The sequence below is a fragment of the Streptomyces sp. ITFR-21 genome (assembly GCF_031844685.1).
Lineage (GTDB): Bacteria > Actinomycetota > Actinomycetes > Streptomycetales > Streptomycetaceae > Actinacidiphila.
Genome location: NZ_CP134605.1, coordinates 6,628,388 through 6,677,500 on the forward strand (window position 1 = coordinate 6,628,388; position 49,113 = coordinate 6,677,500).

Here is a 49,113-nt window from a genome sequence, read left to right on the forward strand (position 1 = left end):
CGCGCCCACGGCGCCGCGGCCCTGCCGCACCACGAGCTGACCGCGGCCTGGTCGACCCGCCCGGTGAACGTCGCCGCCGACCCCGACACGCTCGCCTCCCTGGCCGCGCGGCACGCCGAGGCCGTCGACCTCGGCCGGGTCGGCAACTGGCGGCAGGCGTACGAACTGCACACCGCCGTCGCCGAGGCCCGCGACCGTGCCCAGGGCCCCGAGCACCCCGACACCCTGTCCGCCCGGTACGAGGCCGCGTACAGCCTGACCAGGCTGGGCCGCACGGAGGAGGCGCTGCGGATGTACGAGTACGTCGCCGAGGCCCGCCGCCGCGTCCTCGGCCCGGACGACCCCGGCACCCTCGCGGCCCGGCACGAGGCGGCGTACGAACTCGGCCGGCTGGGCCGCTACCTGGAGGCCCACCGGGAGTTCGCCGCGGTGCTCGCCGCCCGCGAGCGGACGGTCGGGCCGAACCACCCCGACACCCTCCAGTGCAAGCACAACCTCGGCGTCAACCTGGGAATGCTCGGCCGGGCGCAGGAGGCGTACACCATGGCCGCCGAGGTGGCCGAGGTGCGCACGCGGGTGCTCGGCGGCGACGACCCCGAGACGCTGGTGACCCGGTTCGAGGTCGGCCACGCGCTCGGCCGCACCGGGCGCGCGGCGGAGGCGCTGCGGACGTACCAGGAGGTCGCCGAGGCCCGCGCCCGGGTGCTCGGCCCGGACCACGCCGAAACGCTGGCCGCCCGCTACGAGATCGGCATCTGCCTGGGCCGGCTCGGCCGCAACGCGGAGGCGCTGGCGCTGTACGAGGACCTCGTCGCCGCCCTGACCCGCACGGTCGGCTCCGCGGACACCGAGACCCTGCGCGCCCGGCACGCCCTCGGCGTCAACCTCGGCCAACTCGGCCAGTGGGACCGGGCGCTGGCCGAAGCGCGCGACGTGGCGGCGGTGCGGGAACGGGTGCTCGGCGCCACGCACCCCGACACCCTGGTCAGCAAGCGGGAGATCGCCGTCGGCCTCGGCTGGCTCGGCCGCTGGTCCGGGGCGCTCCCGTTCTACCGCGAGGTCGCCGAGGCCCGCGAGCGCGTCCTCGGTCCCGCCCACCCGCACACCCTCACCAGCCGCAACGACGAGGCCCGCTGCCTGGCCCAGCTCGGCCGCACCGCCGAGGCACAGGCCCTGTACCGCCGCGTCTCCGAGCAGCGCGAGGAATCGCCCGAGCGGCTCTGACCGCGCCGCGCCGCCGGCGGAACGGTGTCAGGGACCGGACGCGCCCCCCGCTCGCCCGCCCGGCCGGTCGGCGGGCCGGAAGCGCCCGCCACCGGCCCGCGGTGCACCACTGCCGCCCGGTCGGGACGGCGTCCAGCCCCGGCCGGGACAGGCTCAACACCTGTAGCGCTCGCTGCCCGGCTCCTCGGGGGCCGCGTCCTGCCACAGGGTGAAGCGCGCCAGCTCCCAGCGGCGCGGGTCGACCGCGAGGGCGACCGAGTGCACCCCGGGCCGGTTCACCGGCCGCTACGCCCTCGGCGACGATCTTGGCGAGGCGTCGGCGCAGCCAGGCGAAGGTCTCCTGGACCGGCTGCCGCAGCTCCTCGGTGGCCACCACCTCCGGGTCCATCGCCATCCGGCCGACCCGGCAGCCGCGCAGCGGATCGCGTTGGCGCAGCAGATAACCGCCCAGCCGCTCCACCGGCGTGTCACAGGTGGAGAGGTGGACGTCGGCCTGGGCGCGCAGCTCGGCCGCGCCGCGGCGCATCGCCGTCACGGCCGGATCCGGCGTGCCCCGGAAATGGTGGTGCATGCTGCCCTGTCCGGCGCCGGCCCGCTCCTGGATGGCGCGCGGGCTCGTCCCGACGTAGCCGCGCTCCCAGAGCAGTTCCCCGGCGCTCTCGATCAGCCGTTCAGCGGTGTCCGTGCCCGGAGTTTACATACTAGTAGGTACGGAATCGGCCGACGGCGCGGACCGCCGGCCGGCCCCCGGTGCCCCGGTTCAACCGTCGGCGAACTCCACCTCCGAGGCCCTGACCACCGTGCCGAAGCGCGGGAAGTCCAGCGCCACCGACGACTGGTGCTCCGCGGCCGTCAGCCCGGACATGGCGTCGGCGGCGAAGACCAGGCCGTAGCCGAGGTCGGCGGCGGCCCGCGCGGTGGACTCCACACCCAGGTTGGTGGCGATCCCGGCGAGCACGAGGGTGCGCACGCCGCGTTCCCTGAGCCGGTCGTGCAGCCCGGTGTCCTGGAAGGCGCCGACGGTGTGCTTGACCACCACCAGGTCCGCGACCGCGGCGATCTCCGCGACCAGGTCGCTGCCCGGCGGCTGGTCCGGCGCGCCCGCCCGCCGGACCCGGACCGCCACCACGGGCGCGCCCGCCGCACGGAACGTCCTCGCCAGCCCGAGCGCCGCGTCGAGCACCCGCGGGCCCGGGTGCGGAGCGAGCGGCAGGGCGATCATGCGGTCGATCAGATCGATCAGCACCAGTGCGGTGCGGGCCCGGTCGAGCCCGGGGGACAGCGGGGACTCACGTACGGCGCCGGCCCGGCGACCGTGATCATGTGCGCTCATGATCCGGACCCTACCGGGCCGGTCATGCCGCCGCCCGATGATCGAACACGCCTGTGCCATAAGGGAGTTGTGAGCCCGGAACGGAACGGTCCTAGCACCTCGCGACCGTGCTGCCGACCGCTTCGGGCTTCTTGCTCCGGCCCGGCGCCGCGGCGGATACGCTGGGCCGGTACGACGACGTGGCATGTGGGAGGAGCGCGGACGTGGCGGAGAGCACCATCGGACAGCCGTTGGCCGACGGGAAGAAGCCCCAGGTCGACCTGACGGACGCGGAGTGGCTGTCCAGCAGCCAGGGCACCGGCGATGTGCAGATCGCCTTCGTGGAGGGCTATATCGCCATGCGCGACGGCCGCGAGCCGGACGGCCCGGCACTGATCTTCACCCCCGCCGAGTGGCGTGCCTTCGTCCTGGGCGCACGCGACGGGGAGTTCGACCTCACCTGAGGCCGCCCGGCACCCGGCCTCACCCGCGGCCGCTTCGGAGACCTCCGAGGCCGTCCGGCCGTCCCTGCGCCGCCGCCGCATCCACGGTGCGCGGGCGGCGGGGCGGACCGCCCGATCCGGTCGCCGCCGCCGACGCGGTACGACGGGCGAGCGGCCTGCCACCGGGAGGCTCGCGGCCACGGCCCCACGGTCCGCGGGGCCGCGGCCGGGCCCCCGGCCGCGGGCGCTACGGCCAGGGCTCCAGGTCCGGCAGCGGATCGCCGGTCAGCGGGCCCACCGGATGCCGCCCCGCCAGCCAGGCCGCGAGATCGGTGAGCCGGCCCCGTACCGCGACCGGAGTGCCCGTACCGCGCGTCCACGACCAGGGGCCGTCAACCGCGGTGAGCGACAGTTCGACGCCGACCGGCACCCGCGGCGCCAGGAACTCCACCAGGTGGGCGCAGAAGGGCTCCGACCAGTCCGCCACGCCCCGGCCCAGCAGCGCGTCGGCCGTGTGGATCTCCAGCTCCCGCCACCAGGCCAGGCCCGCGTCGAACAGCGTGCCGTCGCGGTAGCGCACCGGGCGCCCCCAGTCGTCGGGGCCGACCGCCGACCAGGACGCCTCGATTTCGTCCAGCGCGTCGGCGAGCGCCGCGCGCAGCCGGGGCGCGCCGCGCCGCTGCCCGGCCTCGATGGCCGCGTTCCGGCCGGCCCGGCCGCCGTCGTAGACCTCGATGAGCCGGCCGCGCAGCGCGTACCGCGCCTGCCGGGCCAGCGCCAGGCCGACGCCCTCGATGTGCGACAGGACATGGCCGCGGGTCCAGCCGGGCAGCGCGCTCGGCGCGCGGGCGGCCTCCTGGGTGAGGCCGCCCAGCAGCTCCCGCAGCCGCAGGTGGCCCGCGTCGAGCGCGAGCCGCAGGTCGGCCGGTGTGACGATGTCCGGTGTCACGGCCACAGCAGCCCCCGCTCCCAACCGGTGTCCGTACGGCGGTAGTCGACGCGGGTGTGCCGTCGTTCGCGGTCGCCCTGCCAGAACTCGACCTCGTCGGCGCGCAGCGTGTAGAGGGTCCAGCCCGGCGCCACCAGCCCCGGGTCGCGCCCGATCCGCTCGGCGGCGACGCGCACCGCCTCGTCGCGGGCGGCCGGGTCGGACAGCGGGGCGCTCTGCCGGCCGGGCAGGGCCTCGGCACGGGCGCCGGGGGAGCGGGCCAGGAAGTCGGCGGCGGAATCCCCGGCGGTGGCCGGTACCACCGTCCCGCGCACCCGGACCTGCCGGGAGACACCGGACCAGTAGAAGGTCAGGGCGGCGGCCGGACGGGCGGCGAGCTCACGGCCCTTGCGGCTGTTCTTGTCGGTGGCGAACTGCCAGCCCGCCGCGGAGACGTTCTTGCAGATCAGTACCCGCGCGGACGGGTTGCCGTCGGCGTCGGCGGTGGAGACCGTCATGGCGTGCGGTTCGCGCACCCCGTCACGTATGGCCTCCAGCAGCCAGTCGGTGAACAGCTCATGCGGATCGGCCGGCAGCCGTGTGGTGTCGAATTCCGGCAGATCATCCGCGAACACCTCAAGTCCGCGCAGCACTTGGCGCAGGTCGGACACGGATACCCCCTCGCTGTTAATGGTGTGCGGCGAAGATACCATTAACACATGGACGTTGATCATCTCGCGCTCGACCTCGCGGTCACCATCCGGCACGACGGCCACGACGGGATCGCCGACGGCCTGGCCGAGTCCGCCGGGCTGACCGCCTGGGTGCGCGAGCACGCCCTAGCGCTGGCCGGTCACGGATTCACCGTGTCCGGCGGGGAGTTCACCGCCGACGAGGCCGCGCTCGGCGCGGTCGTCACGGTCCGTACGGCGGTCCGCGCGCTCTTCGGCCGGGCGGTGCTGCCCGGCCCCCCCAGCGCCGCCGACGCGGGCCGGCTGCCGTCCGCGGAGGAGTCGCTGCACCGGCTGAACGCGGCCTCGGCGCTGGTGCCGGTCGTCCCGCGGCTCGACTGGCTCCCGGAGACGGCGCCCACCGCCCGCTGCGCGGTCCCCGGCCCGCTCGCCGCCCCTGCCGCCCCCACCGCCGACCGGCTCGCCGCGGCCCTCGCCCGCGCGGCCATCGCCTTCCTGGCCGGTCCCGACCGCGAGAAGCTGCGGGCCTGCCCTGCGCCGCGCTGCGTCCGCTACTTCGTCAAGCAGCACGCCCTGCAGGAGTGGTGCAAGCCCTCCTGCGGCAACCGGGCCCGGGTGGCGCGCCACCACGCCCGGCGCCGCGCCGCGGTCCCGGCCGTCGCCGACCGTCCCGGACCGACGCCGTCCGGCCTCGGCTGACTCCGCCCCGGCGCCCCCCTCCGCTGCCCCGGCACCGACCGGTACCGACCCGCACCGCCCGAGTCCCGGCTGGCGCCGACGGCCGCGCCGCGCTCCCGGGGGGTGGGAGTGGGGAGGCGGACGTTGTGGTCGGTGAGGGGGCGCATACGGGGCGCATGGGGGCTTCGGGCCGGGGCGGAACCGGCCGAGGCTGGTGGGGCTCGCCGGGGCCGTGGCAGTGTCCACGGTGGGCTGGCCCCGCCGGGTGCCTCCACGGTGCCGCCACGACGCCGTGCCGGTCGCGTCTCCTGCCAGTGGCGGACCGGCACGGCGGCTCCGCCGAAGACGGCCTCCCGCCTTGCCGTACTCCCCTCGCGGACGGTGGTCGGCGGCGTACGCTGTGAGGCCATCGGACCGGTGGCCGTACGGAACGTCGTGCGCCCGGCGCGCGCCCGCCGGGGGTAAGAGGGGGCACCATGATGCAGCGCCACTCGCGCAAGCGGCAACTTTTACTCGAACGTGACGACGAACTCGGCGCCGTGGACGATGCGTTGGCAAGGCTCACCGGCGAGTACGGCCGTCCGCGCGGCGGGCTGCTGGCCTTCGCCGGGTCCGCGGGTCTGGGCAAGACCACCCTGCTCGGCGAGGTACGCGACCGTGCGGTCGGCCGCGGCTGCACCGTCCTGTCCGCCCGCGGCGGTGACCAGGAGCAGCAGGTGGCCTTCCATGTCGCCCGGCAGCTGCTCCAGCCCCGGCTGGCGGGCCGCCCCGAGCCCGAGATCCGCGACACGCTGGGCAGCTGGTACGGCATCGTCGGCCCCGCCCTCGGCCTGTGCACCGCCGAGGGCCCCGCCCCCGACCCGCAGGGCCTGCGCGACGGGCTCGACTGGGTGCTGACCCACCTCGCCGTGCAGAGCGCGCCCTTGGTCCTGGTACTGGACGACGCCCACTGGGCCGATCCGCAGTCCCTCAACTGGCTCGTCGCGTTCGCCCCCCGCGCCGACGAGCTCGCGCTGCTCGTCGTGGTCGCCTACCGCCCCGACGAACTCCCGCCCGGTGCCGAGGCGTTCCGCGGCCTGCCGGGCCGCGCCGGCCACCGGCCGATAGACCTGGAACCGCTCACCGCCGGCGCCGTCGGCGAGTTGGTACGGGACTCGGTCGGCGCCCACGCCGACGACGCCTTCTGCCGGGAGTGCTGGGCGGTCACCGCGGGCAACCCCTTCGAGGCGGTCGAGCTCAGCGCCAAGGTCCGCGACCGCGGGATGCCTCCCGACGAGACCAGCACCCACCTGCTGCGCGACCTGGTGGCCGCGGTCAAGGGCAGGGGCCTGATCACCCAGTTGGAGCGGCTCGGCCCGTCGACGGTACGGCTCGCCTGGGCCTGCGCCGTCCTCGGCACCGAGACCCGGCCCGCGCTGGCCGCGGACGTCGCCGGACTCGGCCACGAGGAGGCCGCCGACTGCGCCGACCGGCTGCGCGCGGCCCGCGTGCTGACCGGCAGCCAGACCCTGCGCTTCGTCCACCCGCTGATCGCCACCGCCGTCTACCGCGCGATACCCGACGCCGTACGGGTCGCGCTGCACGGGCAGGCCGCCTGGGCCGTCATCGACGCCGGGCAGGGCCCGACCGCCGCCGCCCGCCACCTGCTGGAGACCCACCCCGAGGGCGACCCGTCGGTCGTCCACCAACTGCGCGCCGCCGCACGGGAGACGCTGCGGGCCGGCGCCCCGGAGGTCGCCCGCACCCTGCTCGCCCGAGCACTGCGCGAACCCCCGCTGCCCGGACAGCGCGCCGCCGTGCTCTACGAACTGGGTTGCTCCTCGCAGCTGTTGGAGCCCTCCACCACCGTCAACCACCTGCGCGCCGCGCTGGAGGAGCCGATCGACGACCCGGCGCTGCGCGACGGCATCCTCTTCCGGCTCTCCCAGTCGCTGGCGCACAGCGACCGGATGGCCGAGGCCGCCGAGGTGGTCGCCCACGCGGCCCGCACCGCCACCAGCGCCCGCACCCGGCTGCGCATGCAGGCCGAGCAGTTCATGTGGGACGCCTTCCGGGCCGACGAACCCGACTCGCCGAGCCGCTCGCGGCGGCTGACCCGGCTCGCCGACCGGCTCGGCGGACGCGACCTCACCGAGCGCTACATCATCGCGCTGCGCGCCTGGGACGCCACGCTGCGGGGCGAGCACACCTCCACCGTGCTCCGGCACGCCGACCGGGCGCTGCACGGCGGAATGCCGTGGGCGGACGAGAACCGGGGCTTCGAGGTGCCGGTGCTGGCCGCGCTGTCGTACGTGTACGCCGACCAGCCGGACCGGGCCGAGGAGCTCTTCGCCACCGGCATCGCCGACTTCGAACGGCAGGGCTGGCGCGGCGCCCACCTGTCCTTCGGCTACGTGATGCTCGGCTACGTCCGCTACCGGGGCGGCAGGCTCCCCGAGGCCGAGGAACTGGGGCGCGACGGGTTGCGGCTGGCGGAGCGGGTCGGGCGTGGCACCCCCGTGCAGTGGTACGCCGTCACGCTGCTGGTCGAGGTCCTGCTCGCCCGCGGACGGGTCGAGGAGGCCACGGAACTGGCCGCCGAGTACGCCTTCCACGCGCCTTTCCCGTCGGCCGTCACCATCCCGGACGCGCAGGCCGTGCACGGCGAACTACTGCTCGCCCGCGAGCGGTTCAAGGACGCCGCCGCCGAACTGGCCTCCGTCGGACGGCGACTGGATCCGCGCGGGATGCGCAACCCGTCCTGGTGCCCCTGGCAGCTGCACCTGGCGCTCGCCGAGTCGCACGACGCCCCCGACCGGGCCGAGCGGAGCGCCCTCGACGCGGTGGCCAGGGCCCGGCAGTTCGGCGCGCCCTCCGCGATCGGCCAGAGCCTGCGGGTCGCCGCCGAGGTGGTCGGCGGCGACCGCGGCCTGGACCTGTTCGCCGAGGCGGTGGCCCGGCTGGAGGTCTCGCCCTCGCGCTACGAGCTGGCCCGCGCGCTGGTCGCCCACGGCGCCGCGCTGCGCCGCTCAGGGGCGCCCGCCGAGGCCGCCGACCGGCTGCGCCGCGGCCTGGAGGAGGCCCTGCGCTGCGGCGCCGACGGCGCCGCGGACACCGCCCGCCGGGAACTCTCCCTGACCGCCCCGCCGTACCCGGCCGGCGTCCCGCTCCGCGCCGCGGCCGCGGCCGGCCCGCAACCCGCCGACCGGCCCCGTACCGTGTGACGTCCGGCTGCCGGCGGCGCCCGCCCACCCCGTACGATGGCCTTATGTCCTTTCTCCGCCGCCGTAGCGCAGCCACGCCCACCGGTCCGGACTTCGACGTCCTCGCGATGGACCCGGGGGACTGGCCCGGTGACCTGGGCGCCGGGCTGCTGCCCGGGCCCGACGGCAGCTGTCAGGGCATCTACCTGCGCTACGACCTGTACGGCGGGCGCGGCCCGGCGATGCTGATCGGGAACCTGCCGCCCGGCTCGCCCGCCCGCGACCTCGAAGACGGCCAGGTTCCGTTCGAGGTGGCGCAGCTGCTGGCCGCGCTCGGCAACGACGAGCCCACCGAGGTCACCGGGATCGAGGACACCCCGGTGATGCACGGCGACGGCCTGCTGATCGTGCGGCGGATCAAGATCTCCGAGTCCCGTGTCGGCTGCGCCCAGTTCGACCGCAGCGACGGTGTGCAGGTCACCATCGCCACCTGGGACCGGCCGATCACCGACGACCTGTACCAGCTGCTCAAGCCGCTGCCCGCGCAGATGTTCCAGGCCGGCTGAGTCCGTCCGCCGGGCGCCGCCCGGCACCGGTCGAGGGCGCGCCGAGCGCCCGCCGCAGACCGCGTGGCGGCCGGCCGGTCCGGTTCCCCGGGGTCCCCGGCCGGCCGCCTGCGCGCGGGCCGCCAGCGCCTCAGCGCGGGGCGCCCAGCGCCGACGGCAGCAGCGTCACGTCCTCGGCCCTGACGTACTCCACCCGGGCGCCGAGCTGGATCTCGTAGTAGAGCTGCCTGCCGCGCACCACCTGGTGGCTCGCGGTGTCGAACGTCACCGAGTAGTAGTACTCGCCGCGCTCCGCGCCGCCCACCACGTACCGCTGCCCCGCGGGCACCGTGTACGGCATCGGGCTCAGCGCCTGCACGGGCACGCCCGCCGGGAAGGCGGACGCCTCCGGGTAGGCCCGGCCGTAGACCGGGACGCTGTCCAGGCCCTTCTTCGGGGTGACGACCAGGCCGACCGCGTCCACCGCCGTCGGATCGGTCCGCGGGTTGTGGAACCACGCCTTCTGCCCGAGGTACCAGACGGCCGTCCAGTCGCCCTGCCGCTCGGCGACCGCGAACTGCTGGCCGGTCGAGGCCCGCGACCCCATGTCGTTGACACCCGTCGTGCCGGCGCCGGTGGCGCCGTGCATCCCGACGTCCTTCACCAGTGGTGCGTCCTCGCTGGGCGCGGTGTACAGCCGTACGGCCGTCGAGCCGTGCGCCGCGCAGGTGTCGCCCGCGGTGATGCAGCCGGTGTAGACGGGCTGGTTGGTCTCGTAGTCCGGGTCGATCGTCACGATGCCGCCCCAGGACCCGGCCGTGGCGCGCACGGGGGCGCCGAGCAGGGCCAGGTAGTGGCCCCAGTCCCAGTACGGGCCGGGGTCGGTGTGCATGCCGGGGACGTACGAGGCGGTCGGACCGGGCACGTTGTCGTGGCCGAGGATGTGCTGCCGGTCCAGCGGGATGTGGTACTCGGCCGCCAGGTACCGCACCAGCCGCGCCGACGAGCGGTACATCGCCTCGGTGTACCAGGCGTCCGGGTCGACCAGGAAGCCCTCGTGCTCGACACCGATCGACTTGGCGTTGGTGTACCAGTTGCCCGCGTGCCAGCCCACGTCCTTGGTCTTCAGGTGCTGGGCGACATGGCCGTCGGCGGACCGCACGGTGTAGTGCCAGGCCAGGTACGTCGGGTCCTGGACCAGCTGCATGGCCGTGTCCCAGTAGCCCTCGGTGTCGTGGATGACGATGGTGTCGATCTTCTGGCCGGCCGGGCGGTCGGCGATGTCGTAGTTGCCGTAGTCCCCGCCGCCGGTCTCCTGGTACGGCGCCGGCACCCACTCGCAGCCCAGCCCCGGCGGACACTCGGTCCCGGCGGCGTTCGGCGCCCGCAGCCCGACGCGGGCCACCTGGCCGGCCGCCGGCCGCAACGACGGCAGCGCGGTGAGCGTCACCCGCCGGCCGGTGTCGGTGACGCGGGTCTGGCCCTGCCGCATCACGTCGAACACGTCGTCCGCGAAGGAGCCGGCGGTGGCCCGGTCGTCGGCGCCGGAGTAACGGGCGACCGCCGCGTACCAGTCGGCCGGGTCCGCGCTGAGCGGCTCGCCGAGCGACTTCTGCAGGTCGGCGAGCAGCGCGGCGCCGCCGGCCACGTTGGCGGCCGGTTCGGCGCGCAGTGCGCCGGCGGGCAGACCGGTGAGGGCCGCGGCCCGGTCCAGCGTGGTCAGCGCGGCCGGCAGCGCGGCGACGTCGGGCGCCTCGATGGTGGCCGGGGTGATCAGCGGCCGGGAGTCGTCGCCGCGGCCGTCGTCCCCGCCGTCGCCCACGGCCGACCGCGGGAAGTCGGCCAGCGCGGTACGGGCGTCGGTCAGATGCATCGGACCGTAGCCGCCGGTGGCGCTGGGCATGCCCTGGTGGCCGTCCCAGCGGGACTCCAGGTAGGACACCCCGAGCAGGACGCTCTGCGGCACCCCGTAGCGCTGCGCGGCGTCGTCGAACGCCCGCTGGAGCGGGATCGCGGCGGCGTCCCGGGGCGGTTCGGCCGCCTGAGCGGTGCCGAACAGCGGGAGCAGGGCCGCCGCCGCGGCGACGGCGGTCAGCGTACGCGGCAGACGCCGCCCGTGGTGTCTGCCGGACGGGGGAGCGGTTCCTGGCACAGGGTCCTCCATGAGATACCGGTTCATCAGGCACCACAGAGGTATCGCCTTGCACCAGCCCCGTCAACCGGGCGTCAGCTTCCCGTATACGACGGTGTCTTCGCACGTCAGGGCTGGTTCCGGCGAGGTTTCCGATCCGTGGGGCGCCGACCTGGCCCGCGTCAGTGGTGTGGACCACCGGGGCGGCCGTGGCGGGGCGGGCGATCCGGCCGGCGCGGGGCGCGGAACGTCGCGCCGCGGTGGCGACGTGCGTCCCGGGCGGTGCGGTGACGTTTTCCCCTCCCTTCCTCCTCTCTGTCGTTCCTCCGGGGCGCGACGGCGGGCGGACGGGCCGCCCGGGACGATACCCGGACGGGTCGCCCGGGGCGGCGGCGTGACGGTGGGTCAGCCGAACGGCACGGCAGAATGCAGTGACGATTCGTCGGCGCGGGTCAGCGCGTCCCCACCGCGGCCCGGACCGCGCCCCGCGCCATCGCGCAGTCGTCGTGCAGCCGCCGCAGCAGCAGCCGCTGTTCCTCGCCCGCCTCGGCCGAGCCGGGCGCCACCGGACCCGGCGCCCGCATGGTGCGCTGGACGGCCAGTTCGTAGCTGCGGATCTCCCGGGTCAGCACCAGCATCAGGTTCACCAGGAAGGCGTCCCGCGCGGCCGGGCCCGGTGCCTGCGCCTGCTGGCTGATCTGCCGGCGCGCCGCGAGATCGTCGCCGAGCACCGACCACAGCACCGCCAGGTCGTAGCCCGGCAGGTACCAGCCGGCGTGCTCCCAGTCGACCAGCGAGGGACCGGCCGGGGACAGCAGCACGTTGGACAGCAGCGCGTCGCCGTGGCAGAACTGCCCCTGCGCGTGCGCCAGCCCGTGCAGCAGCTTGTGCAGGTCGCCCATGTCCCGGTCGGTGAGCAGCCCGAGCTCGTGGTAGCGGTTGATCCGCGCCGGGTAGTCGATCGGCGCGTCGAAGGACCCGGGCGGCGGTCGCCACAGGTTGATCCGCGAGTACGCCGACAGCGCGATGCGCACATCACTGCGGCCGGGCGCGTGCGAGGGATGCCGCTGCGGCGACACCATCCGGCCGGGCATGCGCTCCATCACCAGCACACAGCTGTCCGGGTCGGCGGCGATCAGCCGCGGCACCCGCACCGGCGGTCGGTGCCGCACGAAGGTGCGGTAGGCGGCTATCTCCCGGCGGAAACGTTCCGCCCAGGTCGGTGAGGGGTCCAGGAGGCACTTGGCGACCGCCGGGGCCCGCCCGGAGCTGCCGATCAGCAGGGCGGTACGGCTGCCGCGGCGCAGCAGTTGGACAGGAGTGAACTCCGGACAGATCCGCTGGACCGCGGCGACCGCGGAACGCAACTGCGTGGCCTGGGGCCCGGTCAGGTCGAGTCTCCCGCTGAGTGGATGGGGGCCGGCCGCCGGGCCGCGCCGAACCACGGTGGTCTGACGGGATCTGAGCACCGGCTCGGCGACCGACGGGTACACGGGGCGTGGCGGAGCGGACACGGAGGACGATGCCGAATACATAACGGAGAGCAGATCCCTTCGCGTGCCTACGAGTTCAGGGGCACCAGCCGGCCGGCCACGGCGCGGGGCCGGTGCCGCGCCCCGCCGGCCGGGTACCGCACCCTGGGGAGTGCGGTGTCCGGCCGGCGGTGCCGGCCCGTCCTCGCGCCGTGCCGCCGTCCCCGTACCGTTCCGGTGAAGGACCGTACGACGCCCGGCAGTTGCCGGGCGGGGTGGCGCTTTCCTACCTGACACCAGGGCACGGGTGGCAGACCACGTAGCGAACCCTGGCGAACCCTGGCGAATAGTCGCGGGGCGGATGTCGGCGGATTACTGTCGATGTGCCGAGAAACCTGGGGGCTTGACGTGGGCAATGAAGCCAACACCCGACTCGCGGACCTGTTCGGCCTCACCGGCTGGTCCAAGGGCGAACTCGCACGGCTGGTCAACCGGCAGGCAGGGGCCATGGGCCACGCGCAGCTGGCGACCGACACCTCGCGGGTGCGCCGTTGGATCGACACCGGTGAGTCGCCGCGCGATCCCGTGCCGAAGGTGCTGGCAGCGCTGTTCACCGAGCGTCTCGGCCGTGTCGTGACCATCGAGGATCTCGGGTTCGACCGGCGCCGGCAGACGGGCAGGAGGCAGACCGGAGACGGCCTGGCGCTGTCCCAGCCGGAACGGACCGCCGAAGTCCTCACCGAATTCACGGGAATGGACCTCATGCTCAACCGACGCGGTCTGGTGGGCGCGGGCGCCGTGCTCGCCTCCGGCTCCGTACTCAGCGCGGCCATGTACGAGTGGCTGCACACCGATCCGGCCCTGGCGGCCGACGCACCCGTTCTCGACGACCCCCTGCACGCCGAGCCCGCGGCCTACGACCGCTACGAGGCGGCCCCCCTCGGCTCCCAGGAGATCGAGTCGCTGGAGCACTCGGTCGAGGTGTTCCGCGCCTGGGACGCCTCCCGGGGCGGCGGCCTCCAGCGCAAGGCGGTGGTGGGCCAGCTCAACGAGGTGGGCGGGATGCTCTCCTACCGCCATCCGCCCCAGCTGCAGGGCCGGTTGTGGGGCGTGGCGGCCAACCTGGCGGTCCTGGCCGGGTGGATGTCGCACGACGTGGGCCTGGAACCCACCGCCCAGCGGTACTTCGTGCTCGCGGCGCACGCCGCGCGGGAGGCCGGCGACCGGCCGCGGGCCGGCGAGGCGCTGTCCCGGGCGGCCCGCCAGATGGTGCATCTGAACCGGCCGGACGAGGCGCTCGAACTGATGGACCTCGCCAGGGCGGGTGCCAGGGAGGGCGCCCCGCCGCGGGCCCGGGCCATGATGCGGACCATCGAGGCGTGGGCGCAGGCGGCCATGGGCCGCGGCCAGGCGGTGCGGCGCACCCTCGGCGAGGCCGAGGAGCTGTTCGTCTCCGGGTACGGTGACGCGCCGCAGCCGAGTTGGATGCAGAACTTCGACGAGGCGGATCTGCACGGCATGCACGCGCTCGCCTACCGGACGCTGGCCGACTTCGACCCGGCCGCCGCCGCGCAGGCGCAGGTGCACGCCAAGCGGGCGCTGGAACTGCGCACCGACGGCCACGAGCGCTCGATGATCTTCGACTACCTGTCACTGGCCGCCGCCTGCTTCATCGACGACGACCCCGGCCAGGCCGACCACTGGACCCGGCAGGCGCTGCGGACCATCGGCCAGACCTCGTCGCACCGCACCTGGGACCGGCTGTACGAGACGTACCGGCATAGCGAGCGGTACGCCGGCGACCGCCGTATCCAGGGCCTGCGCGCGGAGATCGAGGCCGTGATGCCCCGCAGAAAGCCGGTCAGGAGCCCCCGGGAAACCACCAGGGACAAGGGGGACGGCCGGATGCCGGTGTGACCGGCGGGCCACGGCGCCGGACCGGCCTGCCGCCGAACGGGCGGCGGGCGCGGAGCGGTCGCCGCGCCGGCTGACCCGGCGGGTCCGGAGCCCCGCGGCCGGATGCGCGGCGCTCACGGCACACGGCCCCGCTTCGTGTTCGGCTCCCCGGCGCCGCGGCCGTACGCTCCGGCGAGGCCGCTCAGGCGATCCTGGCGACCAGGACGCAGGCGTCGTCCTCGCGCTCCGGGGTGCCGAACTCCGCGGCCACCAGCCGTACGCATTCGTGCGCGGACCGGGTGGCGGCGAACAGCGGTGCCATCGCCAGCAGCCGGTCGGCGCCGCTGCCGGCCCCGCCCGGGGCGTCGGCGGCCCGCCGCTGGGCCAGGCCGTCGGTGTGCAGCACCAGCAGGTCGCCGGGGGCGAGCTGCTCGCGGGCCTGGGCGTACTTCGCGCCGGAGGTCGCGCCGAGCAGGACGCCCTCCGGCGAGTCCAGCACCCGGCCCCGCCCCTCGCGGAACAGCAGCGGGGCGGGATGGTCGGCCTGCGACCAGTTCAGCGTCCGGGTGCCCGGTTCGTAACGGCAGCACAGGGCGCTGCCCAGCGCGGGCTGCGGGGAGGTGTCGAGCAGTTCGTTGAGCCAGCCCATCAGCGGACCGGGCCGGAGCCCCGCGACCGCCATCCCGCGCAGTGCCCCGAGCAGCATCGCCATGCCCGAGGTGGCGGCCACCCCGTGTCCGGTCAGGTCGCCGACGGTCAGCAGGGAGGAGCCGTCGGGGAGCTGCATCGCGTCGTACCAGTCACCGCCGACCAGCGCGCCGGTGCCGGAGGGGAGGTAGTGGGCGGCGAGGTCCATCGTGATGGGGCCGCCGTCCCGCGGGAACCGCAGGGCGCCGCGCCACGGCGGGAGCACCGCCTCCTGCATCTCGACCGCGATCCGGCGCTCGGCCCGCGCGATGCGCTGCTGCCGCTCCAGGGACTCACGGGTCTCCCGGAGCGTCCGCTGGCTGCGGCGCAGCGTGCTGACGTCGCGGATCACCGCCCACATGGACACGGTGCCGCCGTCGGCGCCGAGCACCGGCTCGCCCACCATGTGCACCGTGCGCACCGAGCCGTCGGCGCGCACGATCCGGAACTCGCCGTCGATCGGCCGCCCGTCGACCAGGCAGCCGGTCACCATCTTTGTCAGCAGTTCCTGGTCCTCGGAGAACACCCAGGAGGGCAGCTCGTCCAGGGTCAGCGGGCCGTCCTCCGCGGTGCGGCCGAAGATCCGGTAGAGCTCGTCCGACCACTGCACCGCGTCGGTGAGCAGGTCCCACTCGGCGCTGCCCGCGCGGCCGAGCGCACCGACCGCGGCCCGCTCCGGCACCGAAATCCGGGCCGGCGCGCGGGTGTCGGGCCCGTCAGCCGTGTCCGGCAGCGGGCCGCGGGCGCCCGCGGGCTCGTCCGGGCCGAAGCCCTCCTTGAGCTGGCCGAGATGGGCGCCCAGGTCGTCCAGCTGGTGGACGGCCAGCTCGCACAGGGCCCGCTGCCAGCGCAGCCGCGGGTCCTCCGCCGCGCTCGCGTGCTCCCGCAGCACCGCGTCCGCCCAGGTGCGCAACTGGCGTGCCTGGGAGATCAGCGCGTCCACCGCGCCGGAGCCCGGCAGCGGTGCCGCGGTGTGATCCGCGTGCGTGGAAGACGGCATGACGCACTCCGAGAATGTCTGCGGGCAGCCGCTGGGGGCCGTGGCGGACGGTAAGGACCGGTGACGACTGTTGCACAGCGAGCGATGACCCGTAAGGGTTTCCGTGATACCCGAACCGGTGGTGCTGGCGGCATATGCCGGATGCTTGGGGCAATTTTGGCCGCGAACCGGCCGCCGCCCCGCGCCGGGCCCCGCGCGAGTGGCCGGAGCGCGCCGTCCGGAAGCGACATCCCGCCCCCGCACTGGGTAGGCTTCCGCCGCCCGTCCCCACGGAATCCTTGCTACCGCCAGGTATGGAACACCTGGCGCCCGGTAAGGATGCCGGGCATGGGCAGCGGAAATCCCGTTGCCATGATTCCCCCCGCACCGGATGCTGACCTCATGTTCGACCCAGACATAGCGCCCAGTGGCACCCTTCTCGGCCTCCTCCAGAGGGGACGCGGAGACGGGCCCCTGCACGCCCTGGCGGCGCCGCGGGCGGAGGCGCTCGCCGCCCTGGAGCAGTGCGTGCTGTGCGACCCCCGCCTCGACTGGCGGGTCGAATCGCGCTCCCTCTACTACGCGCGTCTGTACTCCGACCTGGAAGGCCCGCTCGACGGGATCGAACAGCACCTCTTCCGCCCCGACGACCTGCTCTCACCCGACGAGCACCGCACCGGCCTGGCCCTGTCCGTCCTCGGCCACCTGGCCGGATACGGCCGCCGCGACGCACTGCTGCTGCTGCGCCGCTACGCCGCGACCGGCGGCTGCTGGGAATGGGCCCTGGACGAGCTCGCCGTCCGTGACGACGACGAGACCGCCCTGCGCGCCCTCGGCCCGGCCGTGCTGGCCCGTTTCCCGCGGACACCGGAGGGCGACGGCGAACTGGCCCGCGCCGTGCGCGAGTCCTACGAGCCCCGGCCCTGGCAGCTGTGGGCTGAGGACGGCGCCCGCCCCGGCACCGCCCGACGGGTCCGCCGCGCCCAGGAGCAGTCCTCCTTCGACCGCTGGCAGCGCCAACTGCGGCCCGCCGGACCCACCCCCGGCTGGAGCGTGACCGCCGTGCTCCGCTGGGCCCAGGACGGCCTGGCCGGCTATCCGGCGGTGGAGCGCGACCAGCCCGCCGCCCGCTGCCTGGCCGCCGTGGCCGGCCCCGAGGACCACCCCGCGCTGCTGGACGCCGCCCGCCAGGGGCCCTCCGCCGCCCGCGCCGCGGCCCTGCGCCACCTCGCCGACCGCCGCGCCCCCGAGCGCCTGGACCTGATCGAGGCCGCCGCCGGCTCCGGTGACGAACGGGTCGAGCGCGCCGCCGTGGAGTCCTTCGAACGGCTGCGGGACGAGGCCGCGATGGTCCGCGCCCGCCGCTGGGCGGTCCGCACCGACCAGCTCGGCGCCGCCGCTGCCCGGATGCTGGCCCGGCACGGCGGCCCGCAGGACGCCGGCCTGGTACTGGGCGCGCTGCGCCGGACCGTGCAGACCGGCGGCGCGGACGCCGACGGCCTCGACGCCCTCGTCGAGGGCGCCGGACGGCTCGCGGCCGGCGCGGCCGGCGACGAGGGCAGGGTCACCGCCTGCCGCGCCGCCCCCCTGCTGCGCCATTTGTACCGGGAGACCTCCTCCTCGCAGCTGCGCGGCACCGCGGCACGCGCGCTCGCCGCCGCCGACCCCGGCTTCGGCGCCGGCTTCGCCGTCGAGTGCCTGTGGGACTGCGAGGAGAGCACCAGGGAACTGGCCGCGCGCCGCGCCGCGTCCGGCGACGTACGGGTGCTGACGCAGCTGCGGAGACTGGCCGCGGACCCCGCCGAGGAGGCCGAGGTACAGACCGCGGTGCGAGGAAGGCTGAGCTCGGGAGGTTCCCCGAGATGAGGCCTGACCCCAACGCTCACAGCGCGTTTCACTGAGGGAAAGATCCCCGTGGTCCCGACAACTCCGCATACGGCGACAACCACCGTATGCGAGTCGCCATAGTCACCGAGTCCTTCCCCCCCGACGTCAACGGTGTGGCCCACTGCGCCCTGCGCACGGCCGAACACCTCGCCCGCCGCGGCCACGACCCACTGGTCATAGCGCCGGCCGGACCACAGGGGCCAGAACCCGGCCAGGACCCCTGCCCGGTCGTGCGCGTCCCGTCCGTGCCGCTGCCCGGCTACCCGCAGGTGCGGGTGGCGCTGCCCTCCCGCAGGACCGCAGCCGCCATCGCCGCCCACCGCACCGAGATCGTCCACCTGGCCAGCCCCTTCGTCCTGGGCGTGCGCGGTCTGGCCGCCGCCACCCGGCTGCACATCCCCGCGGTCGCCGTCTACCAGACCGACCTGGCCGGATACGCCAGGACGTACCTCAACGCTGGCGAGGCCGCCGCCTGGCGCCGGATCCGCGGCGTGCACACCGCCGCCGCCCGCACCCTGGCCCCCTCCACCGCCTCCATGACCGCTCTGGAGGAGCAGGGTGTGCCCCGGGTCCACCTGTGGCCCCGCGGCGTCGACTCGGCCCGCTTCCACCCCCGCCACCGCGACGAGGCACTGCGCCGCGAACTCGCCCCGCGCGGTGAGCTGATCGTCGGCTACGTCGGCCGGCTCGCCCCGGAAAAGCACGTCGAACTGCTCGCCGAGACCTGCGCGCTGCCCGGCGTGCGGGTGGTCGTCGTCGGCGACGGCCCCAGCGTGCCGAACCTGAAGTCGGCGCTGCCCGGCGCGGTCTTCCTCGGCCGCAGGACCGGCGGCGACCTCGCCCGGGTCTACGCCTCGCTCGACGTCTTCTGCCACACCGGCCCGTTCGAGACCTTCTGCCAGACCGTCCAGGAGGCGATGGCCGGCGGTGTGCCGGTGGTCGCCCCCGCGGCCGGCGGACCGCTGGACCTGGTCGACCACGGCCGTACCGGACTGCTGGTGCCGCCGGTCGACGGCACCGCGATACGCGTCGCCGTGGAAATGCTGCACGCCGACCCCCGGCTGCGGGTCCGCTACGCCGCCGCCGCCCGCGAGGCGGTGGCCGACCGCACCTGGGAGGCCGTCGGCGACCAACTGCTCGACCACTACGACCAGGTTCTCGGCGAGCGCGAGGCGGCGGCATGACCATCCCCCTCGACGACCCCCCCGTACGCCCGCGAACCGGAGCGCGGCTTGCGGATCGTGCGGATCGCCAACTTCGTCACCCCCGTCTCCGGGGGGCTGCGCACCGCGCTGCGGCACCTCGGAGAGGGCTACGCGGCGGCCGGCCACGAACCGGTGCTGGTCATCCCCGGCGCCGACAGGTCCGACGAGCCCACCGGGCAGGGCCGGGTGATCACCCGGCCCTGCCCGGAGATCCCCGGCACCGTGCTCAACCTTCCCTGGCCGCTGGCCAGGCCGCTGGAGCGGCGGACGCGGGCGCTCAACGACACCGTGCACGCGCCGCCGGCCCACCAGGGCGCGGTGCACGTGCACGCCGCGGACCATCCCTGCACCACCAGCCCCGGTGCGCTCAGCGCCGACCGGCTGCACCCGAGCGAGACCGGGCACCGGCTGCTCGCCCGGGACTTCCACGCCCTGCTCACCGCGGCCGGGATCGCCACCGGCCCCGCCCCGCAGTCGGAACCGGACGGCGCGCCGCCCGGAGCCGCCGCGTCGGTGTGGTGGATGGCCACCCGTGGCACCCGCTGGGTCGCCGACCGCTGCAGCGACCTGCTCCCCGACCTGCCGCGGCTGGCCTGGGAGGAGTACCGGCACGCCGGCCGGGGCAGCGGCCCGCTGCTCGACCCCGCCTCCGCCGAGGCGACCGCCGGGGCCCTGGGGGGACTCGGCCGCACCGCCGGCTCGACCGGCTACGCCCAGCGGGCGGAGCGCACCGGCACGAACCGGATTCTCGTCCCCGGCGGCGACTGGGCCGCGGCCGGGAGCGAAGCCTCGGGCACCACACCGATCACCGGATAGCCGCCGGTGGTCGGATGATCGGACAGGAAGACGACCGGGCGGCCGTCGGGGGGTACCTGGACGGCGCCCAGCACCATGCCCTCGCTGGGCAGTTCGCCCTCGCGGGCCCGGAGCAGGGCCGGGCCCAGCGTGCGCAGCCCGATCCGGTTCGACGCCGGGGAGACGGTGTACGCGCCCCGGGCCAGCGTGCCCAGCGCGCCGGCCACGAACCAGTCGTCGCGCGGACCCGGCGCCAGCGGCAGCACCAGCTCCTCCGGGTGGCCGCCGTACCACGCCACATCCGCGCCCCGGCTCAGACCCGCAGCGCCCCCCACCGGCAACGCGTCGCCGTCGGCGAGCGGGCGCGGCCCGAGCCCCGACAGCAGGTCCGTCGAGCGGCTGCCGAGCACCTCGGGCACCTCGACGCCGCCGGCCACCGCCAGATACGACCGCAGCCCCCGTACCGCGGCTCCCACGTCGAGCAGCGCGCCCGCGGGTACCCGTACCGGGGCGCCCCACGCGGCCGGCCGTCCGTCCACCCGCACCGGGCACGCCGCGCCCGTCACCGCCACCACCAGCGACCGGGACGGCCGCACACCGCAGCCGGTCAGCGTCGTCTCCAGCGTGGCCGCCCGCGCCGGGTTGCCCACCAGCCGGTTCGCCAGCAGGTGCGCCGGCGTGTCGAGGGCACCCGAGCGCGGCACACCGAGATGCGCGTGGCCCGGCCGGCCGAGGTCCTGCACCGTGGTGAGGGCGCCCGCCCTGACCACCTGGAGCACCGCGGGAACCCGGGGCGGCGCGCTCATCGGCCCATCGCCCGGAAACGTACCTCCGTGCCCGGGGCCAGCAGCGCCGCCGGCTCCCGCGCCGGGTCCCACAACGCGGCCCCCGTCGTACCGATCAGCTGCCAGCCCCCGGGCGAGGAGCGCGGATAGACCCCGGCGTACGGACCGGCCAGCGCGACCGAACCCGCCGGGACGGCGGTGCGGGGCGTCCCGCGGCGCGGCACGTGCAGCCGCTCGGGCAGGCCGGTCAGATAGCCGAACCCGGGCGCGAATCCGCAGAAGGCCACCCGGAACACCGTATCCGCCACGATGCCCGCGGCCTCCTCCGCCGTGACCCCCCACCGCCCGGCGACCTCCGCAAGGTCCGGCCCGTCGAACCGCACCGGCAGCTCCACCGCCCGCCCCCCGCCGCGGACCACCGGCGGCAGGTCCCAGCGCGCCACGTCCACCGCGAAGGCCCGCGGGTCGGCCAGGCCGCTGACCAGCACGGTACGGGCGGCGGGCACGATCTCGGCGACCTCCGCCAGCTCGCCGGCCGCCCGCCGTCGCAGCAACTCCGCGTGCAGCGCCTGTGCCTGCTCCCCGTCCGCGGTCTCCACCAGGACGGCGCGGGCGCCGGCCGGGAGTACCCGCAGGGCCGGCCTCATCGCCCGCGCTCCCGCCGCCCGCGCGACCCCGCGGTGCCGGTCATACGAACGCCGCCACGCGGAGCCCGGCCGCCTCCAGCGACTCCCGGACCCGGACCGCCAGCCGCGCGGCGCCCGGCGTGTCGCCGTGCACGCACAGCGAGCGGGCGGCGACCGCGACCTGCTCGCCGGTCAGGGCGGTCACCCGGCCGTCCCGGGCCAGCCCCACCGACCTCGCCACCACCGCGTCCGGGTCCTCGACCACCGCGCCCGGCCCGCCGCGCGGTACCAGCGTGCCGGCCGCGGTGTACGCCCGGTCCGCGAACGCCTCGCCGACCGTGGCCAGTCCGGCCGCCGCCGCCGCGGCCAGCAGCCGCGAGCCCGGCAGGCCCAGCACCGGCAGCCCGCCCGCGAGCCGCACCCCCGCGACGACGGCCGCGGCCTGACCGGCGTCGCGCACCGCCCGGTTGTAGAGCGCGCCGTGCGGCTTCACATACGACACCGCCGAGCCGGCCGCGCGGGCGAACACCTCCAACGCGCCGATCTGGTACGCGACTTCGGCCGCGAGTTCGTCCGGCGGCACATCCATCGCACGCCGCCCGAAGCCGGCCAGGTCGCGGTAGGACACCTGCGCGCCGATCCGCACCCCGCGGGCGGCGGCCGTCTCGCACACCCGGCGCATCGTCGCCGGATCGCCGGCGTGGAAGCCGCAGGCCACGTTCGCGCTCGTCACCACCGACAGCAGCGCGTCGTCGTCGGTGAGCCGCCAGCGGCCGAAGCCCTCGCCGAGGTCCGCGTTGAGATCGATGACCGCATCCGTCATGATGATCCGCCCGGTGTCGTTCTTGTCCGTCCGCGGTGCCGCCGAGGCGGTCGCCGCCGTGGCTACGATCATGGCACGCCCGCCCCGTGCGGGTCCGTGCCGTTTCGTGCGTTGTCGGTGGCACCGCCTACTGTGTGGGGCGTGACCACCACCGTCCCGTACTCCGTGCCGGGTGCCGTCCGCCCGGCACCGGGCCCGGCGGCCGACGAGGGCCTGGCCCGCAGGCTCAAGGCACTCGCGTGCACCGCGCCGCTGCACGACCTCGACATCCGCAAGGCGAACCTGGCCGGTGCGTACTCGGTGTACGCGATGGCGGAGGTGGCGCTCGCCGCGATCGATCTCGTCACCCTCAACATGGACTTCGACACCGGCGCGGACCACGACCAGATAGTGGGCAGGCTGCTGCCCCGGGTCGCCGCCCAGGCACCGTCCAGGACGCCGACCGAGCACGAGCGGGTGGCCCGCTGGGTGCTGGAGAACCTGATCAACGTCGGCAGCGCCGACCGCGGCTTCCGCGCGGTGTACGGCACCTTCGGCGCCGACGGCGCCTACGTCCGGCGGGACTACGACTTCAAGCTGGTCGAGGAGGTGCCGGGGCCGGCCGGCACGGTCTATCTGCGCACCACGGACGAAGCGGTCAACGTACTGGTCGGCGCGCTCGACACCGACGTCGCCAGCGCGCAGATCGCGGCCGAGGTCAAGCTGGAGGTACTGATCAGCCGGGGCCGGCTGGCCGACGCCCAACTCGCCGCGGAGCAGGCCCGGTACCGCACCGTGCAGTACGCGGAGACGCTGCGCCGCACCCTGGAGGCCACCCGGCGCAACGTCCGGGCGGTGGACTGGCTGCGGCAGGTCCCGGACATGATCGCCGAGGCGCTCGACCACGTAGCGGACCGGTACCGGCACGAGAACGCGATCCTCACCAACATCCGCAGGGCGCGCGACGAGGCGGAGGACCCGGAGCACAGGCGGCGGGCCGCCGAGCTGGTGGACATCGTCAAGGACTGCATCCGCCGGCACACCCGGCTGCAGTCCCGGCTGCTGGAGGCGGGCCCGCTGTTCCGCGCCGAGCAGGACCGGCAGGCGTTCGCCGCGCCGCCCGCGCGGGCCGGGCTCGACCTCTACGGCCAGCTGGTCGCGCCGCTGCTGACGCTGCCGGTGGACCGGGCCTCCCGGGTCACCGACGCCTTCTTCTCCCGCGGCGCGGGACTGCGCACCCCCGCCGCGGTACGCGCCGCCGACCTCGTCGAGCTGCTCCTGACGCCCCCGGTCGAGCGGGAGCACCTCGGCGCCGAGATGCCGGAGCCCGACCTGGTGGCCACCCCGGACGACTCCCGCTTCTCCGAGGAGCAGCTGGAGTCCGCGCTGGAGCTGCTCGACCTTCCGCACGACGCGCCGCGCCGCCTGTCCGGCGTCCTCGCCGCCGCCCGCCGCCGCGACCCCGACCTGCCGTACCTCGTCGCCCTGCTGGCCGTCCACGCCGCCTCCCCGCCCGTCGGCACCGCCTACCGGCAGGGCGAGTCCCGCCTCCTGTTCGCCGTCGACGACGGCACGCCGCTGGACGACCCCGACTTCGGCGGCGCCGACCTGGTCCTCGGCACGGCGCGGCTGACCGCTCCCGCCCCGGAGTCCCCGTGAACCCCGGGCGCCGCCACCGCCGTGACGTTCCCCACCGGAGCCGCGACCGTGCCGCGACCGGGCGCGGACCGGGCCCGGCGGCGGGTGCGGAAGCCGGCGGTGGCGAGGGGACGTCTGCCCGCGAGCCGTCTTCGACCAGGAATTCGCGGGAGTGCGGGGCCGGAAGGCCGCGGTTCGTGAGGAGGGTGCCAGGTGAGTGAGGGCCGGGAGAGCGGCGCGGTCACCGCGGGGGACGTCGCCGACGCCGCGCGGCTGGTCGGGTTCGGACTGCAGCCGAAGCTGGCCCCGGCGCGGGACGCGGAGTACGGGGAGCTGATCCGGCGGTACCGGGAGGAGCCCGCGTTCGGGAGGCTGGCGGACGCGGTGGCGACCGGTCTGGGACTGGTCGTGCTGGAGGTGTCGCCGCGCGCCGGGATGGCGGTGGCCGCCGGTGAGGACTCCGTGTTCGCCGTGCGGATGGGGGACTACGCCCGGCGCGCCGCCTCCGACGCCGGGGACCGGTTCCTGCACGGCCTGGCACACCTGGCCGCCGCCGCCCTCGCCTTCCCGCGCCCGGAGGACCTCGCCGACGACGGCTACATCGGCCGGATCACCGTGCACGGCGTGGACGCGTTCGTCCGCCAGGCGTGCCGCCGGCTGGAGGAGCGCGCCGACGAGTCCGGCGAGAACACCGACCCGGCCAGCGACGCCCCCGGCCTGGAGGCGGCCTGGCGGGTCTGGACCCGCCGCAGCGCCACCGGGGCCACCAAGGACGCCCGGCGGCTGGCGAGTTCCACCACCGGCATCGTCGGCAAGGCGGTGGCCTTCCTGGTCGACTCCGGCTTCCTGCAGCGCACCGGCGACGAGTCGGGCGGCACCTACCGCACCACCGCCCGCTACCAGGTGCAAATCCGCGACATGGCCGGCGGCGCCGCCATGGCCGAACTCCTCGACCTCGGACTGGTCCCCGTCGGGGACGGCACCGCCACCCTCGTCCCGGCCGCCTTCGACGACGAGGGCGACCTGGCCGTCGACGCCGGGCTGCCCTTCCACGCCCAGTACTGATCCACGCCCGATACTGATCCACGACCGCCCCACGCACCGAGTCCGCCGCCGGGCGAACCCGTCACCGGGTCCGCCGCCCCCCTTCGACGACCCTACGAGAGTCCGCCGCATGTACGAGCTTTCCCGCATCCGCCTCTACTCCATCGGGCCGGCCGGCGCGCGCTACGCCGACACCGTGCTCGATCTGCGGGGCGTCGGCGAACCCGTGCCGCGACCCGCCCCCGCCCAGGGCGAGTTCTTCGCCGACGAGCCGTCCGGACCGCCGCGCCGCCCGGCCCCCGCGGGCGTGCTCTTCCTGGAGAACGGCGGCGGCAAGTCCGTCCTGCTCAAGCTGATCTTCTCGGTGATGCTGCCCGGCCACCGCAACACCCTGGGCGGCGCCAGCTCCGGCGTACTGCGCAAGTTCCTGCTGGCCGAGGACTGCGGCCACGTCGCCCTGGAGTGGCAGCACACCCTCACCGGCGAACTCGTCGTCGTCGGCAAGGTCAGCGAGTGGCGGGGCCGCCAGGTCTCCCCCGACCCGCGGAAGTTCGCCGAGGCGTGGTACTCCTTCCGGCCCGGCCCCGGGCTCGGCCTGGACGCGCTGCCGGTCGCCGAGGCCACCGCGGTACGGCCGCGCGCCGAGGGCGCATCCGGGGCCCGCGGCCGGCGCCGCACCATGAAGGGCTTCCGGGACGCGGTGACCGAGGCCGGAAAGGCGTACCCGCACCTGGAGGTGGTCTGGGAGGAGGTCCACGACCGCTGGAACGAACACCTCGGCGACCTCGGACTCGACCCCGAGCTCTTCCGCTACCAGCGGGAGATGAACGCCGACGAGGGCGAGGCCGCCGGCCTCTTCGCGGTCAAGAAGGACTCCGACTTCACCGACCTGCTGCTGCGCGCCGTCACCGACACCCGCGACACCGACGGCCTGGCCGACCTGGTGCACGGCTTCGCCGGGAAGCTGGGCCGCCGCGCCGAGCTGACCGCGGAACGCGACTTCACCGCCGGCTCGCTGGACCTGCTGGAGCGCATCGTCGGCGCCGCCGCGACCCGCGAGCGGTCCCGCGCCGTGCACGCCCGGTCCGAACGCCGCACCCGCGCCCTGGCCCGGCAGCTGTCGGCACGCGGCCGGCAGGAACGCGAGCGGGCCGCCGAACTGGCCCAGCACACGGCCCGCGCGGCGCACGCCGTCACCGACGCCGAGCGGGCCCGCCGCGGCAGCGGCCTGACCGCGGCCGAACTCGCCTACCGGCACGCCTCGCTGGCGCTGGCCGCGGCCGACAAGGACGCCGCCGCGCTGCGCCGCGAACTCGGCGACGCCCGCACCCTGCACGCCGCCTGGCAGACCGCCGAGACGGTACTGCGGCACCGCGCGGCCGGCGACCGCCTGGAGCGGGTCACCGCCGCCATCCGCGAGGCCGAACGCGACGCCGCGCCCGCGCTGGCGGCCCGCACGAAGGCGGCCGGCGACCTCGTACGCGCGCTGCAGGCCGCGGCCGCCCGCGCCGAGGAGCAGGCGGACGCGGAGGAGGAGCGGTCGGCCGGACTCCAGCGCCTCGCCGAGACCGCCCACCGCGACGCGACCGCCGCTGCCACCGAGGCCCAGCGGGCCCGCAGTGAGAGCGAGCACCTCGGACAGCGGCTCGGCGAGGTCGAGCAGGAGACCGCCGAGGCGGTGCGGGCCGGCTGGCTGGACGACTCCGCGCCGGACGCCGACCCGGCCAGGGCGGCACTGGCCGCCGCCGACGCCGAGAAGGCCGCCGAGGCAGCGGCCCGTGCCGCCGCCGGGGCCGCCACCACGGCCGCCGCCCGCGCTCGGGAGGCCGCCTCCGCCGAGGCCCGCGCGGAACTCGCCGCGGCCCGCGCCGCCGACGCCCTGGCCGCCGCCGACTCCGCGCACGCCGCGGCCACCGTCGCGGCCGCGGCCCTCGCCGCCGACCCCCGCCTCACCGCCCTCCTCGGTCTGCCCGCCCCGGCCGCGACCGCCCCGGCGGCCCGCTCCGCCCCGGCCCGGCCCGGCGCCGCCGCCGCGGACGCCGCCGCGGACGCCGCCGCCCGGAACAGGAGCACCCCGGACGCCGAGGACGCCGGGGACGCCGAACCCGGCGCCCCCGCCGGGCCGCCCCGGGCCGCCGCCGGACCCGACGGCCACACCCCGCTGACCGCGGCGCAGCTGGACCGCTCCGCCGACGGCCTTCGGGAGCTGCTGGACGACGCGGTGGGCGCCGCCGAACGCCAGCTCTTCGAGCTGCGGACGGCCGCCGCCGACGACGCCCGCATCCTCGGGGCCCTCGGCGACGGCGGGCTGCTGCCCCCGGGGCCCGACGTGCTGGCGACCGTGGAGTACCTGGGCGAGCACGGCATTCCCGCGCTGCCCGGCTGGCGCTACCTCGCGCAGGCCGTCGACCCGGTGGACCACGCCGTGGTGCTGGCGGCCCACCCCGAGCTGGTCGACGGGGTCGTGGTGACCGACCCGGACACCTACGCGCGGGCCAAGGACGTCCTGGGCCAGGCCGCGCTGCTGCCGAGGTCGACCGTGGCCGTCGGCACCGCCGCCGCGCTGCTCGCGCCGCCGGCCGCAGGCGCCGCGCCCGACGTCTTCCTGGTACCGCCCAACCCGGCGATGCACGACGAGATGGCCGCCGACGGGGAGCGGCGGGAGCTGCGCGACCGGGCCACCGCCCGGGAGGATGAGATCCGGTCGCTGGCCGCCCGCCTCGCCCACGACCGGACCCTCGCCGCCCGCCTCGCCTCCTGGCGGGCCGCCTGCCCGCGGGGCCGCCTCGGCGAACTGGCCGGCGACGTGGCCGCGGCCAAGGAAAGTGCCGACCGGACCCGTACCGAACTCGCCGCGGTACGCGAGGAGCGCGCCGAGGCCGAGGCGGCGGCGACCGAGGCCGAGGGTGAGTCCGACGCCCGCCGGTCGGCCGCCGAGCGGGCCCGCCGCCGGGCCGACGCCCTCGCCGGACTCGCCCACCGGCTGCGCGAGCGCGCCGGCTGGCAGCGCAGGAGCCGAGAACTGGCCGCCGACGCCGCCGAGGCCGAGGCCCGCGCCGAAGCCCACCTGGCCGCGGCCCGCGCCGCCGACGAGGACCGCAGAGCCGCCCAGCGCGGGTCCGACGACGCCCGCCGTACCGCCCGGGTGCTGCGCGCCGAACGGGCCGAGATCGCCGGCGCCCCCGAGGACGGCGCCGACACCGCGTCCGCGGCGCCGGCCGCCGCGTCGCTTCCCGCCCTGCGCGAGGCGTACCGGGCGGCGTCCCAGGTCTACGAGAAGGTCGGCGTCGGCGCCGACCTGCGGGCCGAGCAGGCCCGCGCGGAGAGCACCGGGAACGCCGCCCTCGCCGAACTGGAACGCCTCACCAACAAGGTCCGCAGCCGCGCCGCCCGGCTCCTCGAAGGCCCGGACGGCGCCGACGGCCCCTCCCGGCAGGCCGCCGCCGCCCGCGCCGAGCAGCTGGTCCAGACCCTGGAGTCGCGCCAGGCCGGCGCCAGCGAACGCCTCGGCCGGCTGCGCGGCGAGGCCGAGCGGCTCGCCCCGGCCGGCGGCGGCCACCACACCGAGCTGCCCGAGGAGCTGCGACCGCGCGACGCCGACCACGCCCAGGAGCTGCTGCGGGCCGCGAACGGCGAACTCGCCGCCCGCAGCGACGCGCTGGAGCAGGCCGGCGCCGCGCACGCCGACGTGGTCCGCGCCCACCGGGCCGCCGAGGACGCGGCCGGCGGCTTCGACGAGACCGCCGCGATGCTGCGCGACCTGCTCCGGGACGGCCCGCAGAGCACGGCCGAGGAGGACGAACCGGAACCGTACCCGGGCGGCCTGGACGAGGCCCGGCAGGCCGCCGCCGAGGCCCGGCGCGGTCTGCGCGGCTGCGCCGCCGACCTGTCCGCCGCCGACACCCAGCTGCGCGAGGCCGCCGACGTACTGATCCGGCACGCCAACGCGGTCCGCTACGAGCAGGTCCGCACCCCGGCCCGCCAGCAGATCAGGGAGCTGCCAGCCGCCGCGCTGCCGGACCACGCCGCCGCCTGGGCCGCGGCCTTCGCCCCCCGGCTGCGGGTGCTCACCGACGAGCTGGGCCAGTTGGAGCGCAACCGGGACAGCATCGTGGACCGGCTGCGCGGCCTGGTGGAGTCCTCACTGACCACCCTGCGGTCCGCCCAGCGCCTTTCCCGCCTCCCGGAGGGGCTGGGCGAGTGGTCCGGGCAGGAGTTCCTGCGCATCCGCTTCGAGGACCCCGACCAGTCCGTGCTGGCCGAACGCCTCGGCGAGGTCATCGACGAGGCGACCCGCGCCGCGGTCCGCAAGAACTCCGACCTGCGACGGGACGGCATGACGCTGCTGCTGCGCGCGGTCGCCGCCGCCCTGGAACCGCGGGGCATCGCGGTGGAGATCCTCAAGCCGGACGCGGTGCTGCGGGCCGAGCGGGTGCCGGTCGGACAGATGGGCGACGTCTTCTCCGGCGGCCAGCTGCTCACCGCCGCCATCGCGCTCTACTGCACCATGGCCGCGCTGCGCAGCAACGACCGCGGCCGGGACCGGCAGCGGCACGCCGGCACTCTCTTCCTGGACAACCCGATCGGCCGGGCCAACGCCACGTACCTGCTGGAACTCCAGCGGGCGGTCGCGGACGCGCTCGGGGTGCAGCTCATCTACACCACCGGTCTGTTCGACACCACCGCGCTCGCGGAGTTCCCGCTGGTGGTCCGGCTGCGCAACGACGCGGACCTGCGGGCGGGGCTGAAGTACATCAGCGTGGAGGAGCACCTGCGGCCCGGCCTGCCGGTGCCCGATCCGCACGGGGAGCCGGTGCACGGCGAGATCACCGCCACCCGGATGTTCCGCCGCCCCGTGGAACCGGCGGCCGCCGGTTCCACGGGGACCTGACGGCCGCGGCGGCCTGCTCCGGCGGCAGGCCGCGCGGAAGGGGGAGCGGAGGGGGAACAGGCCGGCGGAACGGAGCGGGGACAGGCCGCGCGGTACCGGTCAGGCGCTGTGCGGCCTGGGTATGCGCAGGTGATGCCGACGGCGGCCGGCGCGCTGCCGGGCCGCCAGCCGCGCGGTCCGCCGGGCCCTGCGCCGCTCCCTGCGCAGCGCCCGCGCCGCGCTGCTCGGGCTCGACACCACCCCGTTGCGCTGGTTCCACACCTGCCGGGTGACCCACACATCGAGCACCGACCAGGTGGCCACCACGCACGTCAGCACGGTGAACAGCATCATCGGCGCACTCAGCCAGGAGTGACCGAGCGCCAGCAGCACCTCGATCACCGCCTCGATCAGCGCCAACGACACGATCAGCACCGCCCGCACCGCGGCCGTCCGTACCGGATCGGGCAGCCGCGCCGTGCCGACCGCCTCTTCCTCCCACACCGACTGGCTCTCGACGTCCATGCACAGTCCCTGCCCCGAAAAAACGCAGTGCATTCCAGCGGTACGTTTCCGGCCAGACCGCCCCAACCTGCCGGTCGGCCTTTCGAGTTACCCCATATGCAGTAGTAGGCTCACGCCGTTTAAACGCGACAGAGGACCCCCAATGCGGGGATAGACGTTGGGGAGGCCATGCGCTTTCGCGGTACGACGATCCGCCGGAAGATCGTGGCGCTGCTGCTGATCCCACTGGTGTCACTGACCGCCATCTGGGCCTTCGCCGCCATCCTCACCGGCCGGGCGGTCTTCGGCCGCCCCGACTTCCAGCTGGTCACCGACAACGTCACCTATCCAGCCCAGGCGGTCGTCAGCGGCCTCCAGCAGGAGCGCAAAGTCGCCCTGATCTACGTCGCCAACCCCCGCGACTCACAGGCCAGGATCGCCTTCAACAAGCAGGAACAAGCCACCGACTCCGCGGTGGCCGCGCTGCGCACCAAGATCGTCGCCTCGCGGGTCCGCCGCGAACTCGACAGCCGTTCCCGCGCGAACCTGGACATCCTCCTCAACACCGTCGAGGGCGTCGCGTCCCTGCGGCAGCGGGTGGACAACCAGCACATCACCCGCAGCGACACCTATGACGCGTACAACGCGCTGCTCGACCCCGCCTACGACCTGTTCGAGACGCTCGACCCGCTGACCGACAGCGCCCGGGACGCCCAGCGCCGCGCGGGCGTCGACCTGATGCGCGCCCGCGAGGAGGTCAGCCGCGAGGACGCCCTGATGACCGTCGCCATCAGCAGCGGCCACACCAGCGCACCCGAACTGACCTCCTTCGCCTTCGCGGTGGCCAACGAGCGCAACTACTACGACGACAACCTCCACGTCGTCGACGAGGACCTGCGCGCCCCCTACCAGGCGTACTGGCAGAGCGGCAACGGCAAGACGCTGCGCAAGGTCCAGGACGACGTGATCGCGGCCGGCCCGGACGACGCCCCCGTCGTCGCCGCGCATCTGCAGTGGCCCACCCTGGCCGGCGACGTCTTCGACGACCTCGGCAAGCTCAACGGCGCCTCCAGGGCGACCTTCAGCAAGCAGAACGGACCGCTGTCCACCTCCGCGATCGTCGAGGCGGCGATCGCCGGCGGCCTCGGCCTGATCGCGGTGATCGCCTCCATCTTCGTCTCGGTACGCATCGGCCGCAGCCTGATCCGCGACCTGACCGAGCTGCGCCGCGAGGCCCAGGAGGTCTCCGGCACCCGCCTGCCGCGCGTCATGCGCCGACTGGCCGCGGGCGAACAGGTCGACGTCGAGACCGAGGTGCCCCGCCTGCAGTACGCCGACGACGAGGTCGGCCAGGTGGGCAAGGCGCTCAACACCCTGCAGCGCACCGCGGTCGAGGCCGCCGTCCGCCAGTCCGACATGCGCAAGGGCGTCTCCGACGTCTTCGTCAACCTCGCCCGCCGCAGCCAGGTCCTGCTGCACCGGCAGCTCACCCTGCTCGACGCGATGGAACGCCGTACCGAGAACGCCGAGGAGCTCGCCGACCTCTTCCGGCTCGACCACATGACCACCCGTATGCGGCGGCACGCCGAGGGCCTGGTCATCCTCTCCGGCGCCGCACCCTCCCGGCAGTGGCGCAAGCCGGTGCAGCTGATGGACGTGGTCCGCGCCGCGGTCGCCGAGGTGGAGGACTACGAGCGGATCGAGGTACGCCGCCTGCCCCGGCTGGCGGTCAGCGGCGCCGCGGTCGCCGACCTCACCCACCTGCTCGCCGAACTCATCGAGAACGCGGCGGTGTTCTCCCCGCCGCACACCCAGGTGCGGCTGCACGGCGAACCGGTCGCCAACGGCTTCGTGCTGGAGATCGACGACCGTGGTCTCGGGCTGACCCCCGACGCGCTGCTCGAAGCGAACCTGCGGCTGGCCGAGACACCCGAGTTCGAGCTGTCCGACACCGACCGGCTCGGCCTGTTCGTCGTCAGCCGGCTCGCCCAGCGGCACGGTGTCCGGGTCTCGCTGCGGCAGTCGCCGTACGGCGGCACCACCGCCGTGGTACTGGTCCCGGCCGCGCTGCTGACCGAGACCGGCGACGACACCGGCGCCACCCGGATCGGCGACGGGGCCGACCCCCGGCGCCCGCGGCCGGCCGGTGACACCGAGCACACCTTCCGCCAGTGGGGTCTGGACGGGGGCGGCGGCGAGCCCCACAAGGAGCACGCCGCCCACCCGGACGGTCCGGACGGGCTGCCGGGCGACGAACCCGGCTTCGCCGATCCGGACCTCGACGATCCGGTGCCGCTGCCGCGGCGCCGCTCACGCGGCGCGCCGGTGCTGATCTCGGACCACGGCAGGCCGGTCGGCGGCGGTGCCAAGCCGGGCGGCCGTCCCGCGCCCGACTCCGCCCCGCAGCCGCTGCCGCCGGTCCAGCCGGTGCGGTCCGCACCTCCCGCGCAGCAGCCCCCGCCGGCCGCGGAGGGCGCCGGCACCGTGCTGCCGCGCCGGGTCCGGCAGGCCAACCTCGCACCGCAACTGGCCACCCCGCCGCCGAGCGCGGCGGCTCACCCGGAAGGGATCAAAGAGCGGTCCGCGGACGAGATACGTGATCGGATGGCGTCGATCCAGCGTGGCTGGCGGCGCGGCCGGGAGCTCGCCGACGCGGAGTCCGACGACACATCGGTACCGAGAACGACACCTGAGGGGAACGGTCGATGACCGCACCATCGAGCCCGACACGCGAGCTGAGCTGGCTCCTTGACGATCTGGTCACCCGGGTGGCCAGCATTCGCAAGGCCCTGGTCCTGTCCGGGGACGGTCTGGCCATCGGTGCCTCGGAGGAACTCACCCGTGAGGACTCCGAGCACCTGGCGGCCGTCGCCTCCGGCTTCCACAGCCTGGCCAAGGGCGTCGGCCGGCACTTCGGCGCCGGCGGCGTCCGGCAGACCATGGTGGAGCTGGACGAGGCGTTCCTGTTCGTGACCTCCGCGGGCGACGGCAGCTGTCTGGCCGTGCTCAGCGACGCGGACTCCGACGTCGGCCAGGTCGCGTACGAGATGGCCCTCCTGGTCAAGCGGGTCGGCGCCCATCTGGGTTCCCTGCCCCGGCACGACGGCACAGCGCTCAGCGGCTGACCGTGATGAGCTGACGGACGGGTGACGGGGGTGTCATGAGTTCAGAATCGGACCGCTGGTACGACGACGCGGCCGGGCCGGTGGTACGGCCGTACGCGATGACGCGCGGGCGTACCAGCCACGCGGCCGAGGTGAAGATCGACCTGATCGCCCTCGTGGTGAGCGGGAGTCCGGTCGGTGACGACGGCGACGACAGGGCGCTGGACGACCACAGCCTGTCGCCGGAGCACCTGGACATCGTTGAGCGCTGCCAGGTACAGGCCACCTCGGTGGCCGAACTCGCCGCCGACCTCGACCTGCCGGTCGGGGTGGTACGGGTCCTCGTCGGTGATCTGCTGGAGGCCGAGCACGTGCACATCCACAAGCCGGTGCCGCCGGCCGAGCTGCCGGACGAGAGAATCCTGCGCGAGGTGATCAACGGTCTGCGCGCACTGTGACGCGTCGGCCGAAGCCGCCGCCGCTTTTTCCGCACCCCCGCCAGGGACGCAACCGACAGGGAAGTAGAGAAGAGACCATGGCCGTCGCCCGCACGGAACCACGCTCCAAGCCGTCCGCCGTCGAACCGGTGGCACTCAAGCTGCTGGTGGCGGGCGGCTTCGGCGTCGGCAAGACCACCCTGGTGGGCGCCGTCAGCGAGATCCGGCCGCTGCGCACCGAGGAGACGCTGAGCGAGCTGGGCCGCCCGGTGGACCGCACCGACGGCGTGGAGTCCAAGCGCACCACGACCGTCGCGATGGACTTCGGCCGGATCACGCTCCGCGAGAACCTGGTGCTGTACCTGTTCGGTACGCCGGGCCAGGACCGGTTCTGGTTCCTGTGGGACGAGTTGGCGCAGGGCGCGCTGGGCGCGGTGGTGCTGGCCGACACCCGCCGGCTCCAGGACTGCTTCGCCGCCGTCGACTACTTCGAGCGCCGGGGGATCCCGTTCACCGTCGCCGTCAACTGCTTCGACGGCGCCGAACTGCACGACCCCGACAACGTCCGCGAGGCACTCGACCTGGACAGCGGGGTGCCGGTGGTGCTGTGCGACGCGCGGGAGCGCGAGTCCGCCAAGAACGTGCTGATCAGTGTGGTCGAGCACGCGGCGCAGCTGGCCGCCGAGCGCCGCGAGCCGGCCGCCAACTGACCCGCCCCGGACGGCCGGTGGGACCGACACGGCCCCGCCGGCGTCCGCGACCGGCCGGCGCCGGCCCTGAGCCGCGGTGTTCCGCGCCGGGCGCCGGCCGTGATCGGCCCCGCCCCGGGCCCGGTCTCACGAACCGCCGTGCTCCGCGAGCCACTTGGCGGCGGTCTCGGCGAGTTCCGCGTCCCGGCCGGCCAGCATGGTGGTGATCATCTTCACGTCGCCGCGCAGCGACCACGCCGGGTGCCCGAACGAAGCCGGGTTGTTGCCCTCGATCAGGAAGTGCGCGGGCCAGGCCGTGCCGTAGCCGATCAGCGGCAGCGCCGCGGCGTACCGGCGGCGGCCCCGGGCCAGCCCGTAGGCGGTGACGGCGAGCCCGGTGAGGGTGCCGCCCAGATGGATCCAGCGGGTCGCCGCCTTGGAGTGCATCGCCACGTAGTAGGGCCAGAACTCCTCGAACGAGTCGAACGTCTGCTTCGCCATGCCCGCACGGTAGCGCTGCCCCTGGACGCTGTCAGGAGTCCGTGCTAAGTTCTTCTCGTTCTGAGAAATACTCAGAGCGAGAACAACTCGTCGGGTGAGCTGAGCCGTCCGGGCGGACCGGACGGCCGGTCCGGTACCCGCGGCAGGCGGTACCGGACGGCATGAAGGAGGTCACGGTGGACGGGGCGGACGGGATGGACGCGCGGCGGACCGAGCGGGAGTTCCTCGCCGCGTACGACCCGCGGGCCTTCGACCCCATCGCCGTCACCGTGGACGTGGTGGCGCTGACCCTGCGCGCCGACCGGCTGCACGTGCTGTCGGTGCGGCGCGGCGGGCCGCCGTACGCGGGGGAGTGGGCACTGCCCGGCGGCTTCGTCCGGGCCGGCCGCGAGTCGCTGGACGAGGCCGCCACCCGCGAACTCGCCGAGGAGACCGGCCTGGAGGCGTCCACGCTCGGCCGGGTCCACCTCGAACAGCTCGGCTCCTACGGCCGCCCCGACCGCGACCCGCGGATGCACGTGGTGTCGGTGGCCTACCTCGCCTTCGCCCCCGGCCTGCCCGACGCCGAGGCCGGGAGCGACGCGGTCGGCGCCGCCTGGCTCCCGGTGGAAGCGATGTCCTCCGGTGGGCAACCGGGGACGGCGGGTCCGCGTCCCATCGAACAGGGTCGGCGGCCCGGGGCCCACGGGGGTGGTGCCGGCCGCCGGCCCCTGCCCACGCTGCCCGGTGGCACCCGGCTGGCCTTCGACCACCGGGACATCCTCGCCGACGGCCTGGAACGCGCCCGTGCCAAGATCGAGTACACCCCGCTGGCCACCGCGTTCCTCCCCGAGAGCTTCACCATCACCGAGTTGCGGGCCGTCTACGAGACGGTGTGGGGCGCGCCGCTGCACGCCGGCAACTTCCACCGCAAGGTGCTCTCGGTGCCCGGCTTCGTGGAGTCCACCGGCGGGACCGACGCCCGCCCGGGCAGTAGAGGCGGTCCCCGGGCCCGCCTCTACCGCGCGGGCGACGCCACCTTGCTGCACCCGCCGCTGCTGCGCCCCGACCGGGAGGCGGCCATCCGATGACCGCCGTCCGCGGACCGATCCGCAGCTTCGACGACGCACTGGCCGCCCTGCCGGCCGGCTTCCCCGCCGACGCCGACGCGGCGTTCCGGCACCACCGCCGGCTCGCCCGCCTGCTGGACCCCGCCACCGCGCCGCCCGGCCGCACCGACCAGGCCGCCGCCGCCTTCGCCCGGCTCAGCCGCGCCTGGCAGGCCCGGTCCGCCGACCTGCCGGTCCTCACCTCCCCCCGCCACGCCTACGTCCTCGGCCCGGCCCTGGCCGCCGGCGACCTCACCACCGTGCGCACCGCCCACTACCAGCACGACGGCCACCACCGCGAAGCCGTGCTCAAGATCCCGCGGCGACCGCGTGACAACGACCTGATGGCCCATGAGGCCGCGGTCCTCACCCGCCTCGACACCGTCGGCGAGCCCCGCCACCGCGCCTACGCGCCGACCCTGGTCGAAAGCCTCCGGGACCGCGCCGCCGACGGCACCGAACGCGTAATCAACGTCCTCGAACCCCTCACCGGCTTCCACACCCTCGCCCAGGTCGCCGCCGCCCATCCCGGCGGGCTGGACCCGCGCGACGCCGCCTGGATATGGCGGCGGCTGCTGACCGCGCTCGGCTGGATCCACCGCGCCCGCCTGGTGCACGGCGCGGTCTTCCCCGAGCACGTCCTCATCCACCCCGGGCTGCACGGCCTGGTGCTCGCCGACTGGTGCTACGCGACCGCCACCGGCACCCACGTACCCGTCATCGTCGACCGGTACCGCGACCGCTACCCACCGGAGATCCACGACCGCGCACCGGCCTCGGCGGCCACCGACATCCACCTCGCCTCCTCCTGCGTCGCGGAACTGATGGGCCCCCAGGCGCCGCCGCCGCTGCGGGCCTTCCTGCGCGGCTGCACGCTGCCGCGGCAGACCAGCCGCCCCCAGGACGCCTGGGGACTGCTCGCCGAACTCGACGAACTCCTCGACCGGCTTTACGGGCCGCGCACCTTCCGCCCGTTCACCGTGCCGACCGCACCTGACATCTGAACCCACCATTCACCCAGGGGGAATCCACCATGGGCAGCGGAAACTGGTCCACCGACGTCTACGACGCCGCCACGCGCTACCGTGCCGCCTCCGGCACCGGCGCCTTCGCCTACAGCGACCGCGTCACCAACTCGGCGCCCCGCAACAGCTGGCGCGCCCACCAGAGCCTCGACCCGCACGGCCTGACCGTCCGGGAGAGCCGCGACTCCGCCGAGCACCCCACCTCGCTCGCCATCTCCGTGCTCTTCGACGTCACCGGCTCGATGGGCGGCGTCCCCCGGGTGCTGCAGACCCGACTCCCCGACCTGTTCGGACTGCTGCTCCGCAAGGGCTACGTCGAGCACCCGCAGATCCTGTTCGGCGCGGTCGGCGACGCCACCTGCGACCGCGTCCCGCTCCAGCTCGGCCAGTTCGAGTCCGACAACCGGATGGACGACGACCTCGGCAACATCCTGCTGGAGGGCGGAGGCGGCGGCCAGATGACCGAGTCCTACGAACTCGCGCTCTACGCCATGGCCCGGCACACCGCCCTGGACTGCCACGAGAAGCGCGGCCGGCGCGGCTACCTCTTCCTCATCGGCGACGAGCTGCCCTACGGCAAGGTCAAGGCCCGCGAGGTCCGCGACGTCCTCGGCGAGAAGATCCCCCGCGACATCCCCGTGCAGGAGATCCTCGCCGAACTCCAGCGCAAATTCCACGTCTTCTACATCCTGCCGGCCGGCACCTCCTACGCCGGCAACCGCGAGGTCCTGAGCGCGTGGCGGGGGCTCCTCGGCCAGAACGTCATCGAACTCGACGACCTCGACGCGGTCTGCGAGACCATCGCCCTCACCGTCGGCCTCGGCGAGGAGGCGATCGACCTCGCCCAGGGGCTCGCCGACCTGCGCGACATCGGCTCCGCGGCGGTCGACTCCGTCGCCAGGGCCCTCCGGTAGGCCGCCGCGCACCGGCATCCCGGAAGGAACGCGCATGCACAAGCTCGTGGTCGACCTCGGGTTCGGCGACGCCGGCAAGGGCGCGACGGTCAGCCACCTGTGCCGCACCGCCGGCCGCGAGGTCGCCGCCGTGGTCCGCTTCAACGGCGGCGCCCAGGCCGCGCACAACGTCGTGACCGCCGACGGCCGCCACCACACCTTCGCCCAGTTCGGCGCCGGCACCCTGCACGGCGTCCCCACCCACCTGTCCCGCTTCACCCGCGTCGACCCGCTGGCCCTCACCGCCGAGGCCGACCACCTGCGGAGCCTCGGCGTACCCGACCCGTACGCCCTGCTGAGCGTCGACCGCCGGGCGCTGCTGACCACCCCCTACCACGCCGCCGCCAACCGGCTGCGCGAACAGGCCCGCGGTGGCGCCCGGCACGGCTCCTGCGGCATGGGCGTGGGCGAGACCACCGCCTACGCCCTCGCCCACCCCGAAAACGCGCCCACCGCGGGCGACTGCGCCGACCGGCCACGCCTGCTGCGCCGACTGCGCCTGCTGCGCGACCGGCTCACCGACGAGCTGGGTCCGCTGCCCGCACCGCCGGTGGAGACCTGCGCCGAGGTGTACGCCGCCTTCGCCCGCGCGGTCACCCTCACCGACCAGCGGGACTTCCACCGCCTGGTCCGCCGGGGCCCGTTGGTCTTCGAGGGCGCCCAGGGCGCGCTGCTCGACGAGTGGCACGGCTTCCACCCGTACACCACCTGGTCCACCACCACCTTCGACAACGCCGAGACCCTGCTCGCCGAAGCGGGCGCCCCCGACGGGGCGCTGCGCATCGGCGTCGTCCGCACCTACACCACCCGGCACGGCCCCGGCCCGCTGGTCACCGAGGATCCCGAGCTCGTCCCCCTGCTGCCGGAGCCGCACAACGACCACGGCCGCTGGCAGGGCGCCTTCCGCGTCGGCCACTTCGACGCCGTCGCCCACCGCTACGCGGTCGAGGTCTGCGGAGGAGTGGACGCCCTGGCCGTCACCCATCTCGACGCCCCCACCCGCAGCCGCGGCCTGCGGATCTGCCGCGCCTACGGCATCGACGGACAGCTGGTGGAACACCTGCCGGCCGGGCCGCCCGGCGACCTCGTCCGCCAGGCCGAGCTCACCGGCCGGCTGCTCAGAGCCCGGCCCGCGCTGTGGGACACCCCGGGCCGCGACCCCCGGCGGTGGAGCGAGGCCATCACCGCACTGCTCGGTGCCCCCGTACTGCTGGAATCCGCCGGACCCGCCCGGCAGACGCTGCGGTCCGCCGCGGCCGTCGCCGGGCCGGGTCCGATCGGATAGGGTCCACCCCGTGCTGAAGGACTCCCACTGCTCCGCCTGCGGAGCGCCGTTCCCGGCCGGCGCCGACTGGCCCCGCACCTGCCCCTCCTGCGCGACGGTCGCCTACCGCAACCCGCTGCCGGTCGCGGTGGCCCTGCTGCCCGTCCGCGGCACGGACGGCACCGGACTGGTCGTCATCCGCCGCGCCATCCAGCCCCGGCTCGGCCGGCTCGCCCTGCCCGGCGGCTTCATCGACTTCGGCGAGAGCTGGCAGGAGGCGGTCGTCCGCGAGCTGGCGGAGGAGACCGGCATCGCCGCGTCCGCCGCCGACGTGGTCCTCGCCGACGCCCTCACCGACAGCCCCGGCGGCTACCTGCTGCTCTTCGGGCTGCTGCCGGTGCGCGACGCCGCCGAACTCCCCCCGTCCAGGCCCACCGACGAGACCGACGGCCACCGACTCCTCGCCGAACCCGCCGAACTGGGCTTCGAACTGCACACCGAGGCCGTACGCCGCTGGTTCGCCGGGGACTACGCCGCCCCCCGCACCCGCACCCGGTAGCCGGGCTCCCCGCCGCCGTCGCGCTCCACCACCACCTCGCCGTCCACCCAGCGGGACACGAACCGCTCCATCCGCGGCGCACCCCACCCCTCCGGGTCCCCGGTGAACACCACCCCGCTCCCGGTACGCCCCTCGGCCGGCGCCCACACCTCCAGCTCGACCTCGCCGTCCGCCCCGGCCACCGGCAGTATCGACCCCGCCTTGGCCAGCACCGGGATACGCGCCAGCGGCGCGTCCAGCCGCACCTGCCCGCGACCGCGGTAGGCCGCCCCGCTCGCGGTGTCGTACCAGCGCCCGCGCGGCAGCCGGATCTCCCGCGCCACCGACCCCGGCCTCATCACCGGCGCCACCAGCAGCGCGTCGCCCAGCAGGAACGCGTCCCCGCACTCCCGCAGCGCCCGGTCCCCCGGCGAGCCCCACCACAGCGGCCGAACGTATGGGGCGCCGGTACTGCGCGCGACGTGGGAGAGTGTCTCCAGGTACGGCAGCAGGCGCATCCGCCCGGCCAGCGACTCCCGGGCGTGGCCCAGCACCTCCGCGCCGAACTCCCACGGCTCGCGCCGCCCGCCGAAGATCGCCGAGTGGGTGCGGAAGAACGGCAGATACGCGCCCATCTGGAACCACCGCAGATACAGCTCCGGCGACGGCGTACCGGTGAAACCGCCCACGTCAGGACCCGAGTACGGAACCCCGCACAACCCCAGGCCCAGCACCAGCGCCAGCGACGCCCGCAGCCCCTCCCAGCCGGTCGCCACGTCCCCCGACCAACTGCCGCCGTATCGCTGCATACCCGCCCACCCGGAGCGGGAGAACAGGAACGGCCGCTGCTCGGGCCGCAGCCGGCGCAGCCCCTCGTACCCGGCGCGGGCCATCCCCAGCGCGTACACGTTGTGCGCCTCGCGGTGGTCCCCGCCGCGGCCCTCCAGCGCGTGCCGGGCGGACCGCGGCAGCGTCGGATCGCCGAACGGCGCGAAGGACACCGGCTCGTTCATGTCGTGCCACACCCCCGCGAACCCCTGCGCCAGGCGCTCCGCGTACAACCCGCCCCACCAGGTCCGCGCCCCCGGGTCGGTGAAGTCGGGGAACACCGCCTCACCCGGCCACACCACCCCCCGCACCTGCTCGCCGCGGGCGTCCCTGACGAAGGCGTCCACCGCCACGCCCCCGTCGTACGCGGCCAGACCCGGCTCCGCCTTCACCGCCGGGTCCACGATCGACACCAGCCGCACCCCCTGTGCGGCCAACTCGGCCGCCAGGTCCGGCAGGTCGGGAAAGTTCCGCCGGTCGACGGTGAACACCCGGTGGCCGTCGAAGTGGTCTATGTCCAGATGCACCACCGACAGTGGCAGCCCGTGCTCGCGGTAGCCGGCGACGACCCGCCGCACCTCCTGCCCGCTGCCGAAGCCCCAGCGCGAGTGGTGGTGGCCCAGCGCCCAGCGCGGCGGCAGCGCCGGCCGTCCGGTCAGCGCCGTCCACCCGGCCAGAACCCGGGCCGGCGTCCCCGCGATCACCCAGTAGCGCAGCGGGCCGCCGTCCATCCGCACCTCGCAACCGCCCGGCCGGTCATGGCCCGAGCCTGCGCCCTCCTCGCCGTCCCGCAGCGTCACCCGGCCGTCCCAGGTGCTGTCGTGGAAGATCAGATGGCAGCCGGCGTCCGCGACCACCAGCTGCACCGGCATGGTGATGTACAGCGGGTCGTCGCCCGGCCCGAACGAGCCGCCCGGATCGGTGTTCCACAGCCGGTACGACCCCGCGGGCAGCCGCGGACCGCCCGGCCGGCCGCCGAGCCCGAACACCCGCGCGTCCGCCGCGACCTCGGAGCGCTGCGCCCAGCGGGTGCCGCTGCCGTCGGGCTGCCCGGTCGGATCCCACCAGCGCGGCGGCAGCTCGCGGCGCAGCAACAGGCCGCCCGGGGTGCGGATCTCCACCGCGCCCTGCCGCGAGATCAGTACGGTGGCGCGCTCCGAGACCACCCGCCAGCCGTCCTTGTCCGGCTCCAGCACCGCCCGGCCGTCCGCCGGCGGCCCGGCCCCCTCGCCGGCCAGCGCGTACGACGGCTCGGGCGCCGCGCCGTCCCAGCCGCAGAACACCGCCCCGCCCACCGCCACCCGCACCCGCAGCCGCGAGCGGCTGAAGCGGACCACACCGCCGCCCGGCATCGGCTCGGCGTCCAGCGCCTCCCCCGGCACCCTGGCCCGCTCCGGCCCCTGCCGGGGAAGGTCGCGCGTGTCGATCCGCTGCCGCCGCCACGCCGAGCGGACGGCGCGCCGGCCGTCGGCGGAACCCGCCATCCGGACCGACTGCAGCAGGTCCCGAGCATTCATGGGCCAAACCTTTCATCCAAACCGCCTCGGGTGCCGCCCGTTCAGCCGGAGTTCACCGGCAGGGGGCCGCCAGGATCGTCGACGCGCGTCACACGACCGTCCCAACAGCCCCACGGGCACCGGCCGGGCCGACGTCCTCCCGCCCTGGCGTCGGAGACGATCACATGGCATCGTCCTGCACAGCCGCCCGAAACGGGAGACCCCCGTCCGGGACCGAACACCCACGCGACGACGCGTACCGTCCGGGAGCCGCCAGATGACCACCACGCCCGAGCCCGCCGCCACCCCGCAGACCGCGGCCGGACCGCGGCCGCTGTGGACGCCGGGACTTGAGCGGATCGCCCGCGCGCAGCTCACCCGCTTCCACCACTGGGCCGCGGGCCTCCACGGCGCCCCCGCCGCGCGGCCGGGCCGCCCCGGCGCCGACTACGCCGCCCTGCACTCCTGGTCGGTCCGTGAGCCGGAGGCGTTCTGGCGCGCGGTCGCCGAGTGGTACGACGTCCGCTTCAGCAACCCCTACCGGGCGGTGCTCGCCGACCCGGCGATGCCTGGCGCCGCCTGGTTCCCCGGCGCCCGCCTCAACTACGCCGAACACGCCCTGCGGCCCGCGCTCGACCCGGCCAGGGCCGCCACCCCCGCCCTGCTGCACCTGGACGAACGGCAGCGGACCGGCACCGTCACCTGGGCCGAACTCGCCCGCCAGGTCGCCGCCCTGGCCGCCGCCCTGCGCCGCCTCGGCGTCGCGCCCGGCGACCGGGTCAGCGGCTACCTGCCGAACATCCCGCAGGCCGTCGTCGCGCTCCTGGCCGCCGCGGCCGTCGGCGCCGTATATACCTCCTGCGCCCCCGACTTCGGCGCCCGCGGCGTCCTGGACCGCTTCCAGCAGGTGGAACCGGTGGTGCTGTTCACCGTCGACGGCTACCGCTACGCCGGCAGGACCCACGACCGCACCGGCACCGTCGCCGAACTGCGCGCCGCGCTCCCCTCGCTGCGGGCCACCGTGCACGTCCCGCTGCTCGGCACCCCGGCCCCCGAAGGTGCCCTGGACTGGGCCGCCCTGACCGCCGGCGACCCCGAACCGGCCTACGAACAGGTCGAGTTCGACCACCCGCTGTGGGTCCTGTACTCCTCCGGCACCACCGGCCTGCCCAAGGCCATCGTCCAGTCCCAGGGCGGCATCCTGCTGGAACACCTCAAGCAGACCGGCCTCCACCTCGACCTCGGCCCCGGCGACCGCTTCTTCTGGTACACCTCCACCGGCTGGATGATGTGGAACTTTCTGGTCGCCGGGCTGCTCGCGGGCGCCACCGTGGTGCTCTACGACGGCAGCCCCGGCTTCCCGGACACCGCCGCGCAGTGGCGGGTCGCCGAACGGACCGGCGCCACTGTCCTCGGCACCTCCGCCGCCTACGTCATCGCCTGCCGCAAGGCCGGGATCCACCCCGGGCGGGACTTCGACCTGTCCGCGGTCGGCTGCGTCGCCACCACCGGCTCACCGCTGCCGCCCGACGGCTTCCGCTGGCTGCACGACGAGGTGCGGCAGGACCTGTGGATCGCCTCGGTCAGCGGCGGCACCGACGTGTGCAGCTGCTTCGCCGGCGGTGTACCGACCCTGCCCGTGTACGTCGGAGAGCTGCAGGCCCCGTGCCTCGGCACCGACCTGCAGGCATGGGACGAGCGGGGCCGCCCGCTCCTCGACGAGGTCGGCGAACTCGTCGTCACCAATCCGATGCCCTCCATGCCGGTCCGGTTCTGGAACGACCCCGGCGGCGTCCGCTACCGGGAGAGCTACTTCGCGACGTACCCCGGCGTGTGGCGGCACGGCGACTGGATCACCCTCACCTCGCGCGGCACCGTCGTCATCCACGGCCGCTCGGACTCCACCCTCAACCGCCAGGGCGTCCGGATGGGCTCCGCGGACATCTACGAGGTCGTCGAACGCCTCCCGGAGATCCGCGAGTCGCTCGTCATCGGCGTCGAGGAACCGGACGGCGGCTACTGGATGCCGCTGTTCGTGCGACTCGCCGACGGCGCCGAACTGGACGACGCGCTGCGGGACCGCGTCCGCGCCGCCATCCGCGGCGAACTCTCCCCGCGCCACGTCCCCGACGAGATCATCGCGGCACCCGGGATCCCGCACACCCTCACCGGCAAACGCATCGAGGTCCCGGTCAAGAGGCTGTTCCAGGGCGCCGGACTCGACAGCACCGTCAATCCCGGCTCGGTGGACGACCTCACGGTGCTCCGCTTCTACGAGCGGCTCGCCGCCGAACGCGCGAGCCGCCCGTAGCAGGGTCCCTCAGCCGGGCGTCAGCCCGTGTACGCCGCGAAGATCTTCGAGAACTCGTACGGCGCCTGCGCGATGTTGGTGCACTTGTAGAGCGCGCCGCTGCACGCGTTGGCGTCCCGGCCTTCCTCCCAGAACGAGAGCATGCCCAGGTGCTTGCCCTGCGCGAAGGAGACGAGCTGGCGGGCGTCGGACTGGTCGTAGACGTGCCCGTCGTCGTTCTGGCCGAGCATCGGCGTCACCCCGACCATCGCCCACACCTGGGCGTCGGTCCTGCCCGGGTAGAGCGACGTGAGCTGGCTGAACACGGCGTTCGCCGCCTGGACCGCCGCGTCGCCGTAGTCGACGCTCTGGTAGTAGTCCATGGCCATCGCGTTCACCATGTCGAGGTTGACGCCCGCGTTCTTCGCCGACGTGACCACGTTCAGCCCGTCCGAGGTCAGCCCGTTGGGCAGCACCGGCAAGGTGAGCGAGATCCGCAGGCTCGGGTGGGTCTGCTGGAGCCTGGCGAGGGCCTGCGAGCGCAGGGCGATCGACGCGGGCTCCGCGACGGCCGCCCCCTCGATGTCGAAGTCGACGTAGGTGAGGTTGTACGCGTCGACCACGGCCGCGTACTCGGTGTAGAGCGCGTCCACCGAGGAGCAGGCCTGGGCCAGCTCGATGCCGCTGGCACCGCCGAAGGAGACCTTCACGTCTCCGCCGGCCGCCCTGATCGCGTCGATCTGGTCCTTGGCCCAGGCCGCGCGCGGGTCGTAGGCGTTGAACCACGAAGCCTTGCAGCCGGCCGAGGTGACGAATCCGAGTGTGAAGTCCTTCACCCCGCTCGCCTGGGACATCGCGGTCAGGCTGGGCGTCGGCCAGGCGCCCATGTCGACGTACGGGGCGGTGCGGACCAAACCGGGGGTGGTGGTGCCGCCCCCGCCGCTGCCGGCCGCGGTGCTGCCGGAGACGGCCGCGCTGTACGCCGAGGTGTTGCCCGCGGCGTCCTTCGCCCTCACTTGGAAGGAGTACGAGGTGGACGCGGTGAGACCGGTCGCGGTGTACGAGGTGCCGGTCACGGCGGCGGGGGCGCCGCCGTTGCGGGAGACCTCGTAACCCGCCACCGAGCCGGAGTTGTCGGTGGCTGCGTTCCAGTGCACGGTCAGCGAGGAGCTGGTCGCCGACCCCACCAAGACACCGGTCGGCACCGAGGGGGCCGTGGTGTCGCCGCCGCCTCCGCTGCCGCCGCCCGCGTCGCAGGAAGCGCCGTTGAGCTCACAGTTGGCCGGGACGCCGGCGCCGGAGCTGACCCAGCCGAAGACGGCGGAGGCGCCCGGGGCGAGCGTCCCGTTGTAGTCCCGGTTGGTGAAGGTGAAGTGCGTGCCGCTCTGGGTGAGCAGCGCGTCCCAGTAGCTGCCGACGGTGGTGCCGGACGGCAGGTCGAACTCGACCTTCCAGGTGCTGGTCGTCGCGCTGCTGCCGTTGTGGACCGTGTACTGGGCCTGGTAGCCGGTGCCCCAGTCCGAGGTCTTGGCGAAGGTGGCGCTGATTCCGCCGGCCGCGGAGGCGGGGGGAGTGGAGAACAGGACGAGCGTGCCGAAGAGCGCGAGCAGAAGCGTGAGGGATCTTCGCATACCGGACTCCCATTTGGTCTGTACCAATGCCGCCCGGGATCTGAATACTTGACCTGCGCTGCCGCCGTCAAGGGGTCCGCCTCTTCGCCCCTGACGGCGCGTCAGTCGCACCGGCCTCGGCGGGATGACGGGAGAGGCGTTGTCAGTGGGGGCGGTTACGGTGGGTGAGCGAGTGGAGACAGTGGGGCACAGGGCCCCGAAACCGAGGGGGAAGCATGTCCGAGAGCAGGAGTACGCCCGGAGCGGAAGAGGTCTCCGAGACCGGGAGCAGGGCCAAAGGCGGAAGCGGGACCGAGGGCGGGATCGCGAGCAGCAGCAGAAGCAGCAGAAGCAGAAGCAGAAGCAGCAGAGGCAGAAGCCGGAGCGGCAGCAGCGGCGCGAGCGGGGGCAGCGGCGGACGCAGGGGGGAGCGGCGCCTTCGGCCGGCAGGCCGCGGGCGGCACCGGCGCGCCCTGCGACGGGAAGCGCCCGTCGTGGTCGGGCTGTTGCTGGACGAGGCGGACTTCACTCGAACGGCCGATCGGCGGAGCTTCCCGTTCGACGACTACGAGGGCTATCTGCACCACCTGGACGGGCTGCTGCGCAGCCTGCACGCCCAGGGCGCCCACGTCGTGGTCACTCTCTTCGACCCCGACGCCTACGACCACTACTGCGACAGCACCCGCAGACCGCCGGCCTCCCCGGACACCCGCACCTGCTACGTCGCCGAGGTCGCGGTCACCGGCCCCGCCGTCCGCTACACGCGCCAGCCGATGCCGCTGCTCCGCTCCCACCTGGCCAGGGAGGCCGACCGCCGCGCCACCCGCGAGCGTGCCTCCGACGTCCTGACGGACGCGGGTCCCTGCGCCGACTGCGGCCGGGACCGCGCCCACTGCGCCTTCGACCGTGCCTCGGACACGCTCCTGAGGATCGTCGAGGCGGTGGGGCCAGGCGGGCACCACATCGTGTGCAGCCTGTCCACCCCGGACGGTCCGCCGCTGCTGGCAGCCGTGCAGATCGACGCCAAGCCGGACGGCGCGGTGCGCCTCGCCGAAGCCGACGCGCTGGTGGTCTGCACGGTCATGGCCGCGGGCGAGGTCTCCGCGTACCCGGGCGGCCTGGTCGTCCGCACCACGGACCCGGACGGCACGGAAACGGTGCGGGGCTGGTCGCTGCGGGAGGGCGGGCCGCGTCCGCTGACCGAGGCCGAGGTGTTCAGCGCGTACTGCACGGATCCGGAGACCGGGGAGCCGGTACCGCCGGAGCACGGGGTGCGGTACCGGGCGGGGCTGCGGTTGCGGTCGCCGGGCTGAAGCGGGCGGGAGCCGGGTCGGGGGGCGAGGGCCCTGCGGGGGTGGGGGTCCGAAATCGTATGCTTACGGGCCCTGGGGCCCACACATACACGTCACCATTCCGGACACCCCTCCGGCCCCTCCCGGTCTCGGTGGGTCCCCCCGCCTCGGCTGCTCTCCGGTTGCGGCCCGCGTCCTGCGTTCTCGCGGCCGTGCGCAGGCCGGGGTTCGTGGCCCGGCTAGGCGGCCGACAGCGCGGCCTGCGCGGCCTGGCGGGCGTCCGCCGCGCGGTCGGCCGCCCGCGCGGCGGTGGCGGCACGTCCGCACTGGGCCAGCGTGTGCCGGGCCAGCGTCGCCCGTACGTAGGGAATCGACGCCGCCCCCATGGAAAGGCTGGAGATCCCGAGACCGACCAGCACGCACGCGAGGAGCGGATCCGCGGCCGCCTCGCCACAGACCCCGCAGCCCTTGTCCTCGGCCATGGCCGCCTCGGCGGCGAAGGCCACCAGGTCGAGCAGCGCGGGCTGCCACGGGTCCTGCCACCGCGCCACCGCACCCACCTGTCGGTCCGCCGCGAAGGTGTACTGCGCCAGGTCGTTGGTGCCCAGCGAAAGGAACCCCACCTCCCGCAGCACCGACCGCGCCCGCAGCGCCGCCGAGGGGATCTCCACCATCACGCCGAACTCCGCCGCGAGCCCCGCCGCACGGCAGGCGTCGGCGAACGCCTTCGCGTCCTGGCGATCCGCCACCATCGGCGCCATGACCTCCAAGCGCGCCGGGAGCCCCTCGGACGCCCGCGCGAGCGCGCGCAACTGTGTACGCAGCACATCCGGGTGTGCCAGCAGCGAGCGCAGCCCGCGCACCCCGAGCGCCGGGTTCGGCTCGTCCGCCGGCGTCAGGAAGTCCAGCCGCTTGTCCGCGCCCGCGTCCAGCACCCGGACCACCACCCGGCCCTCGGGGAAGGCCGCGAGCACCTCGCGGTAGGCCGCGAACTGCTTCTCCTCGGAAGGCGCCCGCACCGAGTCGTCCAGGAAGAGGAACTCGGTACGGAACAGGCCGACGCCCTCCGCGCCCGCCGCCACCGCGGCCGGCACGTCGGCCGGCCCGCCCACGTTCGCCAGCAACGGCACCCTGTGCCCGTCCGCGGTCCGCCCCGGCCCGGAGGAACCCGCCAGCGCCGCCTTCCGAGCCGCCGCCGCGGTGGTCAGCTCGCTCCGCTTGGTACTGCTCGGCGCCACGAAGACCTCACCCGAGCCGCCGTCCACCGCGACGACCGTGCCCTCGGCCAGATCAGTGGCCCCCGGCAGCGCGACTACCGCCGGCACCCCCAGAGCACGGGCCAGAATCGCACTGTGACTGGTCGGCCCGCCCTCCTCGGTCACGAAGCCGAGCACAAGAGAAGGGTCGAGCAGCGCCGTGTCGGCCGGCGCGAGATCCCGTGCGACCAGGACGTACGGCTCGTCGCTGTCCGGCACTCCCGGCATCGGCACCCCCAGCAGCCGGGCCACGATCCGGTCCCGTACGTCGTCGAGGTCCGCGACCCGCCCGGCCAGGTACTCGCCCGCGGCCGCCAGCAACGCCCGGTACGAGGCGAAGGCGTCGTACACCGCCCGCTCGGCGCTGCTCCCCGCCGCGATCCGGCGCTCCACGTCGGCCGTCAGCTCCGGGTCCTG

The 49,113-nt window shown here is 75.2% G+C and carries 37 protein-coding genes and 2 pseudogenes (2 of these 39 only partly in view); 23 read left to right on the forward strand and 16 right to left on the reverse strand.

The window, feature by feature from the left end:
- Positions 1-1,224: the 3' portion of a serine/threonine-protein kinase gene (locus RLT57_RS29645; RefSeq protein WP_311300335.1), read on the forward strand. It extends 936 nt beyond the left edge of the window; only the last 1,224 of its 2,160 coding nucleotides appear in the window; its start codon lies beyond the left edge, outside the window; the stop codon is at positions 1,222-1,224.
- A 153-nt stretch (positions 1,225-1,377) separates the two neighbouring features.
- On the opposite strand, the gene RLT57_RS29650 is transcribed toward RLT57_RS29645, so the two are convergent.
- The 3 genes and pseudogenes from RLT57_RS29650 to RLT57_RS29660 form a co-directional block, all read right to left on the reverse strand.
- Positions 1,378-1,503 carry a DUF4865 family protein gene (locus RLT57_RS29650; RefSeq protein WP_311300336.1) on the reverse strand — a complete coding sequence of 42 codons (126 nt, stop codon included), beginning with the start codon at positions 1,501-1,503 and terminating at the stop codon, positions 1,378-1,380.
- Positions 1,490-1,891 (reverse strand): annotated as a pseudogene (locus RLT57_RS29655) (TetR/AcrR family transcriptional regulator); the annotation flags it as partial. The gene RLT57_RS29650 and the pseudogene RLT57_RS29655, both read right to left, overlap by 14 nt.
- Positions 1,892-1,984: 93 nt before the next feature.
- The gene (locus RLT57_RS29660) at positions 1,985-2,557 is read right to left on the reverse strand and encodes an isochorismatase family protein (RefSeq protein WP_311300337.1); all 573 of its coding nucleotides are present in this window, start codon (positions 2,555-2,557) and stop codon (positions 1,985-1,987) included.
- A gap of 203 nt (positions 2,558-2,760) precedes the next feature.
- On the opposite strand from RLT57_RS29660, the gene RLT57_RS29665 reads away from it, so the two are divergent.
- Positions 2,761-3,000: a DUF397 domain-containing protein gene (locus tag RLT57_RS29665; protein WP_311300338.1), complete on the forward strand. Its 240-nt coding sequence runs from the start codon at positions 2,761-2,763 to the stop codon at positions 2,998-3,000.
- 226 nt (positions 3,001-3,226) lie between these two features.
- Here RLT57_RS29665 and RLT57_RS29670 read toward each other — a convergent pair whose 3' ends face one another.
- Both RLT57_RS29670 and RLT57_RS29675 read right to left on the reverse strand, forming a co-directional pair.
- The gene (locus tag RLT57_RS29670; protein WP_311300339.1) at positions 3,227-3,934 is read right to left on the reverse strand and encodes a maleylpyruvate isomerase family mycothiol-dependent enzyme; all 708 of its coding nucleotides are present in this window, start codon (positions 3,932-3,934) and stop codon (positions 3,227-3,229) included.
- Positions 3,925-4,578, reverse strand: coding sequence for a pyridoxine/pyridoxamine 5'-phosphate oxidase (locus tag RLT57_RS29675; protein WP_311300340.1), 654 nt, complete (start codon positions 4,576-4,578; stop codon positions 3,925-3,927). Before RLT57_RS29675 ends, RLT57_RS29670 begins: the two co-directional genes overlap by 10 nt.
- A 48-nt stretch (positions 4,579-4,626) precedes the next feature.
- On the opposite strand from RLT57_RS29675, the gene RLT57_RS29680 reads away from it, so the two are divergent.
- From RLT57_RS29680 to RLT57_RS29690, 3 genes are all read left to right on the forward strand, one after another.
- The gene (locus RLT57_RS29680; RefSeq protein WP_311300341.1) at positions 4,627-5,298 is read left to right on the forward strand and encodes an ABATE domain-containing protein; all 672 of its coding nucleotides are present in this window, start codon (positions 4,627-4,629) and stop codon (positions 5,296-5,298) included.
- A gap of 455 nt (positions 5,299-5,753) precedes the next feature.
- The gene (locus tag RLT57_RS29685; RefSeq protein ID WP_311300342.1) at positions 5,754-8,480 is read left to right on the forward strand and encodes an ATP-binding protein; all 2,727 of its coding nucleotides are present in this window, start codon (positions 5,754-5,756) and stop codon (positions 8,478-8,480) included.
- A 44-nt stretch (positions 8,481-8,524) separates the two neighbouring features.
- Positions 8,525-9,025, forward strand: a complete 501-nt coding sequence (locus RLT57_RS29690; protein WP_311300343.1) for a hypothetical protein — start codon at positions 8,525-8,527, stop codon at positions 9,023-9,025.
- 130 nt (positions 9,026-9,155) lie between these two features.
- On the opposite strand, the gene RLT57_RS29695 is transcribed toward RLT57_RS29690, so the two are convergent.
- Both RLT57_RS29695 and RLT57_RS29700 read right to left on the reverse strand, forming a co-directional pair.
- Entirely contained in the window at positions 9,156-11,168 is a 2,013-nt protein-coding gene (locus RLT57_RS29695) for an N-acetylmuramoyl-L-alanine amidase (protein ID WP_399129975.1), read from the reverse strand.
- Positions 11,169-11,587: 419 nt separating this feature from the next.
- Entirely contained in the window at positions 11,588-12,670 is a 1,083-nt protein-coding gene (locus tag RLT57_RS29700) for an aminoglycoside phosphotransferase family protein (protein ID WP_311300344.1), read from the reverse strand.
- Positions 12,671-13,015: 345 nt separating this feature from the next.
- Here RLT57_RS29700 and RLT57_RS29705 point away from each other — a divergent pair, with 345 nt between their 5' ends.
- Positions 13,016-14,524, forward strand: coding sequence for a DNA-binding protein NsdB (locus tag RLT57_RS29705; protein ID WP_311300345.1), 1,509 nt, complete (start codon positions 13,016-13,018; stop codon positions 14,522-14,524).
- Between the two features lie 181 nt (positions 14,525-14,705).
- Here the strand turns inward: RLT57_RS29705 and RLT57_RS29710 are convergent, their stop codons facing one another.
- Complete coding sequence (locus RLT57_RS29710; protein ID WP_311300346.1) at positions 14,706-16,190, reverse strand: PP2C family protein-serine/threonine phosphatase; 1,485 nt, start codon at positions 16,188-16,190, stop codon at positions 14,706-14,708.
- A gap of 381 nt (positions 16,191-16,571) precedes the next feature.
- Between RLT57_RS29710 and RLT57_RS29715 the strand changes: the two genes are divergently transcribed.
- From RLT57_RS29715 to RLT57_RS29725, 3 genes and pseudogenes are all read left to right on the forward strand, one after another.
- Positions 16,572-18,035, forward strand: coding sequence for a HEAT repeat domain-containing protein (locus RLT57_RS29715; protein ID WP_311300347.1), 1,464 nt, complete (start codon positions 16,572-16,574; stop codon positions 18,033-18,035).
- Positions 18,036-18,121: 86 nt separating this feature from the next.
- Positions 18,122-19,240 carry a glycosyltransferase family 4 protein gene (locus tag RLT57_RS29720; RefSeq protein WP_311300348.1) on the forward strand — a complete coding sequence of 373 codons (1,119 nt, stop codon included), beginning with the start codon at positions 18,122-18,124 and terminating at the stop codon, positions 19,238-19,240.
- A gap of 48 nt (positions 19,241-19,288) precedes the next feature.
- Positions 19,289-19,483 (forward strand): annotated as a pseudogene (locus RLT57_RS29725) (glycosyltransferase); the annotation flags it as partial.
- A gap of 485 nt (positions 19,484-19,968) precedes the next feature.
- Here the strand turns inward: RLT57_RS29725 and RLT57_RS29730 are convergent.
- From RLT57_RS29730 to RLT57_RS29740, 3 genes are read right to left on the reverse strand one after another with little or no spacing between them, the layout of a single operon-like run.
- A complete protein-coding gene (locus RLT57_RS29730) occupies positions 19,969-20,862 on the reverse strand; it encodes a biotin-dependent carboxyltransferase family protein (RefSeq protein ID WP_311300349.1) in 894 nt (297 codons plus the stop codon).
- Positions 20,859-21,488, reverse strand: coding sequence for a 5-oxoprolinase subunit B family protein (locus tag RLT57_RS29735; protein ID WP_311300350.1), 630 nt, complete (start codon positions 21,486-21,488; stop codon positions 20,859-20,861). The genes RLT57_RS29730 and RLT57_RS29735 overlap by 4 nt, the downstream gene beginning before the upstream one ends.
- A 40-nt stretch (positions 21,489-21,528) precedes the next feature.
- Positions 21,529-22,290: a LamB/YcsF family protein gene (locus RLT57_RS29740; RefSeq protein WP_311300911.1), complete on the reverse strand. Its 762-nt coding sequence runs from the start codon at positions 22,288-22,290 to the stop codon at positions 21,529-21,531.
- A gap of 141 nt (positions 22,291-22,431) precedes the next feature.
- Here RLT57_RS29740 and RLT57_RS29745 point away from each other — a divergent pair, with 141 nt between their 5' ends.
- The 3 genes from RLT57_RS29745 to RLT57_RS29755 all read left to right on the forward strand — a co-directional run bounded on the left by RLT57_RS29745 (position 22,432) and on the right by RLT57_RS29755 (position 29,842).
- Positions 22,432-23,928: a hypothetical protein gene (locus tag RLT57_RS29745; protein ID WP_311300351.1), complete on the forward strand. Its 1,497-nt coding sequence runs from the start codon at positions 22,432-22,434 to the stop codon at positions 23,926-23,928.
- A gap of 192 nt (positions 23,929-24,120) precedes the next feature.
- Positions 24,121-24,972: a hypothetical protein gene (locus RLT57_RS29750; RefSeq protein ID WP_311300352.1), complete on the forward strand. Its 852-nt coding sequence runs from the start codon at positions 24,121-24,123 to the stop codon at positions 24,970-24,972.
- Between the two features lie 109 nt (positions 24,973-25,081).
- The gene (locus RLT57_RS29755; RefSeq protein WP_311300353.1) at positions 25,082-29,842 is read left to right on the forward strand and encodes a hypothetical protein; all 4,761 of its coding nucleotides are present in this window, start codon (positions 25,082-25,084) and stop codon (positions 29,840-29,842) included.
- Positions 29,843-29,941: 99 nt separating this feature from the next.
- Here the strand turns inward: RLT57_RS29755 and RLT57_RS29760 are convergent, their stop codons facing one another.
- On the reverse strand, positions 29,942-30,346 hold the full coding sequence (locus RLT57_RS29760; protein WP_311300354.1) for a hypothetical protein: 405 nt from the start codon (positions 30,344-30,346) through the stop codon (positions 29,942-29,944).
- Between the two features lie 168 nt (positions 30,347-30,514).
- On the opposite strand from RLT57_RS29760, the gene RLT57_RS29765 reads away from it, so the two are divergent.
- The 4 genes from RLT57_RS29765 to RLT57_RS29780 all read left to right on the forward strand — a co-directional run bounded on the left by RLT57_RS29765 (position 30,515) and on the right by RLT57_RS29780 (position 34,576).
- A complete protein-coding gene (locus RLT57_RS29765; RefSeq protein ID WP_311300355.1) occupies positions 30,515-33,034 on the forward strand; it encodes a sensor histidine kinase in 2,520 nt (839 codons plus the stop codon).
- Positions 33,031-33,450 (forward strand): roadblock/LC7 domain-containing protein, encoded by a 420-nt coding sequence (locus tag RLT57_RS29770; RefSeq protein ID WP_311300356.1) that lies wholly within the window; start codon positions 33,031-33,033, stop codon positions 33,448-33,450. Before RLT57_RS29765 ends, RLT57_RS29770 begins: the two co-directional genes overlap by 4 nt.
- A 35-nt stretch (positions 33,451-33,485) precedes the next feature.
- Positions 33,486-33,887, forward strand: a complete 402-nt coding sequence (locus tag RLT57_RS29775; RefSeq protein ID WP_311300357.1) for a DUF742 domain-containing protein — start codon at positions 33,486-33,488, stop codon at positions 33,885-33,887.
- Positions 33,888-33,964: 77 nt separating this feature from the next.
- Positions 33,965-34,576 (forward strand): GTP-binding protein, encoded by a 612-nt coding sequence (locus RLT57_RS29780; protein WP_311300358.1) that lies wholly within the window; start codon positions 33,965-33,967, stop codon positions 34,574-34,576.
- A 126-nt stretch (positions 34,577-34,702) separates the two neighbouring features.
- Here RLT57_RS29780 and RLT57_RS29785 read toward each other — a convergent pair whose 3' ends face one another.
- Entirely contained in the window at positions 34,703-35,056 is a 354-nt protein-coding gene (locus tag RLT57_RS29785) for a DUF962 domain-containing protein (protein WP_311300359.1), read from the reverse strand.
- A gap of 194 nt (positions 35,057-35,250) precedes the next feature.
- On the opposite strand from RLT57_RS29785, the gene RLT57_RS29790 reads away from it, so the two are divergent.
- The 5 genes from RLT57_RS29790 to RLT57_RS29810 are packed head-to-tail and all read left to right on the forward strand — an operon-like array spanning position 35,251 to position 39,945.
- Complete coding sequence (locus RLT57_RS29790) at positions 35,251-36,126, forward strand: NUDIX hydrolase (protein WP_311300912.1); 876 nt, start codon at positions 35,251-35,253, stop codon at positions 36,124-36,126.
- Positions 36,123-37,148: a molecular chaperone DnaJ gene (locus RLT57_RS29795; RefSeq protein WP_311300360.1), complete on the forward strand. Its 1,026-nt coding sequence runs from the start codon at positions 36,123-36,125 to the stop codon at positions 37,146-37,148. The genes RLT57_RS29790 and RLT57_RS29795 overlap by 4 nt, the downstream gene beginning before the upstream one ends.
- Before the next feature lie 29 nt (positions 37,149-37,177).
- Positions 37,178-38,083, forward strand: a complete 906-nt coding sequence (locus tag RLT57_RS29800) for a hypothetical protein (RefSeq protein WP_311300361.1) — start codon at positions 37,178-37,180, stop codon at positions 38,081-38,083.
- A gap of 34 nt (positions 38,084-38,117) precedes the next feature.
- Positions 38,118-39,407, forward strand: coding sequence for an adenylosuccinate synthetase (locus RLT57_RS29805; protein ID WP_311300362.1), 1,290 nt, complete (start codon positions 38,118-38,120; stop codon positions 39,405-39,407).
- Positions 39,408-39,420: 13 nt separating this feature from the next.
- Positions 39,421-39,945, forward strand: a complete 525-nt coding sequence (locus RLT57_RS29810; protein WP_311300913.1) for an NUDIX hydrolase — start codon at positions 39,421-39,423, stop codon at positions 39,943-39,945.
- Here RLT57_RS29810 and RLT57_RS29815 read toward each other — a convergent pair.
- The gene (locus RLT57_RS29815) at positions 39,915-42,269 is read right to left on the reverse strand and encodes a glycoside hydrolase family 31 protein (RefSeq protein ID WP_311300363.1); all 2,355 of its coding nucleotides are present in this window, start codon (positions 42,267-42,269) and stop codon (positions 39,915-39,917) included. The genes RLT57_RS29810 and RLT57_RS29815 overlap by 31 nt on opposite strands.
- A gap of 256 nt (positions 42,270-42,525) precedes the next feature.
- Between RLT57_RS29815 and RLT57_RS29820 the strand changes: the two genes are divergently transcribed.
- On the forward strand, positions 42,526-44,559 hold the full coding sequence (locus RLT57_RS29820; protein ID WP_311300364.1) for an acetoacetate--CoA ligase: 2,034 nt from the start codon (positions 42,526-42,528) through the stop codon (positions 44,557-44,559).
- Positions 44,560-44,579: 20 nt separating this feature from the next.
- Here the strand turns inward: RLT57_RS29820 and RLT57_RS29825 are convergent, their stop codons facing one another.
- Positions 44,580-46,169 (reverse strand): cellulose binding domain-containing protein, encoded by a 1,590-nt coding sequence (locus tag RLT57_RS29825; RefSeq protein ID WP_311300365.1) that lies wholly within the window; start codon positions 46,167-46,169, stop codon positions 44,580-44,582.
- Between the two features lie 473 nt (positions 46,170-46,642).
- On the opposite strand from RLT57_RS29825, the gene RLT57_RS29830 reads away from it, so the two are divergent.
- Complete coding sequence (locus tag RLT57_RS29830) at positions 46,643-47,461, forward strand: hypothetical protein (RefSeq protein ID WP_311300366.1); 819 nt, start codon at positions 46,643-46,645, stop codon at positions 47,459-47,461.
- Between the two features lie 218 nt (positions 47,462-47,679).
- Here the strand turns inward: RLT57_RS29830 and ptsP are convergent, their stop codons facing one another.
- Positions 47,680-49,113 carry the 3' portion of a phosphoenolpyruvate--protein phosphotransferase gene (gene ptsP / locus RLT57_RS29835; protein WP_311300367.1) on the reverse strand. 237 nt of this gene lie beyond the right edge of the window, so the window shows 1,434 of its 1,671 coding nt (coding positions 238-1,671); the start codon falls outside the window, past its right edge; the stop codon is at positions 47,680-47,682.

Excerpts from the sequence above, each read along its gene's own strand:
- RLT57_RS29710 (WP_311300346.1), bottom strand. The coding sequence starts at position 16,190 with ATGCCGTCTTCCACGCACGCGGATCACACCGCGGCACCGCTGCCGGGC.
- RLT57_RS29660 (WP_311300337.1), bottom strand. The coding sequence starts at position 2,557 with ATGAGCGCACATGATCACGGTCGCCGGGCCGGCGCCGTACGTGAGTCC.
- RLT57_RS29785 (WP_311300359.1), bottom strand. The coding sequence starts at position 35,056 with ATGGCGAAGCAGACGTTCGACTCGTTCGAGGAGTTCTGGCCCTACTAC.
- RLT57_RS29760 (WP_311300354.1), bottom strand. The coding sequence starts at position 30,346 with ATGGACGTCGAGAGCCAGTCGGTGTGGGAGGAAGAGGCGGTCGGCACG.
- RLT57_RS29685 (WP_311300342.1), top strand. The coding sequence starts at position 5,754 with ATGATGCAGCGCCACTCGCGCAAGCGGCAACTTTTACTCGAACGTGAC.
- RLT57_RS29765 (WP_311300355.1), top strand. The coding sequence starts at position 30,515 with ATGCGCTTTCGCGGTACGACGATCCGCCGGAAGATCGTGGCGCTGCTG.
- RLT57_RS29740 (WP_311300911.1), bottom strand. The coding sequence starts at position 22,290 with ATGACGGATGCGGTCATCGATCTCAACGCGGACCTCGGCGAGGGCTTC.
- RLT57_RS29680 (WP_311300341.1), top strand. The coding sequence starts at position 4,627 with ATGGACGTTGATCATCTCGCGCTCGACCTCGCGGTCACCATCCGGCAC.
- RLT57_RS29715 (WP_311300347.1), top strand. The coding sequence starts at position 16,572 with ATGTTCGACCCAGACATAGCGCCCAGTGGCACCCTTCTCGGCCTCCTC.
- RLT57_RS29805 (WP_311300362.1), top strand. The coding sequence starts at position 38,118 with ATGCACAAGCTCGTGGTCGACCTCGGGTTCGGCGACGCCGGCAAGGGC.
- RLT57_RS29790 (WP_311300912.1), top strand. The coding sequence starts at position 35,251 with ATGGACGCGCGGCGGACCGAGCGGGAGTTCCTCGCCGCGTACGACCCG.
- RLT57_RS29780 (WP_311300358.1), top strand. The coding sequence starts at position 33,965 with ATGGCCGTCGCCCGCACGGAACCACGCTCCAAGCCGTCCGCCGTCGAA.
- RLT57_RS29815 (WP_311300363.1), bottom strand. The coding sequence starts at position 42,269 with ATGAATGCTCGGGACCTGCTGCAGTCGGTCCGGATGGCGGGTTCCGCC.
- RLT57_RS29755 (WP_311300353.1), top strand. The coding sequence starts at position 25,082 with ATGTACGAGCTTTCCCGCATCCGCCTCTACTCCATCGGGCCGGCCGGC.
- RLT57_RS29800 (WP_311300361.1), top strand. The coding sequence starts at position 37,178 with ATGGGCAGCGGAAACTGGTCCACCGACGTCTACGACGCCGCCACGCGC.
- RLT57_RS29695 (WP_399129975.1), bottom strand. The coding sequence starts at position 11,168 with ATGGAGGACCCTGTGCCAGGAACCGCTCCCCCGTCCGGCAGACACCAC.
- RLT57_RS29700 (WP_311300344.1), bottom strand. The coding sequence starts at position 12,670 with ATGTATTCGGCATCGTCCTCCGTGTCCGCTCCGCCACGCCCCGTGTAC.
- RLT57_RS29775 (WP_311300357.1), top strand. The coding sequence starts at position 33,486 with ATGAGTTCAGAATCGGACCGCTGGTACGACGACGCGGCCGGGCCGGTG.
- RLT57_RS29730 (WP_311300349.1), bottom strand. The coding sequence starts at position 20,862 with ATGAGCGCGCCGCCCCGGGTTCCCGCGGTGCTCCAGGTGGTCAGGGCG.
- RLT57_RS29770 (WP_311300356.1), top strand. The coding sequence starts at position 33,031 with ATGACCGCACCATCGAGCCCGACACGCGAGCTGAGCTGGCTCCTTGAC.
- RLT57_RS29720 (WP_311300348.1), top strand. The coding sequence starts at position 18,122 with ATGCGAGTCGCCATAGTCACCGAGTCCTTCCCCCCCGACGTCAACGGT.
- RLT57_RS29735 (WP_311300350.1), bottom strand. The coding sequence starts at position 21,488 with ATGAGGCCGGCCCTGCGGGTACTCCCGGCCGGCGCCCGCGCCGTCCTG.
- RLT57_RS29795 (WP_311300360.1), top strand. The coding sequence starts at position 36,123 with ATGACCGCCGTCCGCGGACCGATCCGCAGCTTCGACGACGCACTGGCC.
- RLT57_RS29825 (WP_311300365.1), bottom strand. The coding sequence starts at position 46,169 with ATGCGAAGATCCCTCACGCTTCTGCTCGCGCTCTTCGGCACGCTCGTC.
- RLT57_RS29820 (WP_311300364.1), top strand. The coding sequence starts at position 42,526 with ATGACCACCACGCCCGAGCCCGCCGCCACCCCGCAGACCGCGGCCGGA.
- RLT57_RS29690 (WP_311300343.1), top strand. The coding sequence starts at position 8,525 with ATGTCCTTTCTCCGCCGCCGTAGCGCAGCCACGCCCACCGGTCCGGAC.